Genomic DNA, 57,671 nt, shown 5'->3' with positions numbered 1-57,671 from the left:
TTTCGGCTGAACCCGATCAAGGAATCGCGCTGCAGCGCACGGCAAGTCGTAAGGCAAATAGCAGTGCTGGATGCGCGGCTCATTGGCGAACAGCGCCTGGATGCGCTCGGACCCGGTCGGGGTCATGCAGGTCACGGTGATCGGCAACTGTGGATAACGTTGCAGCAACGCACGAATCATCGGCGCCGCGGCAATGCTTTCGCCCACGGACACTGCGTGCACCCAGATCCCGCCTGGCTTCATCGCCGGCAGACCGAAGGAGAACCGTTCGCCAATGCGCTTGGCGTACGCCGGCGCCTTGCGCGCCCGCAGCCAAAGCCGAATCGCTACCAGTGGCAGCCCCAGGTAAAACAGCACGGTGTAGAGAGTTCTATTCATGGCGGCGGAGTTTATCGGCTTTTGTCGCTGATCGCCTGCAAGTGCACGGCAAAACGTTCCGCCAACCAACGCGCTGCCGGGCCGAGGGGCTCGTCGCGGCGCCAGACCAGTTCCACAATCAATGCGGGCGGGGTCCATTCGCTGACCAGTTCGACCATTTGATTCTGATACGCCGGATACTGCACCACGTGTCGCGGCAGCCAGGCCCAGCCGAGACCGCGCACCAGCCATTCAGCCATCACATAAAAGCTGTCCGCCCGCCAGACTTGCGGGCTGGCCGGCTCGCTGCCGGGGTAGACACTGGACTGCGTGGACATCAGCAACTGGCGATACTGCGCCAGCTCCTGACAGTCCACGCCTGTCTTCGCCGCCAGCGGGTGCCCGACGCCGCACACCGTGACCATCTCGACGCTGCCCAGCACCCGACGTTCGAGCGCTTCGGGAATTTGATCGTGATAAAACAACAGCCCCAGATCCGCCCGGCGCTCCACCAGTTTGCGCGCCACATCGCCCTGGGCTGCGCTGGTCAACTGCACTTCAAGGCTGGGGAATTTCTCTGCCAGCGCTTCGAAGCTTTCGATGATTGGCTGATAGGGCATCGCCTCGTCCTGAGCCACGCGCAAGCGAGCCTCCTGACCGCGCATCATCGCCAGCGCCCGGCCGTTCAGTCGCTCGCACTGGCGCAACACTTCTCGCGCCTCTTCCAGCAATGCATTGCCGGCCTCGGTAAGCTTCGGCTGGCGACCGCTGCTGCGGTCGAACAGGCTCACACCCAAATCCTCTTCGAGCAGCGCAATTGCACTGCTGACTGCCGACTGTGCCTTGCGCTGATCCCGCGCCACCGCCGAGAACGAGCGCTGTTCCGCTACGCTGACAAACAGTCGCAGCTGTTCCAGATTCCATTGCATGCTCATGCCTTCAACCCATCTTCAGAACAGATAGGTAATGACTTTACCGCATCTGAAGAATCTCTAGAATGCCGAACTCAGAAAGCAACACTTCACACGAGGATGCACCTATGACCGCTTACTACTACCTGGCCATTGCCATCTGCGCCGAAGTGATCGCCACTGTTTCGATGAAAGCCGTCAAAGGCTTCAGCACGCCACTGCCGCTGATTCTGGTCATCGTCGGTTATGGCATTGCCTTCTGGATGCTGACCCTGGTGGTGCGCAGCGTTCCGGTGGGTGTGGCATACGCGGTGTGGGCAGGCATGGGGATTGTGATGGTCAGCGTTGCGGCGCTGTTTATCTATGGGCAGAAACTGGATGTGCCGGCAATGCTGGGGATGGCGCTCATCGTACTGGGAGTTGTGGTGATTCAACTCTTCTCCAAAACCGCCGGCCACTAAGATCCGAAGCCCAATCCATTGTGGGAGCGAGCCTGCTCGCGAATGCGGTGTGTCATTCAAGATTGATGTTGGCTGACATCACGCCTTCGCGAGCAGGCTCGCTCCCACAGTTTGATCACCAACAAATCCCCTCTTCTTCGAGTCTGTATACTGCGCCCTCGTCTTGAACACTGAGGTCGCTGCATGCCATCCGTTATTTCCACCGACGTTCTGATTGTCGGCGCTGGTGTCGCCGGCCTCTGGCTGAATGCGCGTCTGCGCCGCCAGGGTTTTTCGACCGTGTTGGTGGAAAGCGCCAGCCTCGGTGGCGGACAGAGCGTGAAATCCCAGGGCATCATCCACGGCGGTGCCAAGTACGCGCTGCACGGCGCCCTCACCGGGGCCTCGGAAGCCATTGCCGACATGCCGCGTCGCTGGCGTGAAGCCTTGGCGGGCGACGGCGAACTGGACCTGTCCGGCGTGCGTCTGCTGTCCGAAGCCCACTACCTCTGGTCCCCCGGCACGATCGCCGGCAACCTCACCAGTTTCTTCGCCAGCAAAGCCGTGCGCGGCCGCGTCGATCAGGTCAAGGGCGATCAACTCCCGCCGGCGCTGCAAGACAAGCGTTTCAAGGGCAAGGTTTACCGATTGGCCGAACTGGTGATCGACGTGCCGAGCCTTATCCAGCGCCTGGCCGATCTGGCAGGTGATGGCTTGCTCGCCGGGCAGAAGATCGAACCGTTGCTGGAGGGTGGAATACTGGTCGGCCTGAAGGTTGACGAACGTGAGATTCGCGCCCAACGCATCGTCCTGAGCGCTGGTGCCGGTACGGCGACGCTGCTTGAAGCACTGGGGCTGAGCCAACCCGCCATGCAACGCCGGCCTTTGCACATGATCATCGCCAAAGGCCCAAGCCTCAAACCGCTGTATGCCCATTGCCTGGGCGGCGGCACCAAACCGCGCATTACCGTGACCACCCACCCGGCAGCCGATGGCCAATGGGTCTGGTATCTGGGCGGCGATATTGCCGAAGCCGAAGGTGTTGCCCGCAACCCTGCCGAACAAATCGCCACGGCGCAAAAAGAACTCGGCCAGTTACTGCCATGGATCGACCTGAGCACGGCGCAATGGGCAACCTTGCGAGTGGATCGCGCCGAGCCACTGCAATCAGGCCTGACCCGTCCTGACAATGCATTCCTTGCCGAAGAAGGCCGGTTGCTGGTTGGCTGGCCAACCAAATTGGCGCTGGCTCCGGACTTTGCTGATCGCGTCATCGCGTCCTTGCAGCGCGACGGCATCCAGCCGAGCAATCTTGCGCCGCTGCCCGACCTGCCAAAACCGCCGATGGGCATCCCTGCCTGGGAGCAACTGTTGCCATGAGCCAACCGACCCTCCATGAATTGCATCGTCCTTTGGGCAGTACCGGCCTTATGGTTTCGCCACTGGGTCTGGGCACCGTGAAACTCGGCCGCGATCAAGGCGTGAAGTACCCCAACGGCTTTCAGATCCCTGACGATGACGAAGCACGCATGCTGCTCAAACTCGCACGCGATTTGGGCATCAACCTGATCGACACCGCCCCGGCTTATGGTCGCAGCGAAGAACGCCTGGGCCCGTTGTTGCGCGGCCAGCGTCAGGACTGGGTGATTGTCAGCAAGGTCGGCGAAGAGTTTACCGGCGGTCAGTCGAGTCACGACTTCAGCGCGGCCCATACCCGGCTTTCGGTGGAGCGCAGCCTGCAACGTCTGGAAACGGATTTCATCGATCTGGTGCTGGTGCACTCCGACGGCAACGACCTGGCGATTCTCAATGACAGCGAGGTCTACGCAACCCTCGCCGAGCTGAAAAGCGAAGGCAAGATTCGCGGCTTCGGCTTTTCCGGAAAAACGGTCGAAGGCGGCTTGAAGGCTCTGGAACAGGGTGATTGCGCGATGGTCACCTACAATCTGAACGAACAGAACGAGAAGCCCGTCATTGACTATGCTGCTGCTCACGGCAAAGCCATTCTGGTGAAAAAAGCCCTCGCCAGCGGTCACGTGTGCCTGAGCCCGGGCGTGGACCCTGTGCGTGCCAGCTTCGAGTTGTTGTTTGAACATCCGGGTGTTGCCAGTGCTATTGTCGGCACCATTAATCCGCTGCACCTCGCCCACAACGTCGCGACCGTAGCCCAAGTCCTACGTAAAAACTGACGCCGCCCATGCGGCCTTAAGCAGGAGTCGACATGTCGCGTACGCTCATAAGAAAGAACCCGAGCAACTTCAAGACCCTGCCGTTACACGTCGAAGCGACTCCCGAAGGCTTGAGCTATCAGAGCGTCGGGATGCCGCTCAATTTCTCCCAGACCCTGCAACGTCGCCGCCCGGTGACAGTGGCCGATACCGATCGGTTTTCCCTGGAGCTGGCCAACCTGGGGGTCTCGGTGCGCCTGACCCTGCATTGGCAGAATCGCGATTACTGGGTATTGGTGCGCCAGCGCCGGCAGGACCGCGGTGATGTGGTGCTCAAGCTGATCTCCGGTTATGTGCCGGCCCATGAGCTGAATCTGCCGCTGCACACAGCCATCCAGGAGATTGCTGAAGAGTGCCTGCTGGAAACTCCGGAAGGCTGGCTCGGCGGGCGCTTCAATGACACCTGGCTGCCGGCGCCCTACTCCTGCGCCCTGCATTATCGCGAGGCGTTGCCGTTTCGCCTGACGCCGTTATCCGGCTCGGCACGACCGGTGCGTTGCGCCAACATGCAGTTGATCGAACGTCCACGCGCTTACGTGCATTTGCCGACCGCGTCGCTGCAATTGATCTATGACTTGCGCCTGGACGTGCCCAAGGAAGCCAAGTCCTTGAGCCTGTTTCATGTCGACGAACGACTGGAGGGCGATCAACTGGTAGCCCGGCTTGATCGCAAGCGTCCGGATTTGTACTTGATGCCGTTGCAGGACGGTCAGCCGATGGCCGAACTCTATACCTTGAAAAAGGATCAGTTATACCCGGCGAGTACTCGCGGGTTGTACCTGGCAGAGAGCTTTGCCCAGCAGGAAGGCTGGTTGGTGCGCGATGAGCGGATTCGCTGGAAGGATTGGGTGCGGCAGCAGGGTCTGAGCCCGCCGGGAAAGGATTCGGGCCTGGACCGGTTGCGCGGAAAAGCCAAGCAATTACTGAAGAAGATCGTGCCGCGTAAAAAAGTCAGTTCTTGATCGTTCCCACGCAGAGCGTGGGAACGATCAAGTGTTACTCGGACTGTCGGATCTTCTCGACAATCGCGGTGGTCGAACTGTTTTCTACCAGCCCCAGCACTTTCACGGTCCCGCCGTAAGCAGTCACGATGTCCGCACCCACCACCTGCTCGATCCCGTAATCGCCGCCCTTGACCAGCACATCCGGCTTGACCTCGCGCAGCAGGTTCTGCGGGGTGCCTTCAGGGAAGCTGATCACCCAATCCACCGCCCCCAGACCTGCGAGTACGGCCATGCGCCGGTCGACGCTGTTGATCGGGCGACCCGGCCCTTTCAGGCGGCTCACCGAGGCATCGTCGTTGACCGCAACGATCAGACGATCGCCTTGGGCGCGCGCCTGTTCGAGGTAGGTCACGTGGCCGGCATGCAGGATGTCGAAGCAGCCGTTGGTGAAGACGATCTTCTCTTTATGCGCACGCGCATCGTCGACCGCCAGCAATAGCTGCTCAAGACCCAGCACACCGCGCTCCGAACCTTCTTCACGCTGGATGGCGCGACGCAGCTCCGGCGCACTGATGGCCGCCGTACCGAGTTTGCCGACCACGATGCCCGCCGCCAGATTGGCCAGGGCCACCGCATGAGGCAGTTCTTCGCCAGCAGCAATCGCCGCCGCCAGGGTGGAAATCACCGTGTCGCCGGCGCCGGTCACGTCGAACACTTCTCGGGCACGGGCCGGCAGGTGCAGCGCCGGATGATCCGGACGCAACAGGGTCATGCCGTGCTCGCCACGGGTCACCAGCAACGCGCCGAGGTCGAGGTCGTGCATCAACTGCGCGCCCTTGCTCACCAGCTCGTGCTCATCGGCGCAACCACCGACGATGGTTTCGAATTCGCTGAGGTTCGGCGTGATCACGCTCGCACCGCGGTAGATAGAGAAGTCCTTGCCCTTGGGATCGGCCAGCACCGGAATGCCACGGGCACGGGCGGCCTGGATCAGCACCTGATGGTTTTTCAGCGCGCCTTTGCCATAGTCGGACAAGACCAGCACCTTGATGCCTTCGAGCAATTCGTCGACCTGCTCGCCCAGCGCCAAAGCGTCGGTGGCGAAAGGTTCTTCGAAGTCGATACGCAGCAGTTGCTGGTGACGGCTCATGACCCGCAGCTTGACGATGGTCGGCTGGTGGGCGATACGCTGGAACAGCGCCCGCACGCCAGCACCCTTAAGGCTATTGACCAGACTGTCGGCGGCTTCATCGTCGCCGGTCACGCCCACCAGCGAGGCGGGTGCACCGAGGGCGGCAATGTTCAACGCAACGTTGGCGGCACCGCCCGGGCGGTCCTCGATTTGCTCGACCTTGACTACCGGTACCGGCGCCTCAGGGGAAATCCGTGAGGTACCACCATGCCAGTAACGGTCGAGCATGACATCGCCGACCACCAAGACAGGGGCTTGATCGAATCGCGGCATGGACAACTTCATGGAGCAACCCACATACAAAATGAACAGGGGCGCGATATTAACACAGGGTTGGCGTGGGCTTGTGCGACAGCTGCAATGGGATGGTTTGCCAGTGAAAACTGATTATTTATTGAGCAGAAATGCCGACAACTGAAAGCAAACGTCCACCAGTTGCAGATTCTCGGTGTCAATTTCGCACTCCGCTGCCAGCGGCGCCTCATAGGGGTTGTCGATGCTGTTGATGTGGGGCAACACCGCATCGCGGCCCAACTGCTCGCAAACCAGCTGAAAATCCCGCTCCAGGTGTTCTTGATAGCCGATGAAGTCCAGGGCCAGATGCCCCAGGGAATCAGTGAGAAAATCCGTTTGCGCGGCGAAGAGCAGTTGCCGGTGGATCGTCTCCGGGTGCAGCCAGCGACCGACAAAGTCATCGAAGTCGCGATAGTGGCTAACCAGTTTCTGCGCCGCCCGATCTCGCTGGCCCAACTCGTTGCCGCGCAAAAAAAGCGTAAGCCGAGTAAGCCCTTTCCAGAGGATCGCGCACGAAAGCGAATTTGAAACTGGCGGCAAGCTGCTCTGGAAATTGCAAGGATCTGGATACAAACCACCGCACGCATTGCACGCCGGCGGTGCGAGAGGGTGAGCCGGGCTCACCCTCTCTTCGGGTCAGGCGATGTCTGCAGCAGGGGCATCGAGGCCCATGGCGTTCAGTCGGGCGTAGTAGCCGTTATGCGCCAGGAGGTCGGCATGGGTGCCGCGCTCGACAATTCGGCCCTGATCCATGACCAGAATCAGGTCGGCCTTCTCGATGGTCGACAATCGGTGAGCGATCACCAGGGTGGTCCGGCCTTTCATGACCTGATCCAGCGCGGCCTGAATATGCCGCTCGGATTCGGTATCGAGGGCAGAGGTGGCTTCGTCGAGAATCAGCAGTGGTGCGTTTTTCAGCAAGGCCCGGGCAATCGCCAGACGCTGGCGCTGACCGCCGGACAGCAATACGCCGTTTTCACCTACCTGAGTGTCCAGGCCTTCAGGCAGCTGTGCGATGAAGTCCATCGCGTACGCGTCTTTCGCGGCTTTCTCGATGTCTTCACGAGGTGCGCCGGCCAGATCGCCATAAGCAATGTTGTTGGCCACGGTATCGCTGAACAGCGTCACATGCTGTGTCACCTGGGCGATGTGCTTGCGCAGATTCAGCAGTTTGTACTGCTCGACTTCAACGCCATCGATGAGGATTTCGCCTTTATCGTGGTGATAGAAACGCGGAATCAGGTTCGCCAGGGTCGACTTGCCGCTGCCCGAACGCCCCACCAGCGCCACCATTTGCCCGGGCTCGGCCGAGAAGCTGATGTCATCCAGCACCTGACGCTCGGTGCCAGGGTAGGTAAAGCTGAGGTGACGCACGTCCAGACGACCGCTGACGGCATCGCGCTCGACAGTGCCGGTATCGACTTCAGGTTCGACGTCCAGTTGCTCGAAGATACTTTCGGCACCGGCCACACCTTTCTGGATGGTCGAACTGACTTCGGACAATTGACGGATGGGCTTGGGCAGCAGGCCGGCCAGGGTGATGTAGGCAACCATGTCACCGGCGGACGCATCACCGCGCAGGAACAGCACCAGGAACATCAGCACGGCCATGGCGGTGTAAATCACCAGTTGCAGCAGCGGCGTATAGATGGCCCCGGTACGGGTCATGCGCAGCTGTTTGTCGGTGTTGCCCTGGCTGGCATTGAAGAAGCGCTTCTCTTCGTAGACTTCGCCACCGAAGCTGCGAACCACGCGATAACCCTGGATGGTTTCCGAAGCGACGTGAGTCACGTCGCCCATGGCCGCCTGGATTTTCTTGCTCTGCTTGCGGAATTTCTTGCTCGCGGTACTCACCATGACGGCGATCAGCGGCAGGATGGCGACCATCACTAGCGTCAGGCGCCAGTTCATGTACAGCAGCGAGGCGAACAGGAAAATCACCGTCATGCCTTCACGGATTACTACCTTGATCGCATCTGTGGCCGCCCCGGTGACCATGGTCACGTTGAAGGTGATACGCGAAATCAGATGACCCGAGTTATGCTTGTCGAAATAACGGTTAGGCAAAACCAGCAGGTTGTTGAACAACTGCACACGCAGGTCGTGCACCAGCCCGAGGGAAACCTTGGCCAGAAAGTAGTTGCCCAGATAAGATCCCAGACCCTGCCATGCCGCGATCAGGATGATCAGCAACGGCACAGCTTGCAGCAGTTGCAGGTCACGCAGGTAAGGCACGCTTGGAAACAGCACCGCCTCGGGATTGGACAGGCCATCGACGAAATACTTGAGGATGTAGCCCAGCATTGGCTGCGTCGAAGCGAAAATCAGAAAACCGACGATGCTGATCAGGAATAGACTGATGTACGGCCGGACATAGCCGAGCAGGCGGAAGTAGATTTTCAAGCTCGAAGGGCTTGCGGAGAGACTGGAGTCGGTCATATCACGCGAATATCGATAAAAAGGACGCTGACTTTAGCACAGCTTCTTGAGGGTTCTGGCAATCGCATAAAGGCTGGTATTGTGACGCATCAAAATGAATATCAAATGGCCGCTATTTTAAGATGGTCGTTCAACTCAGGAATGAATCTCTCAGCATGCAACTAGGCGGCTTGAACAACACCTCCAATCGAGTCTTCGATTTCATTTGCCTGTGGATCCTTCCGCTCGGTTATTTTTTGCTGCTGTGTGCCTTGTTTTTTTTGCCGGGGCGCGGTCTGCACCACAAGCTTTTTTACGGTTTGTTCAGCATTCCGGCGCTGATAGCGCTGTGCTTGCGCCCGCGAATAGCCAAAGAACTGCTACACGAGCCGATCGTCATTGCGGTGTTGTTGTTCGTGGCGTGGACACTGTTCAGCCTGTGTTGGGGTCCCGGTGACAAACACATCGCCGGCCAGTTCAAACCCCCGTTGCATACCCTGCTGCTGTTCGTCGGCTGCTACCTGCTGGTGCGCTATCGCAGCGAGATCATCCAGCCTCTACTGTTCTGCACCGCGATGGTGGCGCTGATCGCCTCAATCTTTAACCTGTACATGTTTACCCTCATCTATGAACCGGGCTTGCGCATGGTCGGTGGCGGGGCCTTCGACAATCCGCTACTCAGCTCGCACGTATTCGGCTTTTTCTGCACCTACTGGCTAAGCCTGAGCATGACCTGCAAGCGTCGCCAGATACTTTGGCTGAGCATCCCGGCGATGGCGATCATGTTTGGCGCAGTAATCGCCACCGGGTCCAGGACCCCACTGGTTGCACTGACAATGGTCGCGCTCTGGCTGAGCTTCATCTGCTGGAACCGGCGTTCCGTGGCGATGCTTGGCGCCCTGTTCGCCATTGGGGTTGGGGTTATCGTGCTGTTTACGCAAATGATCATTGAACGAGGCGATTCCTATCGCTTCGAACTCTGGCAGCTAGCCCTGCACAAGATTGCCGATCACCCGTGGATCGGTCATGGCTACAACGCCGACCTGACCCTGGACCCCGGCATCGGTTACACCCTGCAGGAGCCCCATAGTTTCGCGCTGGGCGTGCTTTATTACGTCGGTATTTTCGGCCTAGTGCCCTGGCTGTTCTTCCTGGCCCGGGGCTTGCTGAGCAGTTGGCAGTATCGTGTGCAACCGCTGTTCATAATCGCCTCGGCCTGGCTGATATTCGGTATCGGCGCAGGCCTGACCGAGGGAGGCGGGATTATCTCCCGGCCCAAGGAACACTGGTTTCTGCTGTGGATTCCTTTGGCGCTGATCGCCGCGCTGTGCATCAATCAGCGGGCCAGACGCCTGCTGGCCATGCCAATCAAGACGCTGATGCCGAGCGTCTTGCAACAGCTGACTGCCAACGCCCAGGTGATCGAAGAAGATGGCCTGGGCCCCAAAGTCCTGCGCCTGACTGACGGTAGCTTCCTCAAGCTGTTTCGTCGTCGCCGCTGGTACACCTCGGGCAGTTTCAACCCTTACTCCGAACGCTTTGCCGTCAACAGCGTGCAATTGCGCAACATGGGCATCCCGACACCGCAGATCCTTCACGTGTATCGGCTCGAAGACGGCAGCAGCGCCGTGCACTACTCGCCGTTACCGGGCAATACGCTGCGCCAGGTGCTGCAAGGCCTTACCGCCTCGGCAGTGCGCCAGGCGCTGGTGGAGCGTTTCGGCAAGTTCATGGCTCAATTGCATGAGCAAGGCGTCTATTTCCGCTCACTTCACCTGGGCAACGTGCTGGTGCTGGAGGACGGCGAGTTCGGTCTGATCGATGTGGCTGACATGCGTATCTACCCGTCTTCGCTGGGCCTGTCACTGCGTCAGCGCAACCTGCGCCACATGCAACGCTACACGGTAGATCGGCGCTGGCTGTTCGAAGACCACTTCGAAGCGCTGCTCACCGGATACGCCGCGACGGCATCGAAAGCCGCCGTGGATAACCTGCGCAGGCAAGTGCAGGCCGGGAGTCATCCGGTACGGGCTTATTGATGAGCGAAACCAACCCACTGATTGCGCTGGCGGCCTACCTGATCGCTATCGCGACCGCCGCACTCTTGCTGCGCGCCGTTCCAAAAATCGCCCGCCATCTGGAGCCTTCCGGCGCGGGCCGCTATGCCAGCATCGATGGCCTGCGCGGTTATCTGGCCTTCGGTGTATTTGTGCACCACTCCATCATTACCTGGATCTTCCTGCGCACCGGCGTGATCGATTTTCCGTCGAGCAATGTCTATTCGCAGCTGGGTCAGGGCAGTGTCGCGCTGTTTTTCATGATCACCGGTTTTCTGTTCTGGGACCGATTGCTCACGCAGGGACGCCAACACGACTGGCTGGCCTTTGCGATATCGCGGCTGTTTCGCCTCTACCCGCTATACCTGCCACTGATGCTGATCGTGTTTGTCACGGTGTTCTACTTGCAGGACTGGGAGCTCAAGGAGTCTGGCATCCGACTGATTGGCCAGACGCTGGCCTGGCTGACTTTCGACCGACCGGACGTCAACCAATACCCCCAGACCGGCATGCTGATCTCCAACGTCACCTGGACTCTGGGCTACGAAGTGTTCTTCTATCTGGCCCTGCCGCTGGCCGCCATGGTGTTCATCTATCGCGACAGCTGGCTGCAAGTGGTGTTGTGCCTGATCGGTATCTACACCCTTTATCAGGTAGTCGGCTGGGAGCACTCGCTGAAGAAGCATTTCCTGGCCAGCTTCCTCGGCGGCATCGCGGCCGCGTACTGGATTCGCCGACCGCAGTTGCTAGCCTGGAGCAAGAAACCTTTGGCTGGGATCATCGCGTTGCTGGCTCTGGCGATTGCGTTTACGGCATTCAACCGCGCCTTCAACCTCAAACCCTTGCTGCTGATGTCTGTGTTTTTCGTGATTGTGGCATCCGGAAACACCCTGTTCGGGGCCCTTAGACCGCGCAGCATTCGCTGGCTCGGAGAAATCAGCTACAGCACTTACTTGCTGCATGGCTTTGTTCTCTGGGTACTGGTTCAACGCTTGCCGCTGGTGCTGGAGCTGGACGCTCGGGAAACCTGGATCTTCCTGCCGTTGTTCGCCCTGTGCAGCTGTCTGCTGATCATCATCAGCAGCCTGACATTCCTGTACATCGAGAAGCCGGGTGTCAATGCGGGCAAGAAAACCCTGCAGTGGCTACGTCAAAACAGGAAAGGCCAGAAAAAACTTCCAGCGAAGGCCGCTCAACAGCGTTGAGCGATCACCGCGGTTGCCGCTGACGGGCATAGGCAAGGAAACCTTCGATATCATCGCTGCAGAGCTTGTCGGCCAGGCCGTGCAACTCAGCCTCCGGCCAGTCCCACCAAGCACTATGAAGGAGCAGCAAACGCTGCTCCTCGGGGAAACGCCAACGCAGAAAACGCGCCGGATTGCCTCCGACCACCGAGTAAGGTTCGACATCGCGAGTCACCAGCGCACCCGCCGCGACGATTGCGCCATGCCCCACCGTCACCCCCGAAAGTATCGTGCTGTTGGAACACAGCCACACATCGTTGCCGATGTTCACATCTCCGTTGGTGCCGCTGTAACCGCTGATATGCGAAGCCTGTGCAAGCATTGCCGGGAACGGAAACGTGGTGACCCAATCAGCACGATGATGCCCACCGAGAAAAATCTGCACACCTTCAGCGATCGAGCAATACGCGCCAATGTTCAGCGTCGAACCTTCCTTCCAGTCATGGACATGCGGCAAGCCATAACTGCCACGACCAAAGGCGTACTCCGGGTATTGCAGCTTGAAACGCGCCATACCCCGCTCGATTTTCGGGAGCTTTCGAATCGCTCGCTTTGCGCGTTTTTCCCGATAGCGTTGAATCCAGCCCATGCTCAGTCTTTTTCCAACGGTGAGAAATACAACCGCCCCAGGCCACGCCAGGTCTTTTTGTTCCAGGCCTTGAACGGGATCTGCGCCAGCAACTCACGCGCCAGTTTGCGATCGCGGTTGGCGGTTTTCAGGAACATCGAACTGAGAAACTTGTAGCGCACCTCGTCGTACAGCGGATGGTCGCTGAACAGCGCGTAGGAACGCAGGATGTTATCGATCATGAAGCGGTGGTTCTTGTAGGAGTTGGTGGCGTGCTTGCGATAGCGCGCCATCAGCACATTCAGGCCGTCGATGAAGTAACCGGCACGGGTCACCTTCAATTCGATCAGCAAGTCCTCCAGTCGAATGTTCGGGTCGAACCCGCCTACCTTGTCCAGCGCTTCGCGGCGGATCATCAGGGTCGGTGCCGGCGGATAAGGCTTGCGCTCCAGGAACATGTCATCAAAGTCCAGACGACGGAACGGCACATCGCGGCGCTGACGCTTTTCCGGATAGAGGTTGCCGTCGGCGTCGATCAGCTCGATGTTGCCGGCGCAAATCCCGACTTCTGGCTTGCCATCCATGTACGCGACCTGGGTGGCGATGCGCTCGGGCAACATGATGTCATCGGAACCGAACGGTACGATCAGGCTGCCCCTGGAGCGAGCAATTGCGCCGTTGAGGGTGTTGGTCAGCCCTTGATTCTGCTGGACCTGGAAATCGAATCCGTGTTGCGCCTGCAACACCTTGATCCGCTCGACACTGTCATCGCTGGAACCGTCATCGACCACCAGCAGCTCGATGTTCGAATAAGTCTGGTTGATGACGCTGAGGATGCTTTCCTCGATGTAGGGAGCGTGGTTGTACGACGCGATGATGACGGTAACGATCGGCTGCGCGTCGTTCATTTTTGTTCCTTGCGGGCCTGTTGCAGGCCGGAGTCGATCAGGGTCAGGTATTCCTGGCGGAACACCTCGATGTCGTGTTCTTTCTGGAGGTAACGGAAAGCCTGTTCGCCCTTGGCCTTGAGTTCGTCGTCCGACAGGGCAAGGTAAGTATCCAGCGCCGCGACCAGGCTCGGCACATCCTTCGGTGTAATCGCCAGGCCGCCGGCGCCCTCGATCAACGGCAGCATGGCCGGTACGTTCGAGGCGATCACCGGCAGATGCCCACTCATGCCTTCGAGCAGCGCCAGGCCCAGGCCTTCGGCCAGCGACGGCATGGTCCAGACGTCGAATGCGCGGATGTACTGCAAGGCGATTTCCTTGAAACCCAACAGGTGCGCACGACCGGTCAGGCCCAGGCGTTCGATCTCGGCGGCCAGTTTCGATTCTTCGCGGCCCGCACCGATGATCGCCAGTTGAGTGTTCGGGTATTTGTCCTTGAGCGCGGCAAACGCCTGCAACAGATAAGTGTGCCCCTTGACCGGCACCAACCGGCCCAACGCACCGATCAACCGCACCGACGGATCGATACCCAGCAGCTCACGGGCACGCTCGCGGCTGTGCTGCAAGCCTTCGGCCTGTTCGATGTCGATGGCATTGGTAATGGCGTAGGTGTTCTGGTCGGTGAACCCGCAATCACAATCCAGCAGATACTGTTTGACCGCTGGTGACACACCGACGAAACGCCAGTGGCGATCGATCAGGCGCTGGGTCTGACGGCGCCGGTAAAACCGGTCGTACTCGCCAAAACCGTGGGAAATACCGATGCACAGCGGCACCTTCAACCAGCGATTGAGCGTCAGCATCATGTTCACCGGTTTGAAGCGGTTACAGATCACCACATCGAATTTTTCTGCGCGGCAGAACTTGTACAACTGCCACATGGCACGCAGGCGCATGCCCTTGAGGGACTTGTCGGAAAACTCGAAATACACCGAACGGTCGGCACGGCTCACCGCCTCGCCAGGCCCTGGCTTGCCACGCAAAAATGCGGCGATCACTTCATAGCGATCGCTCGGCAGGGCCTTGACGATCTGCTCGGCAAGGTCGGCAAAGTCATGGGCTTTGACGTTGTAGTCAGGCTGCAATTGCAGAACCTTTGACCGTTGACTCATAACTCTCCCCGGTGAAAACCAGTCGCATCGATGACCCAGGCGGGTTCAGCAGCGATGCGCCTGACCTCCGCCGGATCGGGTTGAGGCAACCGTGACCACTCGTTGCGCTTCCAGCAAACAAAGTGGAAATACGGAAACCGGCGATCGCGATCGCGATCATTAGTTAAACAGCCATTGCGCCAAGACCAGTGGACCGGAAAATCATCTGTGCCGTCATGCCATTTGATGCAACCACCCGGAGTGCTGAACGCCTCGGTGAATTCGCAGCGTCGACGCCACGGGTTGAGCTTGCCCACCAGGGAGAACAAAGGCTCGGGAAAATTTTTGCGCCAGAGGAAGATTCGACTGAATGCACCTTCGTCCAGCGCGTGGTGTTTCTGATCGGTGAACCGCGTTTCCCAGTCCTTGATCTGCATGAACAACTCACGCTTGCGGGCGCTATTCCTCATCAGACAAAGATGCCCGGCAACCCGCCGCTCGTGCGTGGAGAACAGCTCATAAGAGGCGAGCCGATCCGGGGTGAAGTAACTTCGCAGGTCACCATACACCAGATCAATATCGCCGAAGCCCCAGAAATCATAGCCGTCCAAGCGGTCGGCATGAATATGCCCCAGGGCGGGCTTGATGTCGCAGAGCTTGTAAGCATTATCCGGCGCAAAGTCGATATTCAGCCGCTGGGACACCAGCCCACAATAATCGCTGAACATCATCGTCTCGATGGTGACATTGGGCGGCAGATCCTCGGGAATCCCGCAATCACTGAACAGCAACCAATCGATGTCGGCATTGCGACGGCAGCTCTCCAGGAAGAACGGCATCCAGAATGGCCATTGGCCAAAATACGGGATCAGAAACAAAATGCGCGGGCATGGATTGATCACAGAAAAACTCACTAAATGCTAAAAACGCCGCCATGCTAAGCCGCGTTGTACTTCAATTCTGCTTCACAGATGTTTCGCCATGCTTCAGAAGCCAGAACAACTCCTGACGTCTGACCGCCTTGCGAAAGAACTCGTTCTCTCCATAGATGGGCGGCACTCTACCGGCCAAGAGCCACTGCATCAACCGTCGCACGCGCCGCTTGAACGGCATCGGTGGTTGCAAGTCGTGCATCATGCCCAGCGCCATGGCTTTATCGCGCTGAAGACCCAGCGGCATCGGCAGGCAGCAAGGCTGCATTGGCACCGACGAATCGAAGACTGGCGGCAATGCGATGCCATGGCCCGCGTCGCCCATCGGCCAGCGATCGTTGTCGTGCAGATGGTTGGCGTAACCGAGCAATGTGGTCGGCTGCCACTCCAGGCCTCGCAGCGCTTCAAGGACCGCTTCGTGGGCGCAAATGTGGTCTGGATGAGGATCGAGAGTCGGGTGCGGTAACACGATGACTTCAGGGCGCGCACGCAACAGCAACTCGCGCAGATCGGCCAACAGATTGTTCCAGGTCGGCGCACCATCGGCGTCGCCCGGCAAGGCAAAGGGATTCAACTGGCGGAACAATTGAGTGTCGTTCAGATCCGCTTCACGAGAACCCATCGGCTTGGCCGGAGCGGCCTGCATCGCCGCCAGTTGCAGGCAGAAATAGCCCAACTGCACGCAATGGGCTTCGGGCACCCCGGCCCAGCGCGGCACGGTGATACTGTCCCAGGCCCGCAGTCGGCCCTTGAGGCGTGCCGCTTCAGCCTTGTTCAGCCCCAGTTGCTGATAGTGCTCAGCTTCGATTTCACCGGCGGTGAGGGTGACGATCCAGGCTTCGTCTGCCTGACTGTACAAACCGTAGGCCGCCAGCTCCGCATCGTCGGCGTGGGGCGCGATCACCATCACCCGTTGACGACGGTAATCGGGATGTTCGAACGCGCGCAGCACCGGCTCGCCGATCAATCGACAGAAACGCCCGCGCAAACGTAGTTCACCTTGCGACAGAACGTTCGCCTGCCCACTGAGGTTGAGGTAACGCAGGCCATCGACACCGCGCTCAAAGGTTTGTCGGTCCGGATTATCGCCACCCGACAACTCGACCACGGGGTCGATAAAGCGTCCCAGCCAGGTGCTTTTGATCCGTAGTGCCACTACCAGCGTGGCGTTATCGACCAGCATGACGCCGTCATCCAGGCGCAAAAGCTCGCCGTCGAGGTGAACCTTGGGCTGCTGGGTGTACGGTGGAAAGCTGTACTGGTAATCGTCTTTGGGTGAATAAAACAAATGATCGGCAAACCACGCCTCATGGGCGATCCAGCCCAGAACCGCGAGCAACAGCGGCAACCACCAGGCCACCAGCACGCCGATGGCAATCAACAGCACCAGCGCGATCAACAGGCCGATGCGTTTGTTGCGCCGATGGCGCTTGAGCAGTTGCTGTTTGCGGTTCACGGGCTGCCTCATACGGTGAAGACCGGTACAGGATTGCACCAGCGATCCTTGTATTCGCGGTCGGCGCGACCGAAGGAAAAGCGCAAGGGTTTGTCCAGCGCCCGGGCATGCTCCCAGGCGCTTTGGGTATTAAGAAAACTCAACACACTGCCTGGACTGAATTCGCGGGTTTCGGGATCGACGCCGCCATTGATGTACTCGACGCTGATCCACTGCGGCGCCTCGACCCGATACACCAGTTGAATCGCTATCGGCGCATCGTTGAGGAAAATCACCGAGCCGATAAGCAACTCACGCAGCAGCTCGATGACCTCAGCCATGCGCTCGGCCCCTGTCGCCGGAAAACCCCAGCGGCGCTGGAACAAGTCGCAATAGATCGTCGCCAGCTCGCTGCTGGAAAACTCGGAGACCGGTCGCACGACGCCGCCCGCCTCTTCCAGCAATCGCAATTCGCGGCGCTGGTTGTAGCGAAACTTCTTCGACAGCTCTTCGGGTGTACGAGCCATGGCCAGTTGTTCGGCTTGTAACTTGATGCCGGTGAAGCGGCCTTCGCTCAGCGCAGAGAGATAGCGTGCGCGATGACGCAGCGGCGCTTGTGCATCGGCAGCGGCCGGCAGGATGAACTCGGCATTGCCGAGGTCGAACAGACCTTTTTTACCGCGGCGCTTGAGCACATCCTTGGACAGGGCGAGGTCGCGACCCCAGGTCGGGATCGCGGCTTTGACTTCACCGTTTTGCTCCCAGGCCAGATAGCGCACAGGGATATCGGCCAACTGCGCCAGCCGCTCGACCACCATCGGATGAGTCGCGACGCTGCCGCCATAACGGTGCCAGGCCTCGGCATATGTCGGGGCGTCGACTACCATCCATCCACGTTCACGCCAGCCTTGAAATCGGTTGAGCATCAGCCCCTCGGTGCCAGTTCGGAAACGTGTGGCAAACGCCAGAAAGCATCGCGCACCGCGCGGTCGGAGAAACGCTCACGCAAGCGGTCGAGCATCAGCTCGGCGCACTGGCGACGCTGCTGCTCGTCCATCGCGGCCAGATGTTGCAGCCCTTGAGCCAAGTGTTCGGCATCGCCCAGCGGGAACAGAATACCAACGCCCTCGACCACTTCCTTCGCCCCGCCACACGCGGTGGCGAGCAACGGAACGCCGGCGGCCATGGCCTCCAGCAGCACCATGCCGAACGGCTCGTGATCGGAACTCAGGGCAAACACGTCGAAGGCACGAAAGTAACGACGAGCCTCCGGGACCTGGCCGAGGAACAGCACCCGATCGCCGATACCCAGCTCGCGGGCCAGGGCCTTGAGGTTCTGCTCCAGCCGCCCGCTACCGAGAATCACCAGTTGGCTGTTGACGGGCAAACCCGGCAACGCCTCGGCGAAACCGTGCAGCAGCGTGGCCTGGTCCTTGTCCGGATGCAGTCGCCCGACGTTGCCGACAATCCAGGCATCCGCCGCCAGGCCGAGGGTTTCCCGTGCTTCGCGAACCGACACCTGACTGATTTGCAGGTCCTGCACATCAATACGGTTATAGAGCGTCTGAATCCGCCCGGCCGGCCATTTCGGCAGGCAACGACGCATGTCGTCGCGCACCGCATCGGAAACCCCGAGCAGGCTCAGGCGCTTGCGGAAGATATGCGCAAAGAGTTTGCGGGTGCCGCGCTTGTAATCGTCAAAGGCGTGATGCACGCCAATCACCGGCAACGAAGTACCGAGCAAGGCGATATAAACGGGTTTGAAACGGTGAGCAATGCAGAAGCTGAAATCGCGCGAGGCGACGATCTTGCGCAGATCGCCGATGGCGCCCAGCTTCAGGCCACGAATGGCCTTGGAGCTGTATTCCATGAACAACACTTCATCGGAAGCGCAGCTCGCGGCGACTTCGACATTGGCAGCCCCGGTCAGAAACACTGTGGTCACTCGATAACCGGTCCCCGCGAACAGGCTGGCGTACTGCCGTGCGCAGTCCAGAAACGGCCCGTCATAGCCGTGACAAAACTGCAGCACATGGCGTTCAGCCGAGCGTGTCATAAGCGTTGGCGCCCTCTTTGACCACCAGGATGTCTTCCATGATCAGATACTGTAGATCGGAACCGAAGAACATGTTCAGGGCATCCGTCGGCGAGCAGATCATCGGTTCGCCACGACGGTTGAGCGAGGTGTTCAGCGACACGCCATTGCCGGTCAGTACTTCCAGCGCCTTCATCATGTCGTAGTAGCGCGGGTTGTATTCGCGCTTGAGTACCTGGGCCCGGGAGGTGCCGTCTTCGTGCACGACTTCCGGCACGCGGGTCTTCCACTCTTCTGCCACTTCAAAGGTGAAGGTCATGAATGGCGCCGGGTGATCGATCTTGATCATCTGCGGTGCAACGGTGTCGAGCATAGACGGGCAGAAAGGCCTCCAGCGCTCGCGGAACTTGATCTGGTGGTTAATGCGGTCAGCCACGCCGGTGGCGCTCGGGCAACCAATGATCGAACGACCACCCAAGGCACGCGGACCGAACTCCATGCGCCCCTGGAACCAGGCCACCGGGTTGCCGTCGACCATGATCTTGGCGATGTTTTCCGGCATGTTCTCAAGCTTGCGCCATACCGGCTTGCTCGGGTGACGGGCGCACGCAGCCAGTACATCTTCGTTGGTGTAGGAAGGGCCGAGGTAGACGTGTTCCATCTTCTCGACCGGCACGCCACGGGCGTGAGACACATAAGCCGCCGCACCGACCGCTGTACCGGCATCGCCGGACGCAGGCTGAACGAACAGCTCTTTGACGTCATCGCGAGCGATGATTTTCTGGTTCAGCTTGACGTTCAAGGCACAGCCGCCGGCGTAAGCCATTTTGCCGGTTTCCTTGAGCACGTCGCCCAGGTAGTAGTCGATCATCTGCAGCGAGATCTTTTCGAACAGCGCTTGCATGCTCGCGGCGTAGTGGATGTACGGCTCGTCGGCGATGTCGCCTTCGCGCTTGGGCCCCAGCCACTCGATCAACTTCGGCGAGAAGTAGAAACCTTTGCCCTTCTCTTTATAACGACGCAGGCCGATGACGTTAGCGTAGTCGGTGTTGATCACCAGCTCGCCATTCTCGAACGAGGCCAGGCGCGAGAAATCGTATTTGCTGGCATCGCCGTACGGCGCCATGCCCATGACCTTGAACTCACCGTCGAGCATCTCGAAACCGAGGAACTCGGTGATCGCACCGTACAGACCGCCGAGGGAGTCCGGATCGAAAAATTCCTTGATTTTGTGGATCTTGCCGTTTTCGCCGTAACCGAAAAAGGTCGTGGCGTACTCACCCTTGCCATCGATCCCCAGGATCGCGGTTTTCTCTTTGAAACCGGAGCAGTGGTAGGCGCTTGAGGCGTGTGCCAGGTGATGCTCGACCGGCTCGATCTTGATTTTCTTCGGATCGAAGCCCAGTTGCTCAAGGCACCAGACGATCTTGTTGCGATAGCGCTTGTAGCGACGGTTACCCATCAGGATCGCGTCGAGCGCGCGGTCCGGGGCGTACCAGTAACGCTTGGCGTAGTGCCAGCGAGCCTTGCCGAACAGGCTGATCGGCGCGAATGGAATCGCTACCACATCAACATCGGACGGCTTGATACCGGCCTGCTCGAGGCAGAACTTCGCCGACTCATAAGGCATGCGGTTCTTTGCATGTTTATCGCGCACAAAGCGCTCTTCCTCAGCTGCCGCGACCAGCTTGCCGTCGATGTACAAGGCTGCGGAAGGATCATGGCTAAGGGCGCCGGACAGGCCAAGAATCGTCAATGCCACAGGGGTCTAGCCTCTTTAGTCTGCATGCAGGCGCAACGCGCCTCAAAGATGAATGTGCCTTCGCAAGGGGCGCGAGGCAGCTAAAGGGCGGGATTATAGCGTAAACATGGCGGGAATGACCCAGCGCATATTACCCCCGTAAAGATGATCCGGGCGAAAGCAGGCGGCATTGCTCATCCGCGGCCTGACCTCCAGTAAATGCTGAGATTGCCGTCGGCAGCCTGGCGGTAAACCGTATAGGGCAGGAGGACGGTATCGAAAACACCCGACAGGGTGAAATCCATTAATACGAACGGCAAAAGAATACCCGTGGGATCAGGCGCTGCGTTCAATACGCAAAAGTCGTAGGCCAGGCCGCTGTAGATGCGCGGGATGGATTGACAGTAGGTCTTTTGCTTTCTAAGGCTACGAGCCGCATCCTCGTCATCCTGCAGCACCGTAACAGCGGTCCCGCAGCCTGATAAAACCAGTGCACAAGCGCTCAGTAACATCATCATTTTTATCGTCAAAATCTGCCCTCCGTGAACGTAAGGCAAACTAGCATCGCGGCTATTCAGGGCACAGTTCACGGGCTCTGTAGATCATGTAGGACGATTCATAAAAACCTGTCCCCATGACATCGAAAAGCCCGCACAAGGCGGGCTCGGTACTACAGGGTTGTGGGCAAGTTCCGACTTACGCGGCGTTGTCGGCATTTTTGGGAAGTCGCTGATCAATGACCTGATACAGTGCACTGCTCTCAGGCCAGTTACGCATGAACCTTGCCCGATCCCGCGCATAGGCCGGGGCGAAGCTGCTGAGCGAGGCGTGCTGACACATCGAATCCAGATCAATCAGCGCCCAGCGATCATCCTGCCAGAACAGGTTATGCCCCTTGAAATCTCCGTGACTGATCCGTTCGCCAATCAGTTCGGCAAACAAATGATCCAGCGCCAACAACTCGGCCTCGGGCGCATCGCCGCTCTCAATGTAAGGGGCAAAGCGCTCAATGATGTCCGGCCCAGGCAAATACTCGGTCACCAGATAAGCCCGACTGCGCAGCCACAGAAAACGCTTCTCCAGCAACGCCAAAGGCTTGGGCGTGGCAATACCGAGGAACGCCAGCCGATTGCCTTCGCGCCAGGAATGCCAGGCCCGGCTCGGGCGCCAAAAGCGCTTGAGCCAGTGGGCAAAACCTTTGATGTTGTAGCGTTTGATGACCAGCGTACGGCCGCCCACCTCAACCTTGCCAACGCTCGCCGCGCCGCCGGTCTTGTACAGATGGCCCTGATCGAGCAAGGCATCGGCCTGCTCCAGTACAGGCTGCATCGCCGCGTCTTCCTCGCGGCGAATCGCCCGCAAACCGAACGCTCCGCGCTGGACGCTGAACAGCGTGCATTCGCGACCGACCTTGATCAGAAAGTCTTTGAGGCGCCAAGTGCGAACCTTGTTGATCTGCTTCTGCAACGCTTCCATCGGCAAGGCATGCTCGCCGTTGCTCAACAGGTAATACACCAGCAACTCTTCAGTGTGGGGCTCCAGCGACTTGGGCAACTGGGCGAAAAACACGCCGAGATTCTCCAGGACTTTCTGCCGCGACAACGGCTGACCCGGCGCTTCGGCGCAGATCCCCGCGCCATCGATCAAATACAGCCGACCGCCCTGACGCAGCAGGTTGTCCAGATGCAGGTCTTCCTGCCACAAGCCCTTGCGGTGCAGCTGACCAATCGCACCCAGCGCATCAGCCAATACCGCCGATTGCTCATCCGCCAGCATCGGCAGGTGCTCGACCTGTTTCCAGGCATCCCCGAGGCTCTCGGCACCTTCAAGGAAATCGAACAGCAGCCAACCGCCTTCGCCGTCCTTCAAGCCATCTGCCAACAGTTGCGGCGTAGTCAGGCCTTGGGCAGCAAGTAACCGCACGCCTTGCAGTTCCCGCTGAAAATGCCGCGCCGCTTTGCTGCCGACCAACAACTTGGCCAGCACCGGCCGCCCACGCCAGACGCCCGCGCCAACATAGCGCTGCCCGGGCAACACCCGCAGCAAACTGAGCAACTGCAATTCGGCAGGCCCGGCGGCATCGGCCAGTGAAATATTCAGCGGCAGGTTCGGACTGCGACCCGCTTTTTTCAGCTCGGACAAATGCATCAACGCGTCTCCTTGTGACTGCGCCGCGCGGTCAGTCGCTCCAGCCAGCTGTCGATCAGCGAACTGTCCTGCGATTGATCCAGATAGGCGGCCAGCAGCTCGCGCAACTGCGCTTCGCTCCACTCCGGCGCCCGACGCAGCAACGGTTCCAGATCCTTGGCCCGGTCACGCTGACCGAACAGCAACGGACGGGTCTTTTCCAGGTCGATCAGTTGGGCCTGATAGCCGTCGCCGGTGGCGTGGAGAAATATGTGCTTGGGGTAAAAGCAACCGTGAACCTGACGTGCGCCGTGCAGGCGTCGAGCCAGTTGACCACTGGCCTGCAGAATCGCCGAGTGCTGCGCCGCGCTCAGATCCGACCAGCGCTGCAACAGCGAATCCAGGTCATCCCAACCATCAAGGGCGCGAGTCAGCAGAACAGCCCGGACTTCGCCATTGACCTTGCGCTCGCCAAAGAACGCAGCCTTCAGTGCCGGGATACCGAGCTTTTCATAGCGAGTGATGTTGCGAAACTCGCGGGCAAAACTCGGTTCACCCAAGGGGGCATGCAGGGTGCGCATCTGGTAGTTGCTTTGACGCTTGAGGTAGTAGCCATAACCTTCCAGATCCAGTCGAAACACGCTGCTCCAGCCACCGCGAAGGGTGTTGGGCTCATCCACAGCATCGAGCTGCTTGGCCCAGAGTGCGTCGAAGGTGCCGAGGCCGTGACGCTCAAGCAGCGCACGGTCTTCAGCGGCCAGAAAATCAGTCATTCGCGCCCCTCGAAAAATCTCACCACGTGCCGGATCCGTTTTTTGTCGGCCGCATTGAGCCGGGTCCGTTGGCGATACTGCAGGTAAAAGCGCAACCGCTGGGTGGCCGACAGTTGATACTTGGCGACCTTGTCCAGGCACGCCAGGTCCTTGGTGATGCGGTACTTGAGCCAGAAGCCGCGCCAGAAATCGCCGTTGGGGCAGTCGATCAGGAACAGCCGCGCCTGATCGTCGATCAACAGGTTGCGCCACTTCAAATCGTTATGGGTGAAGCGATGGTCGTGCAGGGTCCGGGTGTAATCGGCCAGCTGTCGACTGACGGTGTCGACCCAGGCGCGGTCCGCCAGCTTCGGATCATGCCGTTCGGCCAGGACGGACAAGTCTTCGGTATTGGGCAACTCACGAGTAATCATCGCCCCGCGATCGTACGCCGCGCCGCGCCGCTCCAGGCCCCAGGCCACCACTTCAGCGGTGGGAATGCCCCACTTGGCGAAGCGCTTGAGATTCTGCCATTCGGCTTTCACCCGGGGTTTGCCCAGGTAACGGCGCAGGCCTTTGCCGGCGCCGACGTAGCGTTTGACGTAATAGTTGACGCCATTGCGCTCGACGCGGATGACTTCGGACAACGGGTCACGGGTCAGGCGCTCGCCCTGAAGTGCAAATACAGCCTCAAGACTGCCGAAATCTTCTGCCAGATCACTGTAAGCAGGTTCCAGTCTCCAGCCCGACATCAGAGCGCATCCCCATATCGCTGTTTACGTTCGTAGAGCTTGTTGGCTTTACCTTCGAGCCAGGCAAGCAACCCGGCTTCTTCACCCAGGATCTGACGCAAGGGCTTCTGGAAATAACCCTTGAGAAAACGCAGTTTGTCGCGACGGGTCAGGCCAATGTCCAGCGCCGAAAAATACAGCGCCGCCAAGTCCTTGTTGCGCCAGCGCTGGGTGATCGTCGGGCGGGTCTGGGCGCGGTGCAGGTCGATCACCGAGAGTTTGAAGTCGTCGGCCGTCACCGGCTTATCGGTATGCAGCAGGAAGTGGCAAATGTAGCAGTCACGGTGATTGACCCCGGCGCGGTGCATCATGCCGGTCATGCGCGCGACTTCGGCGATCAGTGCACGCTTGAGTTTGGGCTCCGGCGGTTGCTTGACCCAGTTAATGCTGAAATCTTCGAGACTGACGGTGGGCGCCAGTTCTTCGGTGACGATGAACGAATGCTGGTCCGCCGGGTTGCTGCCCTTCTCGCCGTACGCAACGGCGGTCATGGTCGGCACGCCGACTTCTTGCAGACGCTTGATGGCCTTCCACTCCTGGCCGGCACCGAGCACCGGCAGCTTGGCGGTGAGCAGGTTCTTGAAGATCTCGCCCCAGCCGATGCCACGGTGGATTTTCACAAAAAACCCGTTGCCGTTCACTTCAGTGCGCAACGTACGGCGCGCTTCCAGTTCACGGTACACCTCGCCCTGCAAGCCCTCGACTTCGGCGAACGGGTCGCGTCCGGCCCAGAGGCTCTTGAACGGTTCAGCCAGCATCAACTTCATTAAGCGTGCTCCGCCAGAATCACATCGGCCGCGTGCTGCGGCATGCTATAGAGATCGGCCGTCTCGGCAAAGGCCAGACCGTTGCGGCTCCAGGCCGCCCGTGTTTGAGCGTCGTTCAGCATGCCGGTCAGGTACTGCGTCAGTTGCGCCTGATCGAAAGGTTCGTCCAACACCAGACCGGCGTCAGCCTCGGCAATGTAATGAGCGTAACCACAGACCGCACTCACCAGTACCGGCAATCCGGCCACCAGGGCTTCGAGCAACACGGTCCCGGTATTTTCGTTGTACGCCGGGTGGATCAACAGATCGGCACCGAGCAGGAAACGCGGAATATCGCTGCGCCCCTTGAGGAACGTCACGTTGTCGCCGAGCCCCAATGCGGCGCTCTGCATCTGGAATAATTTGGGGTCGTCCTGGCCAATTACAAATAGCCGGGTGCGTTTCTTCAGATCAGCGGGCAACGCGGCCAGCGCTTTAAGGCTGCGATCAAGGCCCTTGGTCTTGAACCCTGAGCCGATTTGCACCAACAACAGCTCATCGTCTTTCAGGTTGAACTCGCGACGGAATTCGGCGCGGATCTCGGCGGCGTTGGCCGGCGCGCGACGGTCTTGAGAGATACCCGGCGGCAGCAGATGGAAGCGTTCCAGCGGGGTGTCGTAATGCTTGATGAACAGCGGTTGCTGGACTTCGGAAATCATCAGCACTTCAGTCTTGGCGTCCTTGGCGAACACCGCGCGCTCGTACTCGGCGAAGTGCCGGTAGCGGCCCCAGCGCCGGTACAGCGAGTTGCGCAGGTTCTGCGCCTTGTCTTCGAAGCAACCGTCGGCTGCGTAGTAGACGTCCAGCCCCGGCATTTTGTTGAAACCGATCAAACGGTCCACTGGACGCTTGGCCAGATCGGCCTCCATCCACTCGCTGAGTTTCTCGTTGCGTCGATGGTTGAAGAACGCCTTGACCGGCGCCACCAGCACTTCGAAACCGGGTGGAATATCGCCTTCCCAGATCAGCGTGTAGACGCGAATCTGGTGGCCGCGCTGCTGACATTCCAGGGCGATGCGCATGAAGTCACGCTGCAAGCCGCCAAAGGGAAAATACTTGTATAGGACAAAAGCCAATTGCATCAGCGCAGCTCCTCAGCCAGTAACAACGTGCTCAGTCGGCTCGCAACACGCTGGGGATTCAGACGCGTGAAGCACAGGGGCCACTCGCGTTTCAGGTCGAACTGACGGGCGTCTTCGGCCGTCGGTTGATAGGTGCATTTCTTTTGCAGGCACGGCGCGCAGGGGAAATCGCTGGCCATGTGAATCTGCGATTTGCCATAAGCGCCGGTCAGGCCTGGATTGGTCGGCCCGAACAGCGACAGCGTCGGCACGTCCAGCGCCGCCGCCAGATGACCGAGACCGGTGTCTACCGCCACACAGGCTTGCGCACCGGCCAGCACTTTGCCGACGCCTGCCAGGTTCAGCTTGGGCAGCACTTCGACGTGTTTCAGGTCTTTGGCGATGCGCTCTGCCCGGGCTTTCTCGAGCGGATTGCCCCACGCAAGCTTCACTCCAACCCCCAGATAGCCGACGCGTTCGGCCAGCTCGCGCCAGTAGGCTTCGGGCCAGTGTTTGGTGTCCCAGGTGGTGCCGTGCAGGAACAGCACGTACGGATTCTTGCGCGGCAGCTCTACCAGCCGCTCGACGTTCAGGCCGTAATCGCCAAGGCCTTTGGGCAGGTCGTAGCCCAGCGCGATGGCGAACAATTGACGCACTCGTTCGACAGCGTGCTGACCACGGGCAACAGCCAGACGTCGATCATAGAAGCGTGCGGCGATCGGCTCCCGTGCCGAACGCTTATCGAGGCCGGCCACCGGGGCTTTGACATAACGGGTCAGCAACGCGCTTTTCAGCAGGCCCTGGGCATCAATCACCAAATCGTACTGTGTCGCGCGAACGCTTTGCTTGAAGCGCTTCCACTCGCCACTTTTAATGGTCTGCCAGATGTTCTTGCGCCAGCGACGGATCGCCACCGGAATCACCTTGCCCACGGCCGGGTGCCAGGTCGGGATTTCGGCGAAACCTTCTTCCACCACCCAGTCGAACGTGATGCCGGGGATCGCCCGCGCCGCGTCGGTCAACGCCGGCAACGCGTGAATCACGTCGCCCAGCGAAGAAGTCTTGATCAGCAGTACCCGCAAACTATTTGACCTCGACCACAGTGCCTTGCAAACGCTGCAAGGCTTCGTTCACCGCTTGCGGCATGAGCTGGCGCAGGCAGTTGTAATGACCGAAGCGGCAAGTGCGATCGAAGCAGGGGCTGCATTCGATGCCCAGGCGCACGATTTCGACATGCTCGGCCAACGGTGGGGTGAAGCCCGGCGACGTCGAGCCGTAGACCGCCACCAACGGACGATTCAGTGCGGCGGCCACGTGCATCAGGCCGGAGTCGTTGGAGACCACCGAGTCGGCGCAAGACATCAGGTCGATGGCTTCAGCCAGGGAAGTGCCGCCGCTGAGGTTCACCGACTCTTCGCGCAAACCGGGAATCAGCCGCGAACGGATGTCTTCGCCGACGGCATGATCGTTTTTCGAACCGAACAGCCAGACCTGCCAGCCTTCGCGGATCTTTGCTTCGGCGACTTTGGCGTAATGCTCGGACGGCCAGCGCTTGGACTCGCCGAACTCGGCGCCAGGGCACAGCGCCAGAACCGGACGATCGAGGGCCAGGCCGAACTTGGCCAGTGCCGCCTCGCGGGTCACCGGGTCGATTTGCAGGCTCGGCCGTGGATAAGGTTTTGGCAGCTCCAGGCCCGGCTCGTAAGCCAGGGCCATGAAGCGTTCGATCATCAGCGGGTAGCGTTCTTTATCCAGCGTGCGCACGTCATTGAGCAGGCCGTAGCGAAATTCGCCACGCCAGCCGGTGCGTTTCGGGATGCCAGCGAAGAACGGCACCAGCGCCGACTTCAGGGAATTGGGCAACAGGATCGCCTGGTCGTACTGGCCGGCCAGGGATTTACCGATGCGCCGACGCGTCGCCAGCTCCAAAGCACCGTGACCGAGCGGAAAGCTCAAGGCCTGGCGCACTTCGGGCATGCGCTCAAGAATCGGCCGGCTCCACTCAGGGGCCAGTACGTCGATTTCGCATTGCGGGTAGCGCTGTTTCAGACACTGAAAAAGTGTCTGCGCCATCACCATGTCACCGACCCAACTGGGCCCAACGATCAGAATTTTCATGTGGTTTCCAAAAACGAACCGGGGAGGCATACGCCTCCCCGCCTCGAGAATCACTGCGCGAGTAAGGCGGCTGGCGATGGGTCATCACTTTCAACATTATTGTCGACTGTCATTCCGCTATCGCGAGCAGGCTCGCTCCCACATTGGGATTTGGTGTACTTCGATCTGCGAAACACTGCAGATCTACTGTGGGAGCGAGCCTGCTCGCGATAGCGGCCTGACCGTCAGCATAAATGTTGAATGTGACGACCTCATCGCCAGCAGGCTGGCTCCCACATTGGGTATCGGGTGCTTCAAATATCCAGTTTCAGCTTAACCCCAGCTCGCGCCAGATCCGCAATACCTGCCGTCGTTCATCCACAAACTGGTCGCCCGGTATCACCCCGGCGTCCTTCTGCAAGGCCTGCCGGTGGGCGGCGGAGCGGTAGGCTTTATAGGCCTCGCGCAACAGGCTGGCGTCTTCGGCGGGCATCAGCCCTTCCTCCTCCAACCCTTCCAGAATGCGGATATTGTCCGTCCAGCGTAGCAATGACGGGTGCGTTTCGGACCACGCCAAGGCCGCGTATTGCACCATAAATTCAATATCGACGATACCTCCGGCGTCCTGCTTGAGATCGAACGGCGCCGTGGCCTCGAAGGCATTTGCCCCGGTGCCGGCCGCGGTGCTCTTGCTGCCGAGGTTCTCGCGCATCTTGGCGCGCATCTCGCTGACCTCCTGACGCAGGGTCGCGAGATCCCGTGGTTTGCCCAGGACCGCTGCGCGGACTTTCTCGAAAGCCTGCCCAACATCCCGACTGCCCACCAAGACCCGCGCCCGTACCAACGCCTGATGCTCCCAGGTCCAGGCTTCGTTTTCCTGATACCGGGCGAACGCGCCCACCGAACTCACCAGCAACCCTGACGCACCGGAAGGTCGTAGTCGCATGTCGACTTCATACAGCTGACCGGAGTTGGTCTGGGTCGTAATCAGATGAATAATCCGCTGTCCCAGCCGCGTGAAGAATTGCGCGCCGTCGATAGGTTTCGGCCCATCAGTTTCCGCCTGCGGGTCGCCATCGTGGATGAACACCAGGTCCAGGTCCGAACCATGCCCCAGTTCCAGACCGCCGACTTTCCCGTAACCGACAATGATGAAGCCGGGGTCGCAAAAAGTGCCGTCGGTGCGCAGCGGCGTTCCGTATTTGGCCACGGTCTGGCGCCAGGCCAGGGCCAGCACTTGTTCCAGGATCGCTTCGGCGAGCCAGGTCAGGTAATCACTGACTTTCATCAACGGCAGGCTGCCGGCGATTTCCGAGGCGGCGACCCGCAAACGGTGCGCCAGTTTGAAATGCCGCAGGGCCTCCATTTGCTGTTCGAGGTCGTCCTCGGGAATCCGCGTCAAACGCTCGCGTAATTCGGCGGCCAGTTCCGGCGCCAATGGCGGCTTGAACAACCGGCCTTCATTGAGCAATTCGTCGAGCAGCAGCGGGAAGCGGGTGATCTGTTCGGCGATCCATGGGCTCGCGGCGCACAGGGTCAGTAACCGTCGCAGCGCGTCGGGGTTCTCTGTCAGCAACACCAGATACGCGGACCGACGCGCGACGGCCTCAACCAATGGAAGCACCCTCTCCAGCACCAGATCGGGATTAGCGTGTTCCACCGACTGAGCCAGCAAACGCGGAATAAAGGCATCGAGGCGTTCGCGCCCCAAACGTTGCATGGCACGTAACTGCGGGCTGCCGCGCAGGCCCGCCAAGGCTTTCAAAGCCTTGCTGGCATCAGCAAAACCGCCCTCTTCCAACTGGCGACAAGCGGCCTCTTCATCCTGAGCCTCCTCCCAAAGCGGCAGCCATTCACCGCCGACCGCCACTTCACTCTCGGCGCCTTCTTCATCGTCGGGATCGGCGATCACTTGAGCGAAGTGCCAAGCCACGCGGCCACGCCAGTACATCAATTGTTCATGAAAAGCGTCCCAGTCGGCGAAGCCCAACATAAAGGCAATGCGCGCCTGATCCTGCGCGCTGTCCGGCAGCATCTGGGTCTGGCGGTCGGCAATCGCCTGGATCGCGTGTTCGGTGTAACGCAGAAATTCGTAACCTTCGCGCAGTTCGCTGATCACCGCCGGCGGCAGATAGCCCTGACCTTCCAGCGTGCTCAACACTTTTAATAGAGGACGTTGTTGCAGGCTCAGGTCGCGACCACCGTGAATCAACTGGAATGCCTGGGCGATAAATTCCACCTCACGAATGCCACCGGAGCCGAGCTTGATGTTGTCGGCCATGCCCTTGCGCCGGACTTCCTGCTGGATCAGCTGCTTCATGGTGCGCAGCGCTTCGATGGCCGAGAAATCCAGGTAACGCCGGTAAACGAACGGCCGCAGCATCTCTTGCAATTGCGCGCCGGCCACTTGATCGCCCGCCACCACCCGCGACTTGATCATCGCGTAGCGTTCCCAGTCGCGACCCTGATCCTGGTAATACTGCTCCAGCGCGTTGAAGCTCAGCACCAATGCGCCGGCCGAACCGTAGGGCCGCAGGCGCATGTCGACGCGGAACACAAAACCGTCGACGGTCATCGGGTCCAACGCCTTGATCAGGCGCTGGCCGAGACGAATGAAAAATTCCTGGTTATCCAGCGAGCGTTTCACGCCGACGGTCTCACCGCCCTCGGAGTAGGCGAAGATCAGGTCGATGTCCGACGACAGGTTCAGCTCCACCGCGCCGAGCTTGCCCATGCCGAGGATGACCATTTGCTGCGGCTCGCCGCTGCGCCGGCCGGTCGGTACGCCGAACTGCTGGCAATGGCGCGAGTACAACCACTGACAGGCCTGATCGATGCTGGCATCAGCCATGTCCGATAGGTCGCGACAGGTCTGGATCAGATCGCACTGGCGGGTCAGGTCACGCCAGATGATCCGCACTTGATGACGAGTGCGCTGGCGACGCAGGGCGCGACCGAGTTCGTCTTCGGTTTCCGCCAAATTCACCGCTGACGCAATCTGTGCGCACAGCTCGCCGGGCGCAAAGCTGCGATCCAGCTCACCGGACTGCACCAGTTCCAGCAACAACGAAGGGTCGCGTACGCTCTGCTCAATCACAAAGTCGCTGGCGGCAGTGACGCGGGCGAATTGCGCCCAGCGTTCAGGCGTCCAGCCGGCCAGTCCATGGTCATCGTCCAATTCGGCGACGGCCGTACGGAACGACTGCTCGGCGCGGGTGACAAACGGCAGGAGAATGCCGGGCAGTTCGGCAAGCACAGGAAGGCTCATGGTCTATCCTTGATCGGCGTGTAGAGGGCTGCATGTAGTGATTCGCCCGAATGCACTACGTGATCGACTGTCGAACAAAGGTTAGAAATAGCTGAAATTTCTGTATTTTTGGCAGACAGCATCAAGCTTTCACCTTTTCTGGTTGGCAAAAGACCAACCTTAACGATTATTCTCACAACGCAGCTGGAGGCCACAAGCCGCTCATCTGTAGTTTTACTACTCGTCTATACATTCGAAAGGCTGAAATGCCCGATGATTTGTAGTAAAACTACACGCCGCCGGAACAACCTCTCGGCAATCCAAGAATTTATATCGTCTGCCCACAAGGCCAGTCGCAAACTCAGGCAACCGATTCTGGAAGCCTTTCCGCCCTGGAGCAAGCCATGCAAGACCTCGATCCCGTCGAAACCCAGGAATGGCTGGACGCCCTGGAATCGGTTCTCGACAAAGAAGGCGAAGACCGCGCTCACTATCTGATGACCCGTATGGGCGAACTCGCAACCCGCAGCGGTTCGCAATTGCCTTACGCCATCACCACGCCATACCGCAACACCATTCCCGTTACCCACGAAGCACGCATGCCTGGCGACCTGTTCATGGAACGCCGCATTCGCTCGTTGGTTCGCTGGAACGCGATGGCCATGGTGATGCGTACGAACCTGAAAGATTCTGACCTGGGCGGTCACATCTCCAGCTTCGCCTCCAGTGCAACCCTGTATGACATCGGCTTCAACTACTTCTTCCAGGCCCCGACCGACGAACACGGCGGCGACCTCATCTACTTCCAGGGCCACACCTCGCCAGGCGTTTATGCCCGCGCGTTCATGGAAGGCCGCATCACCGAAGACCAGATGAACAACTTCCGCCAGGAAGTCGACGGCCAGGGCTTGTCGTCCTATCCGCACCCTTGGCTGATGCCTGATTTCTGGCAGTTCCCGACTGTATCCATGGGCCTTGGCCCGATCCAGGCGATCTACCAGGCACGCTTCATGAAGTACATGGAAGCGCGTGGCTTCATCCCTGAAGGCAAGCAAAAAGTCTGGTGTTTCCTGGGCGACGGCGAGTGTGACGAGCCGGAATCCCTGGGCGCGATCTCGCTGGCTGGCCGCGAGAAGCTCGATAACCTGATCTTCGTCATCAACTGCAACCTGCAGCGCCTCGACGGCCCGGTTCGCGGCAACGGCAAGATCATCCAGGAACTCGAAGGCGTGTTCCGCGGTGCTCAGTGGAATGTGACCAAAGTCATCTGGGGCCGTTTCTGGGACCCACTGCTGGCCAAGGACGTCGACGGCATCCTGCAACGCCGCATGGACGAAGTCATCGACGGCGAGTACCAGAACTACAAAGCCAAAGACGGCGCGTTCGTGCGTGAACACTTCTTCAACTCGCCAGAACTCAAGGCGATGGTTGAAGACCTGTCCGACGACGAGATCTGGAAACTCAACCGTGGCGGCCACGACCCGTACAAGGTCTACGCGGCGTACCACGAAGCGGTCAACCACAAAGAACAACCGACCGTCATCCTGGCCAAAACCATCAAGGGTTATGGCACCGGTGCCGGCGAAGCGAAGAACACCGCGCACAACACCAAAAAAGTTGATGTTGAAAGCCTGAAGCTGTTCCGCGACCGTTTCGACATTCCAGTGCGCGACGAAGAACTGGAAAAGCTGCCGTTCTTCAAGCCAGAACCGAACAGCGCCGAAGCCCGCTACCTCAGCGAGCGCCGCACGGCCCTGGGCGGCTTCGTGCCACAGCGCCGCGCGAAAAGCATCAGCGTGCCGACGCCGCCACTCGACACCCTCAAGGCGATCCTTGACGGCTCGGGCGACCGTGAAATTTCCACCACCATGGCGTTCGTGCGCATCCTGGCGCAACTGGTCAAGGACAAGGAAATCGGTTCGCGCATCGTTCCGATCATCCCGGACGAAGCCCGTACCTTCGGTATGGAAGGCATGTTCCGTCAGTTGGGCATCTACTCGTCCGTCGGCCAGCTCTACGAGCCAGTCGATAAAGACCAGGTGATGTTCTACAAGGAAGACAAGAAGGGCCAGATCCTCGAAGAAGGCATCAACGAAGCGGGCGCCATGAGCTCCTTCATCGCTGCCGGTACGTCGTACTCCAGCCACAACCAGCCAATGCTGCCGTTCTACATCTTCTACTCGATGTTCGGCTTCCAGCGTATCGGCGACCTGGCCTGGGCCGCTGGCGACAGCCGCACCCGTGGCTTCCTGATCGGCGGCACCGCCGGCCGGACCACGCTGAACGGCGAAGGCCTGCAACACGAAGACGGTCACAGCCACATCCTGGCTGCCACCATCCCGAACTGCCGCACCTTTGATCCAACCTACGGCTACGAGCTGGCGGTGATCATTCAGGACGGCATGAAGAAGATGACCGAAGAGCAGCAGGACGTTTTCTACTACATCACCGTGATGAACGAGTCCTACCAGCAGCCAGCCATGCCGGCCGGTGTTGAAGAAGGCATCATCAAGGGCATGTACCTGCTCGAAGAAGACACCCGCGAAGCGGCGCACCACGTTCAGCTGATGGGCTCCGGCACCATCCTGCGTGAAGTACGTGAAGCGGCGAAGATTCTGCGTGAAGAGTTCAACGTCGGCGCTGATGTCTGGAGCGTTACCAGCTTCAACGAACTGCGTCGCAATGGCCTGGCCGTCGAGCGCAGCAACCGTCTGCACCCTGGCCAGAAGCCTAAACTGAGCTACGTCGAAGAGTGCCTGAACGGCCGTAAAGGTCCGGTCATTGCCTCTACCGACTACATGAAGCTGTTCGCTGAGCAAATTCGTCAGTGGGTCCCGTCCAAGGAATTCAAAGTCTTGGGCACCGACGGTTTCGGTCGCAGCGACAGCCGCAAGAAACTGCGTCATTTCTTCGAAGTCGACCGTCATTTCGTGGTGTTGGCAGCCCTGGAAGCCTTGGCTGACCGTGGTGATATCGAACCTAAGGTGGTGTCTGAAGCCATCGCCAAGTTCGGGATCAACCCGGAAAAACGCAACCCACTGGACTGCTGAGGAGACACTCTGTGAGCGAACTCATTCGCGTACCTGACATCGGCAGCGGTGAAGGTGAAGTAATCGAACTATTTGTGAAGGTCGGCGACCGTGTGGAAGCCGACCAGAGCATCCTGACGCTTGAGTCGGACAAGGCGAGCATGGAAATTCCTGCGCCGAAGGCCGGTATCGTCAAAAGCATCAAAGTGAAGCTGGGCGATCGCCTGAAAGAAGGCGACGAACTGCTGGAGCTGGAAGTTGAAGGTGCCGCTGCTGCTGCCCCGGCCCCGCCGCCTGCGGCTGCGGCTGCCGCTGCGCAGGCGCCAAAGGCTGAAGCGAAACCGGCTGCCGCTCCGGCAGCTGCCGCGCCAGCCGCAGCTCCGGCTGCCGCCAGCGTCCAGCAAGTGCACGTGCCGGACATCGGTTCGTCGGGCAAGGCCCAGATCATCGAGATCCAGGTCAAGGTCGGCGATACCGTCGAGGCTGATCAGTCGCTGATCACCCTGGAATCCGACAAGGCCAGCATGGAAATCCCATCGCCTGCCGCTGGCGTGGTCAAGAGCATCAGCGTCAAGCTCAACGACGAAGTCGGCACTGGCGACCTGATTCTGGATCTGGAAGTGGCGGGTGCTGCGGCACCGGCTGCTGCCGCGCCAGCTCAGGCGGCTGCTCCGGCTGCCGCTGCTCCAGCGCCAGCCGCTGCGGCTCCAGCTGCACCGGTTGCTGACAGCGTTCAGGACATTCACGTCCCGGACATCGGCTCGGCAGGCAAGGCCAAGATCATCGAGGTGCTGGTCAAGGCTGGCGACACCGTTGAAGCCGACCAGTCGCTGATCACCCTCGAATCCGACAAGGCCAGCATGGAAATTCCATCGCCCGCCGCTGGCGTGGTGGAAAGCGTTTCCATCAAGCTCGATGACGAAGTCGGTACCGGCGACCTGATCCTGAAGCTGAAAGTCAAAGGTGCCGCACCTGCTGCTGCCCCGGCGACCGCCGCTGCTGCACCAGCCCCTGCGGCTGCCAAGGCTGAAGCTGCTCCAGTTGCCGCTGCGCCTGCCGCACCTGCTGCTGCACCTGCTGCTGCACCGGCCAAGCCGGGCGCCAAGGTTCACGCAGGCCCGGCTGTACGCCAACTGGCTCGTGAGTTCGGCGTCGAACTGAGCGCGGTCAGCTCAAGCGGCCCGCACGGTCGCATCCTGAAAGAAGACGTGCAGGTTTACGTCAAAGCCATGATGCAGAAGGCCAAGGAAGCACCGGCCGCTGCTGCTGGCGCAACCGGTGGCGCGGGCATCCCGCCGATTCCGGTCGTGGACTTCAGCCGTTTCGGTGAAACCGAAGAAGTGCCGATGACTCGCCTGATGCAAATCGGCGCGTCGAGCCTGCACCGCAGCTGGCTGAACATTCCGCACGTGACTCAGTTCGATTCGGCTGATATCACCGACCTGGAAGCGTTCCGTATCGCTCAGAAAGCCGTTGCAGAGAAGGCTGGCGTCAAGCTGACCATCCTGCCGCTGCTGCTCAAATCCTGCGCGCACCTGCTCAAGGAACTGCCGGACTTCAACAGTTCGCTGGCGCCAAGCGGCAAGGCGATCATCCGCAAGAAGTACGTGAACATCGGCTTCGCGGTCGACACCCCTGAAGGCCTGCTGGTACCGGTCATCAAGAACGTCGATCAAAAGAGCCTGTTGCAACTGGCTGCCGAAGCCGCTGCGCTGGCTGCCAAGGCCCGCGACAAAAAGCTCACGGCAGACGACATGCAAGGCGCCTGTTTCACCATTTCCAGTCTCGGGCACATTGGCGGCACCGGCTTCACGCCGATCGTCAACGCGCCGGAAGTGGCGATCCTCGGTGTTTCCAAGGCAACCATCCAGCCAGTCTGGGACGGCAAAGCCTTCCAGCCGAAACTGATGCTGCCGCTGTCGCTGTCCTACGATCACCGTGTGATCAACGGCGCCGCTGCTGCACGCTTCACCAAGCGCCTGAGCGACCTGCTGGCGGACATCCGCACCATCCTGCTGTAACACCGATTGGCCCTCCTTCATCGGAGGGCCCGTCGCGTTCCACGTTTTCCGAGCGCCACGCTCGTACCTCAACCCCGCCAGTTTGGCGGGGCTTTTTTTGCCCTGAAGAAAGCCAGCCCTACGCCCTTTTCCTACATTCGCGGCTGACGTCGCCCACAACTCCAGTCCACTTCTTCTCGATATTTTTTGCGAACCAATAACTAGGATTAGTTCAACTGTTTATTAATAGAAACTTAATAAACAAATTTTGCTTAGTTAGCGTTATCTCGAATGGATTCGAACATGTTCAAACCTACTGTCGGCCCTATTATTGGCCACACCACAACTAACCACGTGCGTATTTTCTTGCGTGGCGAACTTCAAAACAACGCACTGGTATTTGCGGGCATTCGTTATCGACAGGCAGGCGAAGAGCGCTGGTCCCAGGGTGTATTTGCAAAGTTGACGATACGGCGTGATATGTCCGATGTGATTGCACTGAATAATCTTGCCGCCGATACCGATTACGAATACCAGGCGGGCTGGTTCAGCCCCATGAGCCCGGTGCATACCGTGGAAACAGTTCAGGAACTTCCGCTGCAATGGCCACGGGAGATTTATCGCTTTCACACGCAGTCCGGCAAAGGGACGATTCCACGGGCCTATATCGTCGGCTCATGTCGCTACTTGCGCATGACCGCCGGCATCCCGTCTGCGCCGCATCTGGGCGACCGGATTTTCGCCTCGATCACGAATCTGGCGCAGCAGGCTGAACCGCCCATCAGTTCCATGCTGATGACCGGCGATCAAATCTATGTCGATGACCTGAACGTGATTGCACCCGACCGGGAATATAAGCAAATACTGAGAAAGTACCGAACGGCTTTTTCCCAACCCAATATTGCAAAGTTGATGTCCAGCGTGCCGACTTACATGATCCTCGATGATCATGAAATTGAAGACAACTGGCCCGCCAACGAAAGCAAGTCCGATGTCGCTTTATACAGAAACGCCATCGCCGCATATGAGATATATCAGGCCAGCCATAGCCCGGCCCATGAACTTCTTTCCAACGGGCAAATAAGCAGAAAACTTGGGCAGTATTGGTATCAGTTCGCCGAAGGTGATATCGAATGGTTTGTCACCGATAGTCGAACCCGACGCAATCTGTCGGTGAATGATCGGCGCATCCTCGATGAAGAACAGGAACAGGCCCTGCTCCAATGGCTGATCCACAGCCAGGCCAGGGTCAAATTCGTGGTCACCAGCGTGATGTTCTACCCCGACCGAAAACTTCACGGCGATGACGCCTGGAAGGCCTTTCCCGAGCAACGACTACGCCTTCTGGAAACTATTCGTACGCACGGCATCAAGAACGTCTTCTTCGTTTCCGGCGATGTCCATGGCTCGTTGACCAGCCGACTGACCCACAGCGAGGATCCGGACTTCGAAGTTCACACCATCGTGTCGTCCCCGCTGTGTAACAGCAAACTGCTGCCGTACGCCAAGGCCTCCACCTTCATCCTGGACAAAGCGTTGGCGCAAACAGCTGCGGGCGACTACCGGCATGAGCTGACCAGCAAGGTAATCAGTCAGGACAATTTCGCCCACCTGATCGTCGATTCAGAACAGATTCGCGTCAGCTATCACGACCGGGACGGCAAGTTGCTGCAAACGACAAGCCTCCCTCTGCATTAAGCAAGCGAAGGCCAAATGCATTACTTTCCGCCCCTCGCTGGAGAAATCCTTCCTCCTGCCGACATATTCTTATAGCACTTGGCCTTCATGTCTCTTGTCAGTCGGTGTCGCAATGATGCAACCTTGCCGCAGGCAACAGTAAAGAGGGCGAGAGCCCGGCGCGATCAGCATATTCGAAGCGAGTTCCCTCAATGAAAAGCCAACCCGATGCCGCCAGCCGTATGGCGGCCGAGGTAGTGACGCAGTTGCCTGTGCCTTCGCGGCTCGGCATGCTGCGTTTCGAACGGCTGAATGAAGCGAGCTGGGCGCTGCTGTTTCTCGATCCCAATTGTGAACGACAGTTCGGCATGCCGGCCGTGGAGCTCTGTGCCCTGGTCGGCTCGCCCTACGCCAGCCTGATGGAGCCCGAAGCGCGCTATCAGCTGCATGATGCGGTCCAGCAGCAACTCACCGAAAGCCCGCATTACCTGATTCGCTATACCTTGCACACCGCCGCAGGCGCACTGAACCTGCTGGAACTGGGCGAAGCCTACAAACAACACAATCGTCATCTGCTGCGCGGCTACCTGATGGTCGTGGACGGCATGTTCAATGGTGATCCCCTGCTGCCTTCGCTGGATCTGGAAACCCAGAACTCGCGGCTGCAAATCGCCCTGGAGCTCAATCAGCGTGCCCAACAGGAACAACTGCAGCACCTGGACCGGGTGCGTGCCCAGCAAGACCTGATCCTGCTGCTGACCCGTCAGCGCTACAGCACCAACAACTCCCTGCAAGAAGCCGCCGAGCTAATCACTCGCAGCGCCTGTGACATCTACGAAATCGACAGCGCCAGCCTGTGGAACCTCGAAGGACCACTGTTGGTACCGATCTCGGCCTATCACCGCGCCAGCCAGGAATACCAGCTGCCGGAGCCGATCGACGTCAGTGATTTCCCCGATTACCTCGAAGCCTTGCATACCGGCCGAGCCATCGACGCCCACGACGCCATGCGCGACCCGCGTACCCGGCACATGGCCGAGAGCCTGCGCCCCCGGGACGTCAATGCCATGCTCGATGCCAGTATCCGCGTCGATGGCCAGGTGGTCGGCGTCTTGTGCCTGGAACAGATCGGTGCAACCCGCGCCTGGCAGTCGGATGAAATCGCCTTTGCCGGCGAGCTGGCGGATCAGTTCGCCCAAGTCATCAACAACCACAACCGCCGCACCGCCACCAGCGCCCTGCACCTGTTCCAGCGTGCGGTCGAGCAAAGTGCCAACGCCTTTTTGCTGGTCAATTGCGATGGCGTGGTGGAATACGTCAACCCGAGCTTCACGGCGATCACCCAGTACACCACCGAAGAAGTCCACGGCCAGCGGCTGTCGGAACTGCCGGCCCTGGAGAACCTCAGCGAGCTGCTGTTCGACGCGCCCTCGGCGCTGGCCAAGAGCAACAGCTGGCAGGGTGAGTTCAAAAGCCGCCGTAAAAACCTCGAACCCTACTGGGGCCAGTTGTCGATTTCCAAGGTTTACGGCGACAACCGCGAGCTGACGCATTACATCGGCATCTACGAAGACATCACCCAGACCAAGCTCGCTCAACAGCGCATCGAGCGCCTGGCTTACACCGATAACCTGACCAACCTCGGCAACCGCCCGGCCTTCATCCGCAACCTTGATGAACGTTTCGCCCGAGACAGCGATACCCCGATCAGCTTGTTGCTGGTGGACATCGACAACTTCAAGCGGATCAACGACAGCCTCGGCCACCAGACTGGCGACAAACTGCTGATCAGCCTGGCCCGACGCCTGCGCAACAGCTTGAGCCCGGGCGGCAGCCTGGCGCGTTTCGCCAGTAACGAGTTCGCCGTGCTGCTGGACAACACCGACCCCTCGGTGGGCCAGCAAGTCGCCAATCAGTTACTGGCAACCCTCGATAAGCCGATGTTCGTCGACAACCAGTTGATCAGCGTCACCGGCTCCGTGGGGCTGGCTTGCGCGCCGCTGCACGGCCGCGACCCGCAAACCCTGATGCGCAACGCCGGCCTGGCGCTGCACAAGGCCAAGGCCAACGGCAAGCATCAGGTCCAGGTGTTCACCGAAGCGTTGAATGCCGAGGCCAGTTACAAGCTGTTCGTGGAGAACAACCTGCGTCGCGCCCTGACCCAGAACGAGCTGGATGTGTTCTACCAACCCAAGCTCTGCCTGCGCAGTGGTCGCCTGTTGGGGATGGAAGCCCTGCTGCGCTGGAACCATCCGGAAAAAGGCATGATCCGCCCGGACCAGTTCATCAGCGTCGCCGAAGAAACCGGCCTGATCATTCCGATTGGCAAATGGATCGCCCGCCAGGCCTGCCGCATGAGCAAAGACCTGACCGCCGCTGGACTGGGCAATCTTCAAGTGGCGATCAACCTGTCGCCCAAGCAGTTCTCGGACCCGGACCTGGTGGCGTCCATCGCCAACATCCTCAAGGAAGAAGCGCTGCCGGCGAACCTGCTGGAACTCGAACTCACCGAAGGCTTGCTGCTGGAAGCCACCGAAGACACCCACTTGCAGCTCGATCAGCTCAAGCGCCTGGGCCTGACCCTGGCCATGGATGACTTCGGCACCGGTTACTCGTCGCTCAGCTACCTGAAAAAATTCCCGATCGACATCATCAAGATCGATCGAAGCTTCATCCACGAAATCCCGGACAACCAGGACGACATGGAAATCACTTCCGCAGTGATCGCCATGGCTCACAACCTGAAAATCAAGGTCGTGGCGGAAGGCATCGAGACGGCCGAGCAGTTGGCGTTTCTGCGCCGTCACCGCTGCGACGTCGGCCAGGGTTACCTGTTCGACCGGCCGATCCCGGGCATCGAACTGATCGAAAAGCTCAAGCGCTACCCGCGCGGCCCGATCGCCTGACAGCAAACCGCAAATCCCTGTGGAAGCGAGCTTGCTCGCGATGACGGCGTGTCAGTCAGCACCCACAGGGGTAGTGCTTAACTCGCTGGCATTAGGCACACTTGCGGTCTGTGTATCTACATTCAAACCTGACTGAGAGGACTGATCATGGTCTTGCGCTCGGAAATTCTGGTGAACAAAAACGTGCTCCCGACTAAAGAACAATCTCTGCCTGGCCGTGAAACCCCAATGACCGTGCCGGAAAAACACTTCGTCCACGACGCCCCGCTGCTGGGCCCGTTCGCGATGGACGTGGATTTCGCGATCTTCGGCCTCGGCTGCTTCTGGGGCGCAGAACGCAAGTTCTGGCAGCGCGAAGGCGTGGTCAGTACGGCGGTGGGTTACGCCGGCGGCTTTACACCGAACCCGACGTATGAAGAAGTCTGCTCGGGCCTCACCGGCCACAGCGAAGTGGTACTGGTGGTCTACGAGCCGGCGAAAGTCAGCTACGACGAGCTGCTGAAGATGTTCTGGGAACTGCACAACCCGACCCAGGGCATGCGTCAGGGCAATGACATCGGCACTCAGTACCGCTCGGTGATCTACGCCACCAACCCGACTCAGTTGGCAGCGGCCAAGCACAGCGAGCAAGTGTTCCAGGCTGAGTTGACCAAGGCTGGCAAAGGCACCATCACCACCGAAATCGACGAAGCGCCGACAGTCTACTTCGCCGAGGCTTACCACCAGCAATACCTGGCGAAAAACCCTGAAGGGTATTGCGGGATTGGCGGTACAGGCGTGACTTGCCCGATTTAACTTTCGGGCCCTGAAAAGCATCGCGGGCAAGCCCGCTCCCACAGGATCCATGTCTGACCACACTCTCGTGATCGACATAAATCCCTGTGGGAGCGGGCTTGCCCGCGATGGCGTCCGATCAGACGCCACTCATGCAACTGATTAACTCTCAGCGATCAACCAATCCATCTGCCATCCACCCTGAGTCTGCCCCAACTTCTTGGACAACCACGGCAGCAACTCACGCAATTCCTCCTCCAGCCCCCACGGCGGATTCGCAATCGCCAACCCCGACCCATTCAGGCTGTTCGGCGTATCCAGCGGATGCACCAGCAACTCCACGCGCAACAACTTCGGCGCACCCGAACCCGCCAGGTCCTGATAAAAACGCCGCAACAGGCGCTGGTCCTTCACCGGGTACCAGATCGCCGCCACGGTCTGCCGCATCCGGCCAATCGCCTCTTTCAGCGACGCCGCACAGCGCTGCATCTCATCCAGCTGCTCGAACGGCGGATCAATCAACATTACCGCTCGCTTCTCTTGCACCGGCAACATCGCACGCGGCACATGCCAGCCTTCACCCAGATGCACCTTCACCCGCCGGTCGCCGGCCATGTTGTCCTTCAGCAGCAAGCCGTCCTCGGGGTGCTTCTCATTGAGCATCACCCGATCCTGCGGCCGCGTCAGACGCCGCGCCAACTCCGGCGACCCCGGGTAATAGCGCAACTGACCATCCGGGTTCATGTCGTGCAGCACCTTCATGTAATCAGCGGTCAACGCCGGCAAATCTGGCTGATCCCACAAACGCGCAATACCTTCCAGGTACTCACCGGTACGGCTCGCCTGATCACCCTGCAGGTCATACAGACCAATGCCGGCGTGAGTGTCGAGATAGGCAAACGGCTGCTCCTTGCGCGACATCAAAGCGATGATGCGGGTCAAAGTCAGGTGTTTGAACACATCGGCGTGATTGCCGGCATGGAAGGCGTGACGATAATTCATGGCTGCTCCTGCGAAGGGCGGGAAGTTTACCTTGTACGGAGGCGAACGTCAGGGCCTCACAGCCGAGCGGGCACTCTACACGGTGATCGTTCCCACGCTTCGCGTGGGAATGCCGCAAGGGACGCTCCGCGTTCCAGCCGCACCACCGATGTCGTGCCTGACACCGAAGTGACGCAGAGCGTCACGGGCTGCATTCCCACGCAGAGCGTGGGAACGATCTTTCAGCAGCCCTACTCCAAAGACCGCGCCTTCAACCGCCGCCCAAGAACATCCAGCACATCACACCCATCCCGCAACGGAATGGCACAGAGCAACGCAAAATCACTAAGAATGAAGGACTGACACTCGATCGAACCGCGCATGGACAAGTTCTCCATCACTTGGGTGACGGCGCGAATTCGGTAGCTGGCAGCGTCATACAAAACATCCAGCGGCGCTTGGGTGTCGACGAACAGGGTTGGCATGTCGTCGCAATTGCTGGTGAGCGCCATGAAGCGGCTTTGGGGATGGGGGGTTGGTTTTACGTAGGGTGGATCGGGGTGAAGTGTTTTCATTTTTTGAGACCTCGGTGGATAACTTCAAGCTACCAACGGCCTTTCCTACGGGCTTGGGTGGCAGCCGTGCGCGGGAGTAGGAAACTGAGGAATCCACCAAACTCAGCCACGCCGAAGCGTGTCCCACGCACAGCCGCCGCGAACGATCTTACGGACACAAATAAAGTGCCGCAATCAAACGACAGCGCTGACGCGCGGTGAATTTCCAAGGGTTCCTACACCCTGCCACTGCATTTGCAGTGACAGCCGAAGACTATCCATGGAGCTCACTTCGCACCAGTTCATGGAAACCGCTACAGCTTGAAGGAAACTTCCGATGACCTTGCCCAGAAATTTCGCTGTCTGTAAGACCGTATTCGCGGGCAAGCCACGCTCCTACAGATCGCCACCGTCCTGTGGGAGCGTGGCTTGCCCGCGATTGAGCGCGAAGCGGTCATAAAATCTATCCACCTCAGAGATAACAAGCCTTACCAGGTTGATTGGTCTTCAAGACTGGCTTTATGAAGGTCGTCTTTCCACTCTTCACTTGCCAACCTAAATACATCCTCAAAAAAACCACGGGGGTCTTTCAACGAGTACCACTCAGCTCGAGGCCAACTTGAGTCATATACATCGTCTATATTGAACAAAATTTGAAAATCATAACTACGATCTCGTAGCTTTTCGGCCAAGAACTCAAACAACAAAAACTTGTGTCTATAAGACAAACACTCCAGCTTCAAACTATACCTAACGATAAGGATCTCTCTATCAAACTGGTTATCAGGATCAAAAACTTCAAGTTCTTCACCACGAGTTTCCTCACGATCATAGACATTGAACACCCCAATAAACCACATCAAGTTCGGTTCAAAATCTTTATCAACAAACGGATTTCGCAACATCACTTTCTCTCCGTAGGAAAACCCGTATAAGGCCAATCCACCTTATCCTGGTCAAACTTAACTTCAAACCAATCCAAATTTTCATTCAGCGTAGGGTTTTGTTTGTCTTTTTTGTTCGGTCGATAACCGCGACCTGCGCCTGGCAACTCCATCCTCACAATTGGGTCATTGTTATGGTCCCAACCTGTATATGGATCCAGCCCCAGCCTTTCCCTCGTCATAGCTTTGTTCAACGCATTAAAATGAACCCTCCAGTTTGCGAACTGGGAGCTCAAACTCCCTCTAGGTGGTACTGGTACTCTCCCCGTCTTAGGATTTGCTCCGTTTATAGCCCTCTGTTTGAGTGCCACATCAGGTATTTCTGAACTGTGCTTTTGCACAGTGTGCATTTTATATTTTTTCTCCAGCTTAATTACCCGCTCTTTGGCACTAGCTTCAGCCAACTCATCAATCCGTGCCCTCCGCTGCTCAGCCGTCATCTTCGGCAGAGCCGGCTCACCCTCATCAACCTTAGCGCCAGTCGTATCATCCGGCGCCCCACACCCTGGCTTATTCGGCGGCGGACAGTTCCCGCTCAACCCCAACGGATCAACCCACCCCGTCGGATTCGGCGTGTACGGGTACTGGTTCAGCCCACCCGCCAACTTGATCGGGTCCGGCGTCAGGTACCGTCCAACCTCTGGATCATAGTACCGATGCCGGTTGTAATGCAGACCGCTCTCGGCGTCGAAGTACTGCCCTTGAAACCGTAAGGGTTGCTCGAGCTGCTCTCCCCCACCGAACACCTGCTGAGTGACTTTGCCGTAGGCGTTGTACTTCGCCGACCAGACAATCTCGCCACCGAAATCGGTCAGTTCCTGCGGTGTACCGAGGTGATCGAGCTGGTAGTAAAACGGGCAGGCCCTGCGCGGGCCTTTGCCGTCGAGCATGGCGAGCGGGCGGAAGCTGCCCGGTTCGTAGACGTAGCTGCGGTAATGCTCGCGGCTGCTTTCGGCGATGAGGTGGTCGCCTTGCCAGAAGAATTCGGTGGTTTTGCCGTCGACGGTTTTGCTGATGCGGCGGCCGAAGGCGTCGTAGCGGTAGCTGGCGCAACGTCCGTCCGGGGTGGTGACGCCGATGAGGCGGTGCTGGCAGTCGTAACGGTACTCGGTGATCAGTTTTTGCGCGGTGCCGCGGCGTTCGCGGATGAGGTTGCCGAAGGCGTCGTAGTCGTAGTGGCGGTCGCCTTGCATCAGCAGGCGGTTACCTTTGACGGTCGCGGAGCCGGGGCGGTCCTGCATCAGCAGGTTGCCGGCCGGGTCGTGGGCGAAGCTTTCCGGTGCGTCGTCGCGGGTGTGGCGAACGCGGATCAGGCGGTTGAGCGGGTCGTATTGGTAATTGCGTTGGCCGTGACGGGTGTCGGCGATGCTGTCGAGATTGCCGTTGGCGCTGTAGGCATAGTCGCGGCGATACAGCGATTGTTGCTGTTGGCTTACGGCGTGGGCCTTCAGACGTCCCTGATCGTCGTAGGCATATTCGCTGAGCAGTTGACCTTGCTGGCGTTGCTGCTCGCGGCCGAAGGCGAATTGGTGAGTGGTGAGTCGCGCGCCATTGAGGTCGATCGCCGTCAGCGCCCCGCCCTTGGCGTGGTGGTAATCGAGTTTGCTGCCGTCCGGCAGGCGCAGGCGATTCAGTTGACCGCAAGCGTCGTAGCCATAACGCAGGGTGCCCCAGCCCTGATGTTCGGTGATCAGCCGATCCTGCGGGTCGTACTCAAATTCCAGCGGATGATCGTGGCCATCGTCGACGCTGAGCAGCCGGCCGAGGCGGTCGTAGCGGTATTCAACCTGGGTGCCGTCAGGCAGGGTTTTGACCCGCAGGCGTCCGGCCGAGTCTCGCTCATAAGCCGTCACCAGCTGCGAGCCGTCGTCGCCGAACTCGGTTTTCTCCAGCAACTGGCCGTTGAGGTCGTAAGCGTACGCCGTGCGTTGGCCGTCGAATCCGGTTTCCTGTCGGATCAAGCCGTTGGGCGTGTAGTCCAGGCGATAGGTTTCGCCGGATTCGTTTTCGATTGCCGTGAGCAATAGCTGCGCGTTGTCGTAGCGGTAGCGCAGCTGGGTGCCGTCGGGATTGAGGCGGCGGCTGACCAGGTGCAGGTCGTCGATGTATTCGTAGCGGGTGACGCGGCCCAGTTCATCGCGCTCGGCGGTGATCTTGCCGTAGGCGTTGTAGCTAAAGGCGCGGCTGGCGCCGGTAGGCAGCGTGGTCTGGAGCAGTCGGCCAACGGCATCCCAGTGGTACTGGGTAACGGCGCCGTGTTCGTCCTGACGGGTAATCTGCCGCCCCAACGCATCGTAGGAAAAGCGCCGCTGGCCGCCGTCCGGCAAGGTCTCTTCGAGCAGTTGCCCCAAGGCGTTCCAAACAAACACATGCCGGCTGGTGTCCGAGTAGCGGATCGACAGCAGTTGCCCTTTGTCGTCGTAGTAATAGTGGCTGACCTGGCCGTCGGGGTCAGTCGCTTCGGTGATGTCACCCTGGGCATTGCGCTGATATTTCCACACGGCTTTGCCGCGATACCGCGCATGCAGGAAACCGTTGCGATACTCGTAGGCTGTCGGTTCGTCTTCCGGCGGAATCAGCGCGATAAGGCGCCCGACTTCGTCGTAACGGTATTCGGTGATGGCGCCGAGCGGGTCCTGCTCGGCCAGCAGCCGACCGTGGTCGTCGTAGGCCTTGAGGTGTTCGCCGCCGTCCAGCTCGACCTTGCGCACCAGCCGCGCCCGGTCGTCGTGGACGTAAACCTCTTTACTGCCATCGATGTTCTGGACGGTGACACTGCCCTCGTCATCCCAGACGTATCGCGCGTCCATCTGCGCAAACGACGCCCAATGCCGGACACATCGGGCCGCCTTGCCGGACCGTTCCCACTCCCAGAAAAAACTCGCCCCTCCGGCCAACTGCCGCTGCAGGATGACGTGCTGATTGTCGTAGTCGTAGCGCTCGCTTTCGCCAGCGGCATTGGTGGCTTCGATCAAGCGATGACGAGCGTCGTAACGGTAGGCAACCAGTGTTTGTTCGGTACGCCAGGCGTCTTCCAGGGTGTCGGCCGGCTGAAAACGCTGATAGTCGATGGCGACCAAATGGCTACGGTCATAGCGCAATCGCAGGGCGCGGCCGGCGCCGTTGTCGAGGCGTTTGATGCGATCTTGCCGGTCGCGGGTGATGCGCAGACGGTTGTCGTAAGCGTCGCTGATGGTCGTCAACCGACCGTTATGAAAGTGATAGAACCGTGCGTCGTCACCGGCCTGGGCGAGGATCAGTTCTTCTGGTTGATCTCCGAGATAAATCGCCGCCCGCGACAGGCTGTTGTGGATCGCCGGGCGTTCGCTGGTTGGCAACGGGAAAGTGGTGCGGCGGTTTTCGTGGTCGATCCAGATGACGCTGTCGCCATCGATTTCCAGTCGATGAGACAGCGAATGACTCCAGCCGAAGCCGAGGCCGTCATCGATTTCAGCGGCACTGGTGCGATAGAGCCGGGTGAACTCGAACGGCAAAATCCCGTCCAGCGTACCGTCGCTGAGAGTCAGCAGTTCCTCGCCGGTGACCATCGATACCGGGCATTTGTTGGTGGCGGTTTTATCAACGGAATCGGCGCTGTTGCCGTTGGGGTTTTTCGCTTGATCCGGGGCGTCGTCGTGGTGTTCGTCTTTTTTCAGCGTGGTGTTCTTGCGGCCATTCCAGCGCAGTTGCACCCGGCCTTGTTTGAGCCCCGCCGCCACACCCCGTGCGGCAACTGTTTTATAGCGATCAACGTAAGCCATGAAGTTGTTGATGATCGTGACCATCGACTTCACGAAGCCCATCGCGGCCTCATAAATCTGCGCGCTGTACTTCATCAATCGCACCGCGAGCCAGGCAACACCCACCCCGACCACGCTCAGCACCAGCCCAATCAACAAATCGATGACCAAGCCCACCACAACCTTGGAAATGGCCTCGGCCGAGGACCCGGCCAGTTGCGAAGGTGGCAATGCTTCAAGCCATAGCACTGCGGTGCGCATCAACAAACACAACGCCGCCTCGTCGCTGGCCAGCAACATGGCTTTTTCCATCAAGTCCGGAGCGCTTTCCGCGAGCTTGGCAAGTTCGCCAGCACTTTCACCCAGCTTCTCGGCAAAGGCTTCGGGGTTTTTCAGGATGTCGGTGAGCTCCCCGATGCCATCCCAAACAGCCTGAATGGCTGCCCAACCACCTGCAAGCATGCCATTGCCCACCGCCGCCAACGAAGCTGATGCCGATTGCTGCGACCATTGCGGCTTAAACCCTTCCCACTCTTTGCGCAGCCAGCCTTCCAGCTCTTGGGTCAGGCCGTCGTAAGAGGAGAAAAGCTCATCAATTTGAGTCGGGGTGACTTCACTCTGGACATGAACGCGATAGAACTTGCCGGGTGTGCCTTGGAACTGCCCTTTACCGTTTTTATCGAGTGTTACAGGCGTCGACTTGCCGCCATCAGAGGCAATCACATCGACCTGAATATTCCCCAGCGGAATGTCGTAAACCGACTCGAACTTGCTCTCGATCTCCAGAATCCCGCTCTTCGGGCACAGCGCAAGACTGGAGAAAAAATCGTCATCACGACTGCTCACCGCGGTGGTGGTATTACCCAGTTTTATGAGCCGCTCCATGTCCATCAGCGAGGGCATGTCCGTAGCTCGGCTGCCTTTGTCCGCATTCCTGCTTAAGAATCCACCAAGTTGTTGGCGATACAGATTCAAGGTGTCTTTAAAACCGTCGAGCTCCTGCTCGATCCGTACGATCTGATCCATCAGTTCAGCTCCGCCATCAGGTAGTCCACCAAGGCTGTTTTGGGTGCTTGAGGCAGGTCCGGTGTTTCAAGAAAGATCGCAATCTTGTGGTGCAAAACGCTTACGGAAAACGCCTCGTAAAGGTCAGGGCGTTCCTCGCTCAGCCACTTCACCAAGTTGTTGATGCGGGTTGTTGCGGACTCTTCGGCGAGCTGTTTGAGCAGCGATTCGGAAACTTCCCACCATGGAAAAACACGAGAAGTTTTCAGCGCATTACCACCAATTTCGAGCGGCTGGCCATTGATCAAACAGCGCCCGATCACCGGCATCAGCTGCGTAGCGTTAACCTCGGTTGACCGAAGAATCGACAGCAAATAACGCCCATCCCAGAAGCGGAAAAACACCGCATTACCGTTGGGAAAAAGGACTTGAGTGAGGCTGCGCAGATGCTCGACCAACACCTCTTGAGGGGCAGAAGAAACCGCCAGCCAACCCCAGTCGGGACACTCGGTGCTGGCAACCCACTGCAGAAACTCACTACCCGCAGCGACGATTCCGACATAGGGCATCACCGGTTCCCACTCGGCGTAAGCGGTGCCGGCCCAGATCGGACTGGGTGCTTGAGCTTTGATCGAACGCTGCCAGGCTTTAAACGGTTCAGCGGCATTCGCGCTGCTGAAAACCGCGAACAACTGCTCGGTAGGCTTGAGTGGTTGGCGATCCAACCAGTCGCGGGGTGACAAGGCATCAGGCTGCACAGAAACCCTCCTTGCAGCGCTCACATTCCTCACAGAACGGTGCGTCGCTTTTCAGGCTCAGAATCTGTGCGGCACTCAGCAGCGCGGCCGGTGCGGCGGCGAGTTTCAGCGGCGTATCCGGCAAGGACGGCGCAGCGGCCATCGCTGGCATCAACGCGCCTCCCACCTGAATCGGTACGCTGCTGAAAATCCCGCCGGGGCCGATGTTGATCCACTGCCCGCCCGCCTGAATCGTCGCGCTGGCCCCGCCGTCGATGACCACTTGCTGACCGGCGCTGACATGGAATTGCTGACTGGCATTCAGCGCCTGGCTGGTCACCCGAATGTGTCGGTCACCGACCACCACCAAGTGATCATCCCGTTTCACTTCGGTCTGGCGCTGGCCATGAGTGATGCGCTGCTCGTCGGCTTTCAGCTCATGGCGAGCGGTGCCGGTGACGACAATGCTGCGGGCGTTATCGACCTGCACCTGTTGATCATTCAGTACGTGCTGAGTCCAGTTTCGCTGGGCGCGCAGGTAGATTTCCTCGGCGCCTTTGCGATCCTCGATGCGCAATTCGTTGTAACCGCCACCACCGGGACTGCTCTGGCTGCGGAAAATGCTGCGGGTCTTGTCGGCGGGAAGATCGAGCGGCACGGGGGTTGCGGCGTTAGGCAGGCAACCCATCACCAGCGGTTTATCGGCATCGGCGTCGACGAATCCCACCAGCACTTCCATGCCGACTCGCGGGATCATCACGCTGCCGTAACGGTCGTGCGCCCAGCCGGTGGCGACGCGCAGCCAGCAACTGGAGTGTTCATCGAGCTGACCGTCACGGTCCCAGGCCAGCTGAACCTTGACCCGACCGAACTCGTCGCAATGGATTTCACTGTCGGTCGGGCCGGTGACCACGGCAGGCTGATAGCCGAGCATGCGTGGTTTTTCCGGCCCGAGTGGAGGGCGAAACAAAACGTCCCACGGTGTTGCCAGAAAGGTATTGCGATAGCCCTGGAAATCATCCGGGCCGTCACTGGTAACCGACTCTTCCAGCACTTGCGGCTGGCGGCCACGGTGTTCGATTTCGGTGATCAACCACAGGTCATTCCATGCCTGACGCGGATGCTCAGCCAGGTGTAGGAAATGCCCGCTGACCAAAGCCGATTCGTCGCCACGACCTTCGGCCTGACGGAAGTCGGCGTTGTGGCGTTCGAGTGCTCGTTGGGCCAGATGCTTGCCGTGTACACGGTCGGTGAATTGGCCCGGGAAGTGGTAATCCTCAAGCACCGGTCGCAGCTCACTGTCCAGGTGGCTTTCAAGTTGCAGGCGAGGTTTGTTGAAGTCGTAGTCGCGACGGGTGACCGCTGTCGTCCGGGTTTCCAGGCGCACGTTGAAACGTTTGATGGCCGGCGCATCCGCCGCCATTCCGCTGCCCGGCAAGTACAGCGTTGGTTCGGGCAGACGAGGGAAAACCGTCTGGTCATCACCAAACACCAGCAAGTGCCCATCGAGGCTGTGCTGAAAGTGGTAGTGAATACCGATCTCGGCACACAGCCGCTGGATGAACGCCAGATCGCTTTCGGCGTATTGCACGCAGTACTCGCGCGCTGGGTAGTCGCTGCCGAGCCGAAACTCGAAAGCATCGCGCTGGATACCGTGGTCCTTGAGGACCTGCGTGATGATCGCCGGCACGTTTTTGTGCTGGAAGATCCGTTGATTAATACGCTGACCGAGGTAGGCCAGACGCGGCACGAGGCTGATTTGGTAGCCCGTCAGGCGGTGGCCGGAATCGCTTTGGCCAACGCGAAAAATCTGACCGTGAATGCCGGAACCCTGCGCATCAAAACTCAGAAATGCCTGACGATGCAGGAGGCTTTCGAGTTCGATGTCGGGTCGGTCGCTGACCAGTTCCAGATCAAAACGGTAGGGCTGGCTGATGGCTTCCTTGCCCGTGAACTCAAGTACCTTGAGCTCATTCTGGACGCCGTCGATCGTCAACGTGAAACGCGGTTGATTGGCAGGAGCGAACATCCGATGTGTCTCTGCAGAATGAAGGCGGGCGATTCTGCATGAGCGACAAGGGGTATTGATGGAGGGGCAGGGAAATCAGATTTGCCCTACTTTTTTAGAGATTTGTCCTTCAGCAATCAGTGTGTTTGGCTACAGACAACTCCTTCAAAACCACCAACCCACAGGGAATTCACAGCGCTTCGAGATTTGCGTGGTCCAAAAAAACGGCCCGCCTCCAAAAGGAAGCGGGCCGTTTTCATGTTCGGCGAAAGGTCAGAGCATCAGCTCATCCCCATCACTTGTTCAGGCGGAAATCTGCCTCGGCAGCGGCGAAGCGCTGAAGCATGCCTTTGGTAGGCTCGCCCAGTTTGCTGACGAAGAAGATCGCCAGGCTGGCGAAGATGAAGCCAGGGATGATTTCGTACAGGCCCAGCAGTTCGAAGTGTTTCCACACGATCACGGTGATCGCGCCGACCAGGATGCCGGCCAGTGCGCCGTTGCGGGTCATGTCTTTCCAGATCACGGAGATCAGGACAACCGGACCGAACGCTGCACCGAAACCAGCCCAGGCGTAGCTGACCAGACCCAGTACACGGTTTTCCGGATTGGCCGCCATGGCGATAGCGATCAAGGCAACCAGCAGCACCATGGCACGGCCGACCCAGACCAACTCGACCTGGGAAGCGGTTTTACGCAGGAAGGTTTTGTAGAAGTCTTCGGTCAGGGCACTCGAGCACACCAGCAGTTGGCAGCTCAAGGTGCTCATTACCGCAGCCAGAATGGCCGACAGCAGTACACCGGCGATCCATGGGTTGAACAGGATTTTCGCCAGTTCGATGAACACACGCTCGTGGTTTTCGGTCACAGGACCGGCCAGTTCAGGGTGCGCCGAGAAGTAAGCGATACCGAAGAAACCTACCGCGACGGTGCCGCCCAGGCACAGGATCATCCAGGCCATGGAGATGCGACGTGCCTTGGCAATCGACTTGACCGAATCCGCCGCCATGAATCGCGCCAGGATGTGCGGCTGGCCGAAGTAGCCCAGGCCCCAGCCCATCAGCGAGATGATGCCGATGAAGGTGGTGTTTTTCAGCATGTCGAAGTTGCTGGCGTCTTGCGCTTCGATAGCCAGGAACGTGGTATCGACGCCGCCGGTGGCCAGCAGCACGATGATCGGCGTCAGCAACAGGGCGAAGATCATCAGCGTGGCTTGTACGGTGTCAGTCCAGCTCACTGCCAGGAAACCACCGACGAAGGTGTAGGCAATCGTCGCCGCAGCACCGGCCCATAGCGCCGTCTCGTAGGACATGCCGAAGGTGCTTTCGAACAGACGGGCGCCGGCCACGATGCCGGAAGCGCAGTAGATGGTGAAGAACACCAGAATGACGACCGCAGAGATGATCCGCAGCAGGCCGCTTTTGTCTTCGAAACGGCTGGAGAAGTAATCCGGCAGGGTCAGCGCATCGCCGTTGTGCTCGGTCTGCACACGCAGACGGCCGGCAACGAACAGCCAGTTCAGGTAAGCACCGATGATCAGGCCGATGGCGATCCAGCTTTCGGACAGACCGGACATGTAGATAGCGCCCGGCAGGCCCATCAACAACCAGCCGCTCATGTCGGAAGCACCGGCGGACAATGCAGTCACGACGCTGCCCAGGCTGCGACCGCCCAGAATGTAATCAGAAAGGTTGTTGGTGGAGCGATAGGCCATGAAGCCGATCAGCACCATTGCTGCGATGTAGATCACGAACGTGATCAGGGTTGGATTGCTAACGCTCATTAAGTTACGCCCTGGCTTTGTTTTTATGTAGCGGCGGTTTTTGTTAACCGCTCGCAAACGACGACGTTTGACAGACGATTATAGACCCGCGCATTTATGACTGATGTTTCCCCAGGAAAGCCATCAGCCGGTGCACCAGACTTTTGGAGTCCGGTTGCACCTTGGCCGCGAATGCTATTCAACAAAGCAAATAAGGTGCAACCAGTTTCTGGCGAATAAGTTGCACCTAGTCGGATTTATTTACAAAACACGGTTTTTTGCTCCCTTTTAGCGCAGTCATGGCGCGTTGCTATAAGCAAAAGCACCAAGCAGGGGCGGTACTTTCCTAACGGAATTTATTTCCTGACGAGCTGCGTATTATTCCGTCAAAAAAAGGGTTGCACCCGGTTGCACCTCAGCTGACGCACAGCTAATCTTGCCGCCAGCTGATGCCGCGCGGTTGCGGCAAACATGAGGATAAAAATATGGCTACCACCACCCTTGGGGTCAAACTTGACGACCCGACCCGCGAGCGCCTGAAAGCAGCCGCGACTTCGATTGATCGCACTCCGCACTGGCTGATCAAGCAGGCAATTTTCAATTACCTGGAAAAACTCGAGGGTGGTGCAACCCTGTCCGAGCTGAGCGGTTTGATCAGCAAAGACGCTGACGATGCCGGCGAGGTCCATGCTGACCACGCACACCAGTGCTTCCTTGAGTTCGCCGAAAGCATCCTGCCGCAATCGGTACTGCGCGCTTCGATCACCGCCGCTTACCGTCGCCCTGAGCCAGAAGTGGTGCCGATGCTGATCGAACAGGCGCGCCTGCCTGCTGCGATGGCCGAAGCCACCAACAAGCTCGCCTCCTCGATTGCCGAAAAACTGCGCAATCAGAAGAGCGCCGGCGGCCGTGCCGGGATCGTTCAGGGCCTGTTGCAGGAATTTTCCCTGTCCTCCCAGGAAGGCGTGGCACTGATGTGCCTGGCCGAGGCGCTGCTGCGCATCCCGGACAAAGGCACGCGTGACGCGCTGATTCGCGACAAGATCAGCACCGGCAACTGGCACCCGCACTTGGGCAACAGCCCGTCGCTGTTCGTCAACGCCGCAACCTGGGGCTTGCTGCTGACCGGCAAATTGGTCGCCACGCATAACGAAGCCGGACTGACCTCGTCCCTGAGCCGCATCATCGGCAAGAGCGGCGAGCCGATGATCCGCAAGGGCGTCGACATGGCCATGCGCCTGATGGGCGAGCAGTTCGTCACCGGCGAAACCATCGCCGAAGCCCTGGCCAATGCGAGCAAGTTCGAATCCAAGGGTTTCCGCTATTCCTACGACATGCTGGGTGAAGCCGCACTCACCGAGCACGACGCCCAGAAATACCTGGCCTCGTACGAACAAGCCATCCACTCGATCGGCAAAGCGTCTCACGGTCGTGGGATTTATGAAGGTCCGGGCATTTCGATCAAGCTGTCAGCACTGCACCCGCGTTACAGCCGTGCCCAGTACGAGCGCGTGATGGACGAGCTGTACCCGCGCCTGCTGTCGCTGACCCTGCTGGCCAAGCAATACGACATCGGCCTGAACATCGACGCCGAAGAAGCCGACCGCCTCGAGCTGTCGCTGGATCTGCTGGAGCGCCTGTGCTTCGAGCCGCAACTGACCGGCTGGAACGGCATCGGTTTCGTGATCCAGGCTTATCAGAAGCGTTGCCCGTACGTGATCGACTACGTGATTGACCTGGCTCGCCGTAGCCGTCATCGCCTGATGATCCGTCTGGTAAAAGGCGCGTACTGGGACAGCGAAATCAAACGCGCTCAGGTCGAAGGCCTGGAAGGCTATCCGGTGTACACCCGCAAGGTGTACACCGACGTTTCCTACATCGCCTGCGCACGCAAACTGTTGTCGGTGCCGGAAGTCATTTATCCGCAGTTCGCCACGCACAACGCCCACACCTTGTCGGCCATTTATCACATAGCCGGTCAGAACTATTACCCGGGTCAGTACGAATTTCAGTGCCTGCACGGCATGGGCGAACCACTGTACGAACAGGTTGTAGGCAAAGTTTCCGAAGGCAAGTTGAACCGTCCTTGCCGCGTGTACGCACCGGTCGGTACGCACGAAACGCTGTTGGCGTACCTGGTACGTCGTCTGCTGGAGAACGGCGCGAACACCTCGTTCGTCAACCAGATAGCCGATCAGTCCATCTCGATTCAGGCCTTGGTGGCCGATCCAGTGGCCAGCATCGAGCAGATGGCGACGCTGGAAGGCGGCTTCGGCCTGCCGCACCCGCGTATCCCGCTGCCGCGTGACCTTTATGGTGCCGAGCGCGCTAACTCCAGCGGCATCGACATGGCCAACGAACATCGTCTGGCTTCGCTGTCCTGTGCTTTGCTGGCGACTGCTCATAACAACTGGAAAGCGGCGCCGATGCTCGGTTGTGCTTCCAGCACTGAAACGCCTGCGCCGGTTCTGAACCCGTCAGATCTGCGTGATGTGGTCGGTCATGTGCAGGAAGCAACTGTCGAAGACGTCGACAACGCGATCCAGTGCGCCCTGAACGCTGCACCGATCTGGCAGGCCACCCCGCCCGCCGAACGCGCCGCGATTCTGGAACGTGCCGCCGATTTGATGGAAGGCGAGATCCAGCCACTGATGGGCCTGCTGGCTCGTGAAGCCGGCAAGACTTTCGCCAATGCCATCGCCGAAGTGCGTGAAGCCGTGGACTTCCTGCGTTATTACGCAGTGCAGGCGCGCAACGATTTCACCAACGACGCCCACCGCCCATTGGGTCCGGTGGTCTGCATCAGCCCGTGGAACTTCCCGCTGGCAATTTTCAGCGGTCAAGTCGCTGCGGCCCTGGCTGCCGGCAACCCGGTACTGGCCAAGCCTGCAGAACAAACCCCGCTGGTGGCTGCTCAAGCTGTGCGCTTGCTGCTCGAAGCCGGGATTCCGGAAGGCGTGCTGCAACTGCTGCCGGGGCGTGGCGAAACAGTTGGCGCTCGCTTGGTCGGTGACGATCGGGTCAAAGGCGTGATGTTTACCGGTTCCACCGAAGTCGCTCGCTTGCTGCAACGCAACGTCGCCGGTCGACTGGATGCTCAGGGTCGCCCGATTCCGCTGATCGCCGAAACCGGTGGCCAGAACGCGATGATCGTCGACTCCTCGGCGCTGACTGAACAAGTCGTCATCGACGTGGTGTCGTCGGCCTTCGACAGCGCCGGTCAACGCTGCTCGGCACTGCGAGTGCTGTGCTTGCAGGAAGATTCCGCTGACCGTGTCATCGAAATGCTCAAAGGTGCCATGGCTGAATGTCGCCTCGGCAACCCTGAGCGCCTGTCCGTGGACATCGGCCCGGTGATCGACGCCGAAGCCAAGGCGGGCATCGAGAAGCACATCCAGGCCATGCGCGACAAAGGTCGCAGCGTGTACCAGGTGGCCATCGCCAATAGCGAAGAAGTCAAACGCGGCACCTTCGTGATGCCGACATTGATCGAACTGGAAAGCTTCGATGAGCTGCAACGTGAGATCTTCGGCCCGGTGCTGCACGTAGTTCGCTACAAGCGCAAAGACATTGACCAGCTGATCGGTCAGATCAACGCTTCCGGCTACGGCCTGACACTGGGCGTGCACACTCGCATCGACGAGACCATCGCCAAGGTGATCGACAACGTCAACGCCGGTAACGTCTACGTGAACCGCAACATCGTCGGTGCTGTGGTCGGCGTGCAGCCGTTCGGTGGCGAAGGTTTGTCGGGGACTGGTCCGAAGGCCGGTGGTCCGCTGTATCTGTACCGCTTGCTGTCGACTCGTCCTACCGGTGCGATCGAACAATCCTTCGCCCGC

Annotated in this window: 40 protein-coding genes and 1 pseudogene (2 of these 41 cut by a window edge); 12 read left to right on the top strand and 29 right to left on the bottom strand. The window is 59.3% G+C overall.

Features of this window, described 5'->3' with window-relative positions:
- Positions 1–378, bottom strand: partial view of a lipid IV(A) 3-deoxy-D-manno-octulosonic acid transferase gene (gene waaA / locus FQ185_RS07055; protein ID WP_149416886.1) — the start only. The gene continues 900 nt to the left of window position 1, outside the view; 378 of the gene's 1,278 nt are visible here — the first part of the coding sequence; the start codon lies at positions 376–378; its stop codon lies beyond the left edge, outside the window.
- Positions 379–389: 11 nt separating this feature from the next.
- Positions 390–1,292, bottom strand: a complete 903-nt coding sequence (locus FQ185_RS07050) for a LysR family transcriptional regulator (RefSeq protein WP_178113501.1) — start codon at positions 1,290–1,292, stop codon at positions 390–392.
- A 104-nt stretch (positions 1,293–1,396) separates the two neighbouring features.
- Between FQ185_RS07050 and FQ185_RS07045 the strand changes: the two genes are divergently transcribed.
- The 4 genes from FQ185_RS07045 (at position 1,397) to FQ185_RS07025 (ending at position 4,898) form a co-directional block, all read left to right on the top strand.
- Positions 1,397–1,729, top strand: a complete 333-nt coding sequence (locus FQ185_RS07045) for a multidrug efflux SMR transporter (RefSeq protein WP_008027887.1) — start codon at positions 1,397–1,399, stop codon at positions 1,727–1,729.
- A gap of 183 nt (positions 1,730–1,912) precedes the next feature.
- On the top strand, positions 1,913–3,088 hold the full coding sequence (locus FQ185_RS07035) for an FAD-binding oxidoreductase (RefSeq protein WP_149416884.1): 1,176 nt from the start codon (positions 1,913–1,915) through the stop codon (positions 3,086–3,088).
- Entirely contained in the window at positions 3,085–3,897 is an 813-nt protein-coding gene (locus tag FQ185_RS07030; protein ID WP_149416883.1) for an aldo/keto reductase, read from the top strand. The genes FQ185_RS07035 and FQ185_RS07030 overlap by 4 nt, the downstream gene beginning before the upstream one ends.
- A gap of 32 nt (positions 3,898–3,929) precedes the next feature.
- On the top strand, positions 3,930–4,898 hold the full coding sequence (locus FQ185_RS07025; RefSeq protein WP_149416882.1) for a metal ABC transporter ATPase: 969 nt from the start codon (positions 3,930–3,932) through the stop codon (positions 4,896–4,898).
- 34 nt (positions 4,899–4,932) lie between these two features.
- Here the strand turns inward: FQ185_RS07025 and hldE are convergent, their stop codons facing one another.
- From hldE to msbA, 3 genes and pseudogenes are all read right to left on the bottom strand, one after another.
- Positions 4,933–6,357: a bifunctional D-glycero-beta-D-manno-heptose-7-phosphate kinase/D-glycero-beta-D-manno-heptose 1-phosphate adenylyltransferase HldE gene (gene hldE, locus FQ185_RS07020; RefSeq protein WP_149416881.1), complete on the bottom strand. Its 1,425-nt coding sequence runs from the start codon at positions 6,355–6,357 to the stop codon at positions 4,933–4,935.
- A gap of 102 nt (positions 6,358–6,459) precedes the next feature.
- Positions 6,460–6,922 (bottom strand): annotated as a pseudogene (locus FQ185_RS07015) (sulfotransferase family 2 domain-containing protein); the annotation flags it as partial.
- Positions 6,923–7,002: 80 nt separating this feature from the next.
- Entirely contained in the window at positions 7,003–8,805 is a 1,803-nt protein-coding gene (gene msbA / locus FQ185_RS07010; protein ID WP_149416880.1) for a lipid A export permease/ATP-binding protein MsbA, read from the bottom strand.
- A gap of 155 nt (positions 8,806–8,960) precedes the next feature.
- Here msbA and FQ185_RS07005 point away from each other — a divergent pair, with 155 nt between their 5' ends.
- Both FQ185_RS07005 and FQ185_RS07000 read left to right on the top strand, forming a co-directional pair.
- Positions 8,961–10,823, top strand: coding sequence for a bifunctional O-antigen ligase/aminoglycoside phosphotransferase family protein (locus FQ185_RS07005; protein WP_149416879.1), 1,863 nt, complete (start codon positions 8,961–8,963; stop codon positions 10,821–10,823).
- Entirely contained in the window at positions 10,823–12,046 is a 1,224-nt protein-coding gene (locus FQ185_RS07000; RefSeq protein ID WP_149416878.1) for an acyltransferase, read from the top strand. The genes FQ185_RS07005 and FQ185_RS07000 overlap by 1 nt, the downstream gene beginning before the upstream one ends.
- Positions 12,047–12,050: 4 nt before the next feature.
- On the opposite strand, the gene FQ185_RS06995 is transcribed toward FQ185_RS07000, so the two are convergent.
- From FQ185_RS06995 to glnE, 17 genes are all read right to left on the bottom strand, one after another.
- The gene (locus FQ185_RS06995) at positions 12,051–12,674 is read right to left on the bottom strand and encodes a CatB-related O-acetyltransferase (RefSeq protein WP_149416877.1); all 624 of its coding nucleotides are present in this window, start codon (positions 12,672–12,674) and stop codon (positions 12,051–12,053) included.
- Positions 12,675–12,676: 2 nt separating this feature from the next.
- Positions 12,677–13,561, bottom strand: a complete 885-nt coding sequence (locus FQ185_RS06990) for a glycosyltransferase (RefSeq protein WP_149416876.1) — start codon at positions 13,559–13,561, stop codon at positions 12,677–12,679.
- A complete protein-coding gene (locus FQ185_RS06985; RefSeq protein ID WP_149416875.1) occupies positions 13,558–14,712 on the bottom strand; it encodes a glycosyltransferase family 4 protein in 1,155 nt (384 codons plus the stop codon). Before FQ185_RS06985 ends, FQ185_RS06990 begins: the two co-directional genes overlap by 4 nt.
- Positions 14,709–15,593 carry a DUF6625 family protein gene (locus FQ185_RS06980; protein WP_149416874.1) on the bottom strand — a complete coding sequence of 295 codons (885 nt, stop codon included), beginning with the start codon at positions 15,591–15,593 and terminating at the stop codon, positions 14,709–14,711. Before FQ185_RS06980 ends, FQ185_RS06985 begins: the two co-directional genes overlap by 4 nt.
- Positions 15,594–15,645: 52 nt before the next feature.
- Positions 15,646–17,079, bottom strand: coding sequence for a PIG-L deacetylase family protein (locus tag FQ185_RS06975; protein WP_149416873.1), 1,434 nt, complete (start codon positions 17,077–17,079; stop codon positions 15,646–15,648).
- Between the two features lie 8 nt (positions 17,080–17,087).
- Positions 17,088–17,984 (bottom strand): antimicrobial resistance protein Mig-14, encoded by an 897-nt coding sequence (locus FQ185_RS06970; RefSeq protein ID WP_149416872.1) that lies wholly within the window; start codon positions 17,982–17,984, stop codon positions 17,088–17,090.
- Positions 17,984–19,114 carry a glycosyltransferase gene (locus tag FQ185_RS06965; protein WP_149416871.1) on the bottom strand — a complete coding sequence of 377 codons (1,131 nt, stop codon included), beginning with the start codon at positions 19,112–19,114 and terminating at the stop codon, positions 17,984–17,986. The genes FQ185_RS06970 and FQ185_RS06965 overlap by 1 nt, the downstream gene beginning before the upstream one ends.
- Positions 19,098–20,855 (bottom strand): carbamoyltransferase, encoded by a 1,758-nt coding sequence (locus tag FQ185_RS06960; RefSeq protein WP_149416870.1) that lies wholly within the window; start codon positions 20,853–20,855, stop codon positions 19,098–19,100. Before FQ185_RS06960 ends, FQ185_RS06965 begins: the two co-directional genes overlap by 17 nt.
- 173 nt (positions 20,856–21,028) lie before the next feature.
- A complete protein-coding gene (locus FQ185_RS06955) occupies positions 21,029–21,364 on the bottom strand; it encodes a YceK/YidQ family lipoprotein (RefSeq protein ID WP_149416869.1) in 336 nt (111 codons plus the stop codon).
- Between the two features lie 166 nt (positions 21,365–21,530).
- Positions 21,531–22,982: a lipopolysaccharide kinase InaA family protein gene (locus tag FQ185_RS06950; RefSeq protein WP_149416868.1), complete on the bottom strand. Its 1,452-nt coding sequence runs from the start codon at positions 22,980–22,982 to the stop codon at positions 21,531–21,533.
- Complete coding sequence (locus FQ185_RS06945; RefSeq protein ID WP_149416867.1) at positions 22,982–23,734, bottom strand: lipopolysaccharide kinase InaA family protein; 753 nt, start codon at positions 23,732–23,734, stop codon at positions 22,982–22,984. The genes FQ185_RS06950 and FQ185_RS06945 overlap by 1 nt, the downstream gene beginning before the upstream one ends.
- Positions 23,731–24,465 carry a lipopolysaccharide kinase InaA family protein gene (locus FQ185_RS06940; protein ID WP_149416866.1) on the bottom strand — a complete coding sequence of 245 codons (735 nt, stop codon included), beginning with the start codon at positions 24,463–24,465 and terminating at the stop codon, positions 23,731–23,733. Before FQ185_RS06940 ends, FQ185_RS06945 begins: the two co-directional genes overlap by 4 nt.
- The gene (rfaP, locus tag FQ185_RS06935; protein WP_149416865.1) at positions 24,465–25,271 is read right to left on the bottom strand and encodes a lipopolysaccharide core heptose(I) kinase RfaP; all 807 of its coding nucleotides are present in this window, start codon (positions 25,269–25,271) and stop codon (positions 24,465–24,467) included. The genes FQ185_RS06940 and rfaP overlap by 1 nt, the downstream gene beginning before the upstream one ends.
- Positions 25,271–26,392: a glycosyltransferase family 4 protein gene (locus FQ185_RS06930; protein WP_149416864.1), complete on the bottom strand. Its 1,122-nt coding sequence runs from the start codon at positions 26,390–26,392 to the stop codon at positions 25,271–25,273. Before FQ185_RS06930 ends, rfaP begins: the two co-directional genes overlap by 1 nt.
- Positions 26,392–27,453 (bottom strand): lipopolysaccharide heptosyltransferase I, encoded by a 1,062-nt coding sequence (waaC, locus tag FQ185_RS06925; RefSeq protein WP_149416863.1) that lies wholly within the window; start codon positions 27,451–27,453, stop codon positions 26,392–26,394. Before waaC ends, FQ185_RS06930 begins: the two co-directional genes overlap by 1 nt.
- 1 nt (position 27,454) lies before the next feature.
- Positions 27,455–28,489, bottom strand: coding sequence for a lipopolysaccharide heptosyltransferase II (waaF, locus tag FQ185_RS06920; protein WP_149416862.1), 1,035 nt, complete (start codon positions 28,487–28,489; stop codon positions 27,455–27,457).
- A gap of 307 nt (positions 28,490–28,796) precedes the next feature.
- Entirely contained in the window at positions 28,797–31,736 is a 2,940-nt protein-coding gene (glnE, locus tag FQ185_RS06910; protein WP_149416860.1) for a bifunctional [glutamate--ammonia ligase]-adenylyl-L-tyrosine phosphorylase/[glutamate--ammonia-ligase] adenylyltransferase, read from the bottom strand.
- 383 nt (positions 31,737–32,119) lie between these two features.
- Here glnE and aceE point away from each other — a divergent pair, with 383 nt between their 5' ends.
- From aceE to msrA, 5 genes are all read left to right on the top strand, one after another.
- Positions 32,120–34,765 (top strand): pyruvate dehydrogenase (acetyl-transferring), homodimeric type, encoded by a 2,646-nt coding sequence (gene aceE, locus FQ185_RS06905; protein WP_149416859.1) that lies wholly within the window; start codon positions 32,120–32,122, stop codon positions 34,763–34,765.
- A gap of 11 nt (positions 34,766–34,776) precedes the next feature.
- Positions 34,777–36,765 carry a dihydrolipoyllysine-residue acetyltransferase gene (gene aceF / locus FQ185_RS06900; protein WP_149416858.1) on the top strand — a complete coding sequence of 663 codons (1,989 nt, stop codon included), beginning with the start codon at positions 34,777–34,779 and terminating at the stop codon, positions 36,763–36,765.
- 282 nt (positions 36,766–37,047) lie between these two features.
- Positions 37,048–38,442, top strand: a complete 1,395-nt coding sequence (locus tag FQ185_RS06895) for an alkaline phosphatase D family protein (RefSeq protein WP_149416857.1) — start codon at positions 37,048–37,050, stop codon at positions 38,440–38,442.
- Positions 38,443–38,633: 191 nt separating this feature from the next.
- Positions 38,634–41,327 carry a GGDEF and EAL domain-containing protein gene (locus FQ185_RS06890; protein ID WP_149416856.1) on the top strand — a complete coding sequence of 898 codons (2,694 nt, stop codon included), beginning with the start codon at positions 38,634–38,636 and terminating at the stop codon, positions 41,325–41,327.
- Between the two features lie 147 nt (positions 41,328–41,474).
- On the top strand, positions 41,475–42,122 hold the full coding sequence (gene msrA, locus FQ185_RS06885; protein WP_149416855.1) for a peptide-methionine (S)-S-oxide reductase MsrA: 648 nt from the start codon (positions 41,475–41,477) through the stop codon (positions 42,120–42,122).
- 141 nt (positions 42,123–42,263) lie between these two features.
- Here the strand turns inward: msrA and FQ185_RS06880 are convergent, their stop codons facing one another.
- The 7 genes from FQ185_RS06880 to putP all read right to left on the bottom strand — a co-directional run bounded on the left by FQ185_RS06880 (position 42,264) and on the right by putP (position 53,850).
- Positions 42,264–43,103 (bottom strand): 23S rRNA (adenine(2030)-N(6))-methyltransferase RlmJ, encoded by an 840-nt coding sequence (locus FQ185_RS06880; protein WP_149416854.1) that lies wholly within the window; start codon positions 43,101–43,103, stop codon positions 42,264–42,266.
- 230 nt (positions 43,104–43,333) lie between these two features.
- Positions 43,334–43,657: a hypothetical protein gene (locus FQ185_RS06875; RefSeq protein ID WP_149416853.1), complete on the bottom strand. Its 324-nt coding sequence runs from the start codon at positions 43,655–43,657 to the stop codon at positions 43,334–43,336.
- Between the two features lie 467 nt (positions 43,658–44,124).
- Positions 44,125–44,541 carry a hypothetical protein gene (locus FQ185_RS06870; RefSeq protein WP_149416852.1) on the bottom strand — a complete coding sequence of 139 codons (417 nt, stop codon included), beginning with the start codon at positions 44,539–44,541 and terminating at the stop codon, positions 44,125–44,127.
- Positions 44,541–49,346 carry an RHS repeat-associated core domain-containing protein gene (locus FQ185_RS06865; RefSeq protein ID WP_149416851.1) on the bottom strand — a complete coding sequence of 1,602 codons (4,806 nt, stop codon included), beginning with the start codon at positions 49,344–49,346 and terminating at the stop codon, positions 44,541–44,543. The genes FQ185_RS06870 and FQ185_RS06865 overlap by 1 nt, the downstream gene beginning before the upstream one ends.
- Complete coding sequence (locus FQ185_RS06860) at positions 49,346–50,083, bottom strand: DUF4123 domain-containing protein (protein WP_149416850.1); 738 nt, start codon at positions 50,081–50,083, stop codon at positions 49,346–49,348. The genes FQ185_RS06865 and FQ185_RS06860 overlap by 1 nt, the downstream gene beginning before the upstream one ends.
- Entirely contained in the window at positions 50,073–52,091 is a 2,019-nt protein-coding gene (locus FQ185_RS06855; RefSeq protein ID WP_149416849.1) for a type VI secretion system tip protein VgrG, read from the bottom strand. The genes FQ185_RS06860 and FQ185_RS06855 overlap by 11 nt, the downstream gene beginning before the upstream one ends.
- Positions 52,092–52,365: 274 nt before the next feature.
- A complete protein-coding gene (putP, locus tag FQ185_RS06850) occupies positions 52,366–53,850 on the bottom strand; it encodes a sodium/proline symporter PutP (protein WP_149416848.1) in 1,485 nt (494 codons plus the stop codon).
- Between the two features lie 464 nt (positions 53,851–54,314).
- On the opposite strand from putP, the gene putA reads away from it, so the two are divergent.
- A protein-coding gene (gene putA, locus FQ185_RS06845; RefSeq protein WP_149416847.1) for a trifunctional transcriptional regulator/proline dehydrogenase/L-glutamate gamma-semialdehyde dehydrogenase crosses the window boundary here: on the top strand, positions 54,315–57,671 show its 5' portion. The gene runs 597 nt beyond the window's last position; the window shows 3,357 of its 3,954 coding nt (coding positions 1–3,357); it begins with the start codon at positions 54,315–54,317; its stop codon lies beyond the right edge, outside the window.

This window comes from Pseudomonas sp. ANT_H12B (genome assembly GCF_008369325.1).
Lineage (GTDB): Bacteria > Pseudomonadota > Gammaproteobacteria > Pseudomonadales > Pseudomonadaceae > Aquipseudomonas.
Note: the sequence above shows the minus strand (reverse complement) of the source record. Positions and strands in the feature narration are given on the sequence as shown.

Excerpts from the sequence above, each read along its gene's own strand:
- FQ185_RS07050 (WP_178113501.1), bottom strand. The coding sequence starts at position 1,292 with ATGAGCATGCAATGGAATCTGGAACAGCTGCGACTGTTTGTCAGCGTA.
- FQ185_RS07045 (WP_008027887.1), top strand. The coding sequence starts at position 1,397 with ATGACCGCTTACTACTACCTGGCCATTGCCATCTGCGCCGAAGTGATC.
- FQ185_RS07035 (WP_149416884.1), top strand. The coding sequence starts at position 1,913 with ATGCCATCCGTTATTTCCACCGACGTTCTGATTGTCGGCGCTGGTGTC.
- FQ185_RS07030 (WP_149416883.1), top strand. The coding sequence starts at position 3,085 with ATGAGCCAACCGACCCTCCATGAATTGCATCGTCCTTTGGGCAGTACC.
- FQ185_RS07025 (WP_149416882.1), top strand. The coding sequence starts at position 3,930 with ATGTCGCGTACGCTCATAAGAAAGAACCCGAGCAACTTCAAGACCCTG.
- hldE (WP_149416881.1), bottom strand. The coding sequence starts at position 6,357 with ATGAAGTTGTCCATGCCGCGATTCGATCAAGCCCCTGTCTTGGTGGTC.
- msbA (WP_149416880.1), bottom strand. The coding sequence starts at position 8,805 with ATGACCGACTCCAGTCTCTCCGCAAGCCCTTCGAGCTTGAAAATCTAC.
- FQ185_RS07005 (WP_149416879.1), top strand. The coding sequence starts at position 8,961 with ATGCAACTAGGCGGCTTGAACAACACCTCCAATCGAGTCTTCGATTTC.
- FQ185_RS07000 (WP_149416878.1), top strand. The coding sequence starts at position 10,823 with ATGAGCGAAACCAACCCACTGATTGCGCTGGCGGCCTACCTGATCGCT.
- FQ185_RS06995 (WP_149416877.1), bottom strand. The coding sequence starts at position 12,674 with ATGGGCTGGATTCAACGCTATCGGGAAAAACGCGCAAAGCGAGCGATT.
- FQ185_RS06990 (WP_149416876.1), bottom strand. The coding sequence starts at position 13,561 with ATGAACGACGCGCAGCCGATCGTTACCGTCATCATCGCGTCGTACAAC.
- FQ185_RS06985 (WP_149416875.1), bottom strand. The coding sequence starts at position 14,712 with ATGAGTCAACGGTCAAAGGTTCTGCAATTGCAGCCTGACTACAACGTC.
- FQ185_RS06970 (WP_149416872.1), bottom strand. The coding sequence starts at position 17,984 with ATGCTCAACCGATTTCAAGGCTGGCGTGAACGTGGATGGATGGTAGTC.
- FQ185_RS06965 (WP_149416871.1), bottom strand. The coding sequence starts at position 19,114 with ATGACACGCTCGGCTGAACGCCATGTGCTGCAGTTTTGTCACGGCTAT.
- FQ185_RS06950 (WP_149416868.1), bottom strand. The coding sequence starts at position 22,982 with ATGCATTTGTCCGAGCTGAAAAAAGCGGGTCGCAGTCCGAACCTGCCG.
- FQ185_RS06945 (WP_149416867.1), bottom strand. The coding sequence starts at position 23,734 with ATGACTGATTTTCTGGCCGCTGAAGACCGTGCGCTGCTTGAGCGTCAC.
- FQ185_RS06940 (WP_149416866.1), bottom strand. The coding sequence starts at position 24,465 with ATGTCGGGCTGGAGACTGGAACCTGCTTACAGTGATCTGGCAGAAGAT.
- rfaP (WP_149416865.1), bottom strand. The coding sequence starts at position 25,271 with ATGAAGTTGATGCTGGCTGAACCGTTCAAGAGCCTCTGGGCCGGACGC.
- FQ185_RS06930 (WP_149416864.1), bottom strand. The coding sequence starts at position 26,392 with ATGCAATTGGCTTTTGTCCTATACAAGTATTTTCCCTTTGGCGGCTTG.
- waaF (WP_149416862.1), bottom strand. The coding sequence starts at position 28,489 with ATGAAAATTCTGATCGTTGGGCCCAGTTGGGTCGGTGACATGGTGATG.
- glnE (WP_149416860.1), bottom strand. The coding sequence starts at position 31,736 with ATGAGCCTTCCTGTGCTTGCCGAACTGCCCGGCATTCTCCTGCCGTTT.
- aceE (WP_149416859.1), top strand. The coding sequence starts at position 32,120 with ATGCAAGACCTCGATCCCGTCGAAACCCAGGAATGGCTGGACGCCCTG.
- FQ185_RS06895 (WP_149416857.1), top strand. The coding sequence starts at position 37,048 with ATGTTCAAACCTACTGTCGGCCCTATTATTGGCCACACCACAACTAAC.
- FQ185_RS06890 (WP_149416856.1), top strand. The coding sequence starts at position 38,634 with ATGAAAAGCCAACCCGATGCCGCCAGCCGTATGGCGGCCGAGGTAGTG.
- msrA (WP_149416855.1), top strand. The coding sequence starts at position 41,475 with ATGGTCTTGCGCTCGGAAATTCTGGTGAACAAAAACGTGCTCCCGACT.
- FQ185_RS06880 (WP_149416854.1), bottom strand. The coding sequence starts at position 43,103 with ATGAATTATCGTCACGCCTTCCATGCCGGCAATCACGCCGATGTGTTC.
- FQ185_RS06875 (WP_149416853.1), bottom strand. The coding sequence starts at position 43,657 with ATGAAAACACTTCACCCCGATCCACCCTACGTAAAACCAACCCCCCAT.
- FQ185_RS06870 (WP_149416852.1), bottom strand. The coding sequence starts at position 44,541 with ATGTTGCGAAATCCGTTTGTTGATAAAGATTTTGAACCGAACTTGATG.
- FQ185_RS06865 (WP_149416851.1), bottom strand. The coding sequence starts at position 49,346 with ATGGATCAGATCGTACGGATCGAGCAGGAGCTCGACGGTTTTAAAGAC.
- FQ185_RS06855 (WP_149416849.1), bottom strand. The coding sequence starts at position 52,091 with ATGTTCGCTCCTGCCAATCAACCGCGTTTCACGTTGACGATCGACGGC.
- putP (WP_149416848.1), bottom strand. The coding sequence starts at position 53,850 with ATGAGCGTTAGCAATCCAACCCTGATCACGTTCGTGATCTACATCGCA.